A 57671-nucleotide genomic window follows, 5' to 3' on the forward strand; every position below is an offset into this window, starting at 1 on the left:
GCGTCGCCACCCGCGAGCCTCAGCCCTCGCAACCCGCGAGCCCCAGCCCGCACTACCCGCGAGCCCGAGCCCCCCGCGAGCGCGAGCCCTCACCCCGCGACCCCGAGCCCTCACGCCGCAACCCCCAGCCCACACCCCACAACCCCCAGCCCCCATCTCAGCCCCCCTTCAGCTTCGCGCGCTCTACTTGAACTGATCCGGGCGCCACGCCCGGATCGCCACTACTCCCGTCTCGCCGTCGTCCACCGAACCCGGACGTGGCATTCTCTCCCCCTCCACCAGGGCGGACGCGGACGGCGGCGGGGCGGTGTGGCGGCGCGAGAACCTTCGCGACGGGCGGCGTTGCCGCCGCAGTGCGGTATGACTCAGACCACCGTATTAGTCTGACTCGACAGTGAGTTGGCTACACATGACGGTCGACGCACGGAGGAAGGGACGCGCCAAGGACATGTCAGCCGCGACAGATCTTCGCGCGATCCTGCGCATTCGCCCCTTCCGCCGCCTGTGGGCGGTGCTCGGCCTCTCCGCGCTCGGCGACTGGCTCGGCCTGCTCGCCACGTCGCTCTTCGCCGCCAGCCAGGTCGAGGGCGCCACGGCCCAGGGCCTCGCCTTCGGCTCGGTCATCGCCGTACGGCTCCTCCCCTCGCTCGTGCTGGGTCCCCTCGCCGGGATCTTCGCCGACCGCTGGGACCGCCGCCTCACCATGGCGATCTGCGACATGCTGCGCTTCGCCCTCTTCGCCTCGATCCCGCTGGTCGGCCTCGCCTTCAACGGCGGCGTCCGCGCGGTCGGCTACGCCGCGATCGCGCAGTTCGCCATCGAGGCCGTCGCGATGGTGTGGATGCCGGCCAAGGAGGCCGCCGTCCCGAACCTGCTGCCCAAGGCGCGCCTCGAAACCGCGAACCAGCTCACCCTGGTCACCACCTACGGCCTCACCCCGGTGCTCGCCGCCGGTGTCCTCGGCCTGCTGACCAGCTTCGACGCCGAGCTCGTGTCCGGCCTCGGGCGCTGGGCGACGGCCGTCGACCTGGCCCTGTACTTCAACGCCCTGACCTTCCTGGCCGCCGCGCTCGTCGTGATCACCATGATCCCCGAGCTGAGCCAGCGCAAGAACGGCCACGGCCCGCCCGGCGCCGAACCGAAGAAGCAGGGCATGCTGCGCGAGTTCGCCGACGGCTGGAAGTACGTCGGCCGCACGAAACTCGTCCGCGGCCTCGTCCTCGGCATCCTCGGCGCCTTCGCCAGCGCCGGCGTCGTCATCGGCACCGCGCAGTTCTACGCCAAGGCCCTCGGCGGCGGCGACGCGACCTTCTCGACGCTCTTCGCGACCCTGTTCATCGGCCTCGGCATCGGCATCGTCGCCGGACCGAAGATCGTTGGGCAGCTGTCCCGGCGCCGCTGGTTCGGCCTGAGCATCATCCTCGCCGGGTGCGCCGTCATCCTCGACTCCATCGCGCCCCACGTGGCCGTGGCGATGCTCGGTACCTTCCTGGTCGGCGCGGGCGCCGGCATGGCCTTCCTGTCGGGCATCACGCTCCTCGGCGGCGAGGTCGCCGACGACGTGCGCGGCCGCATCTTCGCGTTCATCAACACCGCCGCCCGCGTCGTGCTCATGGCCACGATCGCCGGTTCGGGCCTCATCGCCGGTTTCGGGCTCGCCCGCCGCGTCGACTGGGGCGTGTTCCACGTCGACCTGTCGGCCACGCGCTTCCTGCTGCTGGCCGCCGGGATCATCGGCATCACGACGGGCCTGTCGGCGCTCCGCCAGATGGACGACAAGCCGGGCGTGCCGGTCCTCAAGGACGTGTGGAGCTCCATTCGCGGCCGTCCCCTCAGCCTCGGGCAGCCCGCCGAGGGCACCGGCTTCTTCATCGTCTTCGAAGGCGGCGACGGCTCCGGCAAGTCCTCCCAGGTCGTCAAGCTCGCCGCGCACCTGCGTCTCACCGGCCGCGACGTCGTCTTGACCCGCGAACCCGGCGCCACCGACATCGGCCGCCGCATCCGCACCCTCGTCCTCGACCCGTCGACGGGTTCGGAGCCGTCCCCGCGCGCCGAGGCGCTGTTGTACGCCGCCGACCGCGCCCACCACGTCGCCACGATCGTGCGGCCGGCGCTGCGCTCGGGCAAGGTCGTCATCTCCGACCGCTACGTCGACTCCTCCCTGGCCTACCAGGGCGGCGGGCGCGACCTGCCCACCGAAGAGGTCGCGTGGCTGTCGGACTGGGCCACGGCCTCCCTCAAGCCCGACCTCGTCGTCCTCCTCGACATCGACCCCGCCGTCGGCCTCGCGCGCGCCTCCGGCCGTGCCGGGCACGACCACATCGAGCGCGAGTCCCTCGCCTTCCACGAGAAGGTCCGCTACAAGTTCCTCGACATCGCCGCCGAGGACCCCCGCCGCTACCTCGTGGTCGACGCGACCCTCAGCGAGGACGAGATCTTCGCACTCGTCAGGGCCCGCGTCGGTGAGCGCCTCCCCGTCCCCGACGACGACGGCGCCGTCACGCCCGGGAGCCTCACCACCGACGACGACCTGCGCGACTCCGACCTGCCCGAGGACCCGTCGACGGCTCAGCTCTTCGAAGGCCTCGACGACCCCCGCGCAGCTGCGCGGGAGGCCGGCGCGTGAGCGCGCCCGTCTTCGACGAACTCGTCGGCCAGGACGAGGTCGTCGGCATCCTCGACGCGGCGGTGACGGCCGGGCAGGCTGTCCTGTCGGGCGTCGGCGGGGACACCTCGGCGATGACGCACTCGTGGCTGTTCACGGGTCCGCCCGGGTCGGGACGCTCCGTCGCGGCCCGTGCCCTGGCCGCCGCCCTGCAATGCCCCAAAGGCGGCTGTGACGCCTGCGGAGCCTGCCACACGGCCCGCGCGGGCACGCACGCCGACGTGCGCTTCGTCGTCCCCGACGGCCTGTCCATCGGCGTCGGGGAGATGCGCTCGCTCGTCACGCGGGCGCAGAGCGCGCCGACGCAGGGCCGCTGGCAGATCCTGCTCATCGAGGACGCCGACCGCCTCACCGAGGCCGCCGGGAACGCCCTGCTGAAGTCGATCGAGGAGCCGCCCTCGCGGACGGTGTTCCTGCTGTGCGCGCCCTCCGTCGACGACGTGCTCGTCACGATCCGCTCGCGCTGCCGGGTGGTCGCGCTGCGCCAGCCCCCGGCCGCCGCGATCGCGCGGCTGCTCGTCGACCGCGACGGCGTCGACCCCGCGATCGCCGACACGATGGCTTCGGTCGCGCAGGGCCACGTCGGCCGCGCCCGCAGGCTCGCCCGCGACGCCGAGGCCCGCGAACGCCGCGCCGCCGTCCTCGGGGTGCCGCGCCGGCTGACCGGTGTCGGCGCCTGCTTCGACGCCGCCGACGCCCTCATCACCGCCGCCGAGACCGAGGCCGCGGCCTCCACCAACGAACTCGCCGTCCGCGAGAAGGCCGAACTGGAGACCGCCCTCGGCAAGGGCGGCAGCGGCAAGGGCGCGGCGAAGGCGACGAGGGGCACCGCCGGGCTCGTCAAGGACCTGGAGAAGCGGCAGAAGTCGCGGCTCACCAGGGCCCAGCGCGACGCCCTCGACCGGGCCCTGGTCGACCTCGCGGCCTTCTACCGCGACGTGCTCGTGAACCGCTTCGGCGCGCGGGTCCCCTTGGTGCACACCGATCTCGCCGACGCGTCACGTGCCGCGTCGGGCGCCTTCTCGGCGGAGAGCATCGTGCGCCGGATCGACGCGATCCTGCGCTGCCGGGAGGCGATCGAGAAGAACGTCCGGCCGCGCATCGCCGTCGAGACGCTGATGCTGCACCTGTGGCGGGGCTGAGTCAGTCCTTCGGCCACACGGTCTCGTCGAGGAAGTTCTCGACGGCCGCGACGATCCCGCCCATGACCTTGAGGGACTCGCCGAGTCCGCCGGGGACGTAGAAGCCGTGATCGGCGTCGGGGATCTCGTGCACGTACGGCGTCAGTTCCCTCGCCAGCGCGGAGTTCCAGGACCTGTCGCCGGTCCCGCCGATGAGCAGGAAGGGCGCCGTCGCCCGCCGCAGCCCGTCGACGATGCGCGGGCTGATCAGCAGGGGTGTGAGCCACACGGCCGGATTGCCGTGCTCGGCGGCGAAACCGGTCGCGAAGCTGCCGAGCGATTTGGCGATGACCAGCGACTTCGCCGGACCGTGCGTGGCGAACGCCGGTGCGAGGTCGACGTCGGTCCACGGTCCGCGTTCGTCGCCTTCGAGGTGGGTGAGCCCCACCCCGGGATCCATGCGGCTCCACCACATGTAGTCGACGTCGGCCCCCCGGGACTCGGCGGCGTCGGCGGGGTAAAGGCACCACGGCGTGTAGGGCCCGCCACGGCCGCCGGGAATGATCAGTGCTCGTTTCGTAACTGTCGCATCCGTCACGGCTGTGAACCTAACCGGCCGGGTCGCGGAGCCGCTACCCTCAGGCCGCATGGCAGCCGATCTCGTCGACATTCGTACGTTCGTTTATGAGTGGTTCGCCCGAACCGGCGCCCCGCCGTCCTTAATGGACATCGGCCGCGCTCATGCCCTCGACGAGCCGGCGGTCGTGGCCGCGCTCCGGTCCCTTCACGATGGACATCTGCTGGTCCTGGACGAGCTCCGCCGGGACATCGTCATGGCGCATCCGTGGGCGTCGTCGCCGATGGGCTTCGTCGTCGCGGGCCCGGACCAGAAGTGGTGGGGCGGTTGCGCGTGGGACTCCTTCGCGATCCCGGCTCTGGTGGGCCGGACGTGTTTGGTGGCGACGCATTGTGGTGGTTGCGGCGCGGCCTTGGCGCTGGACGTGAAACCGGATCGGGCCCCGATCGAGCCGTGGGTGGCGCATCTGCCGGTCCCGGTGCTGAGGCAGTGGGACGACGTGGTGGCGACGTGTTCGAAGCAGTTGCTGTTCTGCCGCGCGGCCCACGTGGACGAGTGGTGCGCGAGAACGGGAACGCCGAAGGGGGAGGTCCTGGATCTGCGGACACTGTGGACGCTGGCGACGCGCTGGTATCACGGCCGCATGTCGAGGGAGTACCGGAGAAGGACCCCGGCCGAGGCGGGAGTGTTCTTCGCGGGGGTGGGACTGACGGGGGAGTTCTGGCGAACTGAGTAGACGACGCCGAGGACATGAGGCGCTGCCCTGAAGGCCTCGACCTTCGCTTCGCGAGTCTCGAAGAGACCCGCGAAGCGAGTTCCGGATCCGGGGACGGAGCCCCGGCGGGGGTGCTGGGGGCAAAACCCCCAGCCGGTCTAACCCGCGCCTACAGACGCAACTCCGAAATACAGCACTTCACGCTGCCCCCACCCTTCTTCAGCTCCGAAAGGTCGATCGGCACCGCCCGGTAGCCCCGCGACTCCAGTTTCGCGGCCATGCCCGTCGCCTCGGCGTTGACGAACACGTTGCGGCCGTCCGACACGAGGTTCAGCCCGAACGCCAGCGCGTCGGCCTCATCGGCGATGACGGCCCCGGGAAACAGCTGTCGCAGGACCTTCCGCGACGAGGCGCTGAACGCCTGCGGGTAGTACGTGATCGTCTCGTCGTCGAGGACCGCGAGCGCGGTGTCGAGGTGGTAGAAGCGGTCGTCGACCAGCTTCAGCGACACCACGGGCCGTCCCAGCGCCTCGCCCGCCTCGGCGTGCGCGCGGGGGTCGGTGCGGAAGCCGTATCCGGCGAGGATGAACCCCGGCCCCGGCACGTACGCGAAGTCGCCTTCGCCCTCGTTGGTCTCGGTCGGCGCGACGAAGCGCCATCCGGCGGCGCGGAACCACTTCTCGTAGGCGGCGGCCTCGGGCTGGCGCTGCGGGTAGCGGAAGCGGGCTCCGTAGACCGCTCCGTCGACCATGAACGCCCCGTTGGCGGCGTAGACCATGTCCGGCAGGCCGGCCTCGGGCTCGATGGTGTGCACCGTGTGGCCGTGCTCGGTGAGCGCTTCGCAGAGGGTCTTCCACTGGTTCACGGCGAGCGCGGTGTCGACCGGGGCGGTCGTGTCCATCCACGGGTTGATGGCGTACGAGACGGTGTAGTGCTCCGGGGGGCACAGGAGGTAGGTGCGCGACGTTGCGCTGGTGTCGGTCATCGAGGTCCTTTGCGGATGAGCAGGCCGGTCGTCAAGGGGACCGGGCGTACCGGATTTGGATCGTACTTGCCCGTGCGAGGGACCCGGCACGTCCGATCGGACGGTTCGGCGCGGGGGTCCCGGCGTGTACAACGACCAGCGGGTACGTGGGGCAGCGGTGGGGTGACGTGGGCCTCAGCGAGGGTCCGTGCCGTTTCACGGAACGGCCTCACGTTCGCCGCCGTCCAAGCCGCATGCGAGACACCAAGCCCAAGGCGCCCATCGCGGTGGTGCCACTTCTCCTCGTCGCGGGTCTGCTCGCCGCGTGCACCTCTCGTGAGGACACCGCCGACCTGCGGCCTCCGGTCGACGCGAAGCTCGTCGCGTACGACTCCTGCGACCACGCGCTGACCAGCCTGCGGGCGGCGGTGCTGCCCTATGTCGGACCGTGGGGGATCGACGTGTCCGGCGGGGACTCCTTCCGTGGGCCGGGGACGACCGCCGACGGTGAGGACAAGGCCGCCGCGGCGCCGGAGTCGGCGACCGGTTCGGCGCCCGCGGACCCCTATTCGACGACGAATGTGCAAGAGGCCGGTATCGATGAGCCCGACATCGTCAAGACCGACGGGAAGCGCATCCTGATCCTGCGCGACAACGTGCTGCGGGTGGTCGACGCGACGTCCCGTCAGGTCGCGAAGGACATTCCGCTGTCGTTCAAGGAGGACGGCAGCGGCATGTACTACGGGGCGACGTCGATGCTGTTGTCCGGTGACAAGGTCTTCGTGCTCAGCCAGAACCAGGGGATCTACGAGTACGGCAACGGCGCCACGGACAAGATGTGGGACGGTGGCGGCGGTCTCCAGGTGGCCGTGGTGGACCTCGCGCTGGGCTCGGTGACCGAGACCTTCCACTTCACCGGCAACGAGGTCGACACGCGCCAGTACGGCAGTGTCGTGCGGGTCGTGGCGAGTTCGACACCGCACCTGCGCTTCCCGGGCGGGGAGGAGGGCGATTCGCCGTCGGAGAGCGCGGCCCGTAACCGGGACGCCGTGAAGGAGTCCACGATCGGCGACTGGATGCCGCGCTACCGCCACCAGACGGCCGATGGGACGACGAACGAGGGCACGATCGGGTGCGAGTCGATGAAGCACGCGTTCGCGTACTCGGCGACGTCGATGCTCACCGTCTTGACCTTCGACCTCAACGCGCCCCTGGGCGACGGTGCCCCGGTCACGATCGTCGCCGACGGTCAGACCGTCTACGGTTCGCCGACCGCGCTGTACGTCGCCAACGACCGCCGCGCCTTCACCGCCAGTGCGCCCGAGACGGGGACGGAGCTGTACCGCTTCGACGTGACGCAGCCCGGTCAGCCCGTGTACGCGGCCTCCGGGTCGGTCCCCGGGTACGTGCTCAACCAGTACTCGATGTCGGAGTTCGAGGGGCACCTGCGGGTCGCGACGACGACCGATCCCTGGTCCTCGCGGTCGATGAAGAAATCGCACAGCGGCGTGTACGTGTTCAAACAGGACGGTCAGGCGCTCGTCGAGGTCGGCCGTGTCGAGGGACTCGGCAAGGACGAGCAGATCTACGCCGTCCGCTACGTCGGGCCGACCGCCTACGTCGTGACCTTCCGGCAGACCGATCCGCTCTATGTCGTCGATCTGGCCGTCCCGACGGCGCCCGCCGTCAAGGGCGAACTGAAGATCACCGGTTTTTCCTCCTACCTGCATCCCGTCGGGCCGGGCAGGCTCATCGGCGTCGGGCAGGAGGCCACCACGACGGGGATGTCGACGGCCGCGCAGATCTCGCTGTTCGACGTGTCCGACCCCGCCGCGCCCGGCAAACTCGCCGACTACGAAGTGGCCGGCGCGACCTCCGAGGCCCAGTACGACCCCCACGCGTTCCTCTACTGGGAACCCTCGAAGCTGCTCGTCGTGCCGATCGGGCCGAGCTGGAGCTTCGACGGCAGCGCTGACACGGCGGGCGGCGCGCTACTGCTCCGGGTCGAGGACACCGGACTGACCAAGGTCGGCGTCATCGCCCACCAGGGCGCCGACCTGTACACGTCGACGATCACGCGCTCGCTCGTCATCGGCGAGACACTGTGGACACTGTCCTACACGGGGCTCAAGGCGACGGGTCTCGACGGGAAGAACGAACTGGCCTGGATCGAGGGCTGACATATCGGGTCCGGGGGCGCGCACCCCCGGACCGCCCGAAAGGGCCGTCCGGCGGACAGTCCCGGCCCCACCATTAACGAGTGATGACCCGCCGAGCCGGGCACCGGACGGCCCGGCCCCACGGAAATTCCTGTCACCCGGCACCGTGGCCACTCAAGGCACACGACACCGGGGACGACTACTGACCCGCTTCGGCCTCGGCACGCAACGCCCGCGACGCGACCTCGGCGTCGGCGAGCTGACACAGCTGCCGGACGATGTCGTCGACGGAGTTCTTCAGGTGGAAGCCGGCCTCACGCGCTGAGCACACGTCCGAGAGCTGGTCCCCCTGAATGTAGGAACGCAGCAGCTCGCGCGCCCGGGCCTGGAGGGACTCCAGCGAGTCGATCGCGTTGATCGCCTCCCGCGTCGCGTCGTGCTTGAGCCGGGACTTCATCGCACTGCTCCCACCCGAGTGCTCGTGGCTTGGGTCACAGGTAGTCTCACACGACGAATGGCGAAACGCAACTAGCAGACGGAGATTTCGCACTACGTGTCAATCTCCATGCTGTGGGAGGATCACGCCATGGCCACCAACACCGTCCGCAGGCGCCGACTAGGCATTGCGCTCCGCGAACACCGGCGAGCCGCGAAAGTCAGCATGGAAGACGCCGCAGAGGTCATCAGCGTCCACAAAACGACCATCTCGCGGATGGAACGAGGACAGGCCGCCACCAAGCCCCTGTTCGTCCAAGCCCTGCTGGAACACTACAAAGTCACCGGCGCCGAGGCGTCCGCCCTGGTGGAACTCGCCAAAGAGGCCAGCCGCCCCGGATGGTGGCGCGCCTACGCCGGCGTCGTCGACGAACGCCACCTCGACCACATCGCCCTCGAATCCGAAGCCTCCCGGATCTCCACCTGGGAACCCGTGCTCATCCCCGCCCTGCTCCAGACCGAGGAGTACGCCCGCGCCGTACTCCAGCGAGCCGGTGTCGAATCACTGACACATACCCAGATCGACCGTCGCGTACAGGCCCGCGCCGAACGGCAGGCGAGGCTTCGCAGCGACGCACCGCCCGCACTTTTCGCGATGTTCGACGAAGGCGCATTGCGACGTCCCGTCGGGGGTAAAGAAGTCCTGTGCGGGCAACTCGCCCACCTGCTCGAACTGGCCGTGCTGCCCAACATCACCATCCAGCTGATCCCCACGTCGGCCGGTGCCCACGCCGGAGTAACGGGATCGGTGACCCTCCTCGACTACGCCAGCGACGAAGACCCCCCGGTCGCGTTCCTGGAAACGGTCGGTGGGGACCTCTACCTGGACGAACCGGGCGAGCTTAAGGTGTGCAGAGCCGTCTTCGACGCCTTGAGGTCAGATGCCTTGAGCCGGGATGAGACGGTGCAACAGATAGCCCAGCTCGCCGCGGAAAGCGAGCTGGGCTGAGAGGAACCAATGGTGGAGATACACAGAGACTACGCGACGTGGCGCCGCTCGACGCGTAGTGGACAGACCGGTAACTGTGTGGAGGTCGCCGACCTCGGCAAAGGAATCGGCGTGCGCGACACGAAGGACCGAGACGGCGGAACCCTCGTCATCAGCGCAGGTGAATGGACGAACTTCATCCACTCACTGAAGAAGTAGGCGACACCGCGAGACAGTAGGACACCGTCAAAGCCCCCGGCCGGAAAGATCGGTCGGGGGTTCAGTGTTGAAGGAGTCCAATGTGGGGGATATGCGGTCGCGTATGCGGTGAGGGGATGGGGGTGGGTGGGGGGTTTGGGGGTGCGGGCGGGGGTGGTTGAGGGGTAGCGGGTCGGGCTTGGGCCGGTGCCGGGGCCGGGTTCCCGGCGTGGGTGCGGGCGCGTGGCCCGGTGCCAGGCGTGGGCGAGCGAAGCGAGACTCGCCCTCGCGAGGCCGCGACTTGGGATCCCGGCGTGGGCGGGTCGCGAATCGGTGCCCCCGTCTCGCAGGCAGCGTTCGGTGGCGGACGGCGCGCGTGAAAGACGCGTTCCCCCGCTCGCCCCAAAGGGGCCCCAAAAATCACGATACGGGCGAGGTGCGACAAAAACGGCGGCGCCAGAATCGCTCGCGAGCGGCGTTCGGCCGGCGCGTCAGGGATGCGGCGAGAGGTATGGCTTCCGCGGTCCGAGTCAGGGCAACGGGCCCGGCGGGAGCGAGCCGTGCGGCGTGCGCGGAACCGCTTCGCCGAGTCCCCGAGCCGTGTCGGCCACGAAGCGCACTCCCGCGAACCCGAGCCGCACCCCCCCCGCCCTCGCTACAAGTACATCCCCGTGCGCGGCTCGTCCTCCGGCGCCTCCGCCGTCGGCTCGAAGAACCGCCGGCCGCCGAACTTCCCCTGCAGCCGGTCGTCGAGATCGTCCGCCAGTCGCGTCATCGACTCCACCGCCAGCATCAGATGCGTCGGCTGGAAGTCCCGCCCGTACACCGGCACCGAGACCCAGATCGTCCCGCTCAAGTAGTACAGCCGCCCGATCGGCAGCCGCTGCGTCAGCTCCGACAGCTCCCGGTACAGCCGCTCGTTCGGGTCGACCTCCGTCAGCAGCGGCGAGTACACGTCCACCACGGCCGGCCGGTCCGTCGACTTGATGAACACCATCGCCGACCCCGCCCGCAGGCTGATCTCCCCGTTCTCGTCCACCGAAAGGCGATCCGGTTCCGTGCGCTGCATCGCCGCGACGACCTCGCGCACCACCGACCCCAGCCCGCTCGCCTCGGCCGTGATCGCCCGCGGCCCCGGCTCCTCCGCCTCCGTCAGGCCCGGCGCCAGGCGCGCGGTCCCCAAGGTGGGCGCCTCGGTCTCACCCGAGAAGTCATAGGTCAGGAACGCCGGGTGCGGCGCGTTGTACATGTCCCGGAAGGTGCGCGTCACGATCTCGGCCAGGTCGGCGGCGTCGGCCAGCGGCAGGCGCAGCCCGAAGCGCTCCCCGGCGCCCTCGACCACACCCGGCGGCTGCCACCCCAGTGACACCAGGTGCGCGATCGTCGTACGGTCCAGGTTCACGCCGTCCGGCAGCGTCGCGTTGCTCGTGGCGTCGGCGTGCAGCTCCTCGCCCTTCAAGCGCGAGATCTGGACGTCGTAGACCGCCTCACCGGTGCCGGTGGCCGTCGGGTCCAGGACCAGTTCCAGGTCGCTGTCCTCCGGGAGCCCCCCGATCGCCGTCGCCAGCGCGCTCGTGAACGCCGTCCAGGCGGCGTCCACTTTCGCCGCCAGGTCGGTCCTGGTATCCGCCATGCCCGCTCCTCCCATAAGGCCGTCCGCGGTTCCGCCTTCGCCGTCTTGCGAGTCCCGGCCGTGACAGGCCGTCGCCGAACCACCGCGCCCTTCCACACGACGCGGCCCCACCCTACAAGGAACGTTCCCCCGTCAGTTCCGCCCGCGTCTTGGGCAGTGACGCGGGGTGGTTGTCGCGGATCCAGTTCACCAGACCTTCGCGCACGTGGCAGCGCAAATCCCAGACCACCGACCCGTCGGCGGCCGACACCACGGCCCGCAACCGCATCCGCCCGTGCACGGCGTCGGTGACCTGAAGAGTCGCGGTGTCGCCGTCCCAGTACTCGCATTCGCGGGCCAGGCGCTGCAGCTCTTCGCGCACCGGTTCGAGGGGGAGGGTGAAGTCGACGTCGAGCTCGACCGTGCCCAGGATGTCGACCGTGCTGCGCGTCCACGTGTGGTACGGGTTCTCGGTGAAGAACGTCGTCGGCAGCACCAGCCGCCGCTTGTCCCAGATGCGCACGACCACGTACGTGAGCGTGATCTCCTCGACGTGACCCCACTCGCTCTGGACGACCACGACGTCGCCGATGCGCAGGGCATCGCCGAACGCGAGCTGGAGCCCGGCGAACAGGCCCTTGAGCCACGACTGCGCGGCCAGACCGAGGACGATGCCGAGAATGCCGGCCGAGGCGAGGATGCTCACCCCGATGGTGCGCACCATCGGGAAGGTCAGCAGCGCCGCGCTGACGGCCAGGACCAGGATCCCGGCGACCGAGATGCGCCGGATGAGGATGATCTGCGTGCGCTGGCGGCGCTCGGTGAGCGACTCGCCGGGCTTGTCGACGCGCTTCATGATCATGCCCTCGACGACGTGCAGCAGCGCGATGAGCAGCCATGCGACGGTCCCGAAGATGGCGAGGGTGAGCACGTGGTCGATGACCGGCCGCCACTCCCACGACCAGATCTTCGGCAGGATGATCCGCACGGCGATGAGGGCGAGGGCGACCTGCGCGGGGAGGTAGGCCTCGTCGGCGAGCCTGGCCGTCGTCGAGCCGGGCTTCCCGTACTTGCGGGCGAGCCAGCGCGAACTGGCCACGATCGCGACGGTGAAACCGACGGCGAGGATGACGACGCCGATGCTCAGCGCGAACTCAGCGAACTCAGACATGCCCGCCAACTTATAGCGTCGCGGCCGTGCCCGGAAACCTTCATCACGGCATCCGGATCGCTTACGGGTCAAGACTTTCGGCCCTGGTCGGGCGCTATTTCGGGTAGGTCCGAATTCGCCGTGCGAAACGTGCGCATTCGGGGCGGTAAGGCCGTGGGGGACAGCGAACGCGCGGCCGTTCGCCGACACTGGTGCGCATGGGGCGGTGACCCCGTCGCGCCGGGGACCGACCTCCTCCGAGGTTCCCGGCGCTCTCAACGCACAGGCCACCGCATACGCCGGGCCCGGCCGCGTTGACCCGCGCGGCCGCCGGGTCGAGGCTGGCGGCATGAACGGACTCACGAGAATCGCCGACCGCCTCCTCGACCGCCTGGCCCCGAAGACGCGCGCCTTCGCGCAGGGCTGCTACCCCGGCTTCTGCGAGATGCCCGACGGCTCACCCGGCCGTACGGTGTGCTGCCCGGGCCGCGGCTGCGCGCCCTGCGTCGCCATCCCCGGCTGACGGCGCCTTACCCCCGGGTTCCCTCCACCCGGGCTCCTCCACGTCGTACCGTGGACCCTGATGGCACAGGACGAGGAAGTCACCGTCACCGGCCCGAAGACCGTCGCGGCCGGGATCCCCGGCGTGACCGCCGGGCTCGCCGCCGGGCTGCGCGAGATGGGCGTGGTACGCAGCGCCGGTACGCTGCGGCGGGTCAACAAGGTCGACGGTTTCGACTGCCCCGGCTGTGCCTGGCCCGAGCCCGCGCACCGGCACCCGGCCGAGTTCTGTGAGAACGGCGCGAAGGCCGTCGCCGAGGAGGCGACCGTCAAGCGCGTCGGGCCGGAGTTCTTCGCCGCCCATTCGCTGTCCGACCTGGCCTGGCGCAGCGAGCACTGGCTGGGCAAGCAGGGCCGTTTGACGCACCCGATGCTCAAACGCGAGGGCGCAGACCGCTACGAGCCGGTGCCGTGGGACGAGGCCATCGGCGTGCTGGCCGCTGAACTGTCCGCTTTGGACAGTCCGGATCAGGCGCTGTTCTACACTTCCGGACGCACCAGCAACGAGGCCGCGTTCCTGTATCAGCTTCTCGCTCGGGCCTACGGGACCAATAACCTGCCCGACTGCTCCAACATGTGCCACGAGTCCTCCGGTGTGGCGCTGACCGAGACGATCGGCATCGGCAAGGGTTCGGTGTCGCTCGACGACGTGCACGCCGCCGACCTCATCGTCGTCGTCGGCCAGAACCCCGGCACGAACCATCCGCGCATGCTGACCGCGCTGGAGAAGGCGAAGCGCAACGGGGCGGCGATCGTCGCGGTCAACCCGCTTCCCGAGGCGGGGCTGCTGCGCTTCAAGAACCCGCAGACCGTGCGCGGCCTGCTCGGCAAGGGCACCGTCCTGGCCGACACCCACCTGCCGATCCGCATCGGCGGGGATCTGGCGCTGTTCCAGTGGATCGGGCGCCGCCTGCTCGAATGGGACGCCGCCGACAAGTCCTTTGTGGACGAGAGCACGACCGGGTTCCGCGAGTACGCCGCCCACGTAAGCGCCGTCGACGCCGATGCCGTCGCCGCCGCGACCGGACTGTCCACTGCGGACATCGACGCCGTCGCGCGCCGGTTCGCCTCGGCGCAAAGGATCATCGTCTGCTGGGCGATGGGCCTGACGCAGCACCGCGACGCCGTCGCCACGATCCAGGAGATCGTCAACGTCCAGCTCCTGCGCGGCATGATCGGCAAGGAGGGCGCCGGACTCTGCCCGGTCCGCGGCCACAGCAACGTCCAGGGCGACCGGACCATGGGCATCTACGAGCACCCGCCGGCGTGGTCGGAGAAGCTCGGCACCGAGTTCGGGTTCAGTGTCCCGCGCGAGCCGGGAACCCATACGGTCGACGCGATCCGCGCCATGCGCGACCAGACGGCGAAGGTCTTCGTCGGGCTGGGCGGCAACTTCGCCGCCGCGACCCCCGACACCGCCGTCACCGAGGCCGCGTTGCGCGGCTGCCGCCTCACCGCGCACATCTCCACCAAGCTCAACCGCTCCCATGTCGTGACCGGCGAGGTCGCGCTGATCCTGCCGACCCTCGGCCGCACCGAACGCGACGTGCGCGGCACCGGCGAGCAGTTCGTCACCGTCGAGGACTCGATGAGCGCCGTGCACGCCTCCCGGGGACGGCTCGAACCGGCCTCCGACGGGCTGCTCAGCGAGGTCGCGATCATCTGCCGGCTCGGTGAGACGCTGCTGGACCAGGGGATCCCGTGGGGCGGGTTCGCCGAGGACTACCGGCTCGTCCGTGAACGCATCGCCCGGATCGTGCCCGGTTTCGCCGATTACGAGGCCAAGGTCGCCGACTCGATCGGCTTCGTGCTGCCGCACCCGCCGCGCGACTCGCGGACCTTCACCACGCCCTCGGGCCGCGCGGTGTTCACGGTCAGCGCGCTGACGGCGATCGAGGTGCCCGAAGGCCGTTTGCTCCTGCAGACCCTGCGCAGCCACGACCAGTACAACACCACCATCTACGGCCTCGACGACCGCTACCGCGGTATCCACAATGGACGCCGGGTCGTGCTCGTCAACCCCGACGACCTCACCGAACTCGGCCTCGCCGACGGCGACATGGTCGACATCCACAGCGAATGGGCCGGGGACGAAGACCGGCACGTCCACGACTTCCGCGTCGTGTCGTATCCGACGGCCCGGGGGTGTGCGGCGGCGTACTTCCCCGAGGCGAATCCCTTGGTACCGCTGGATCACACGGCGAAGGGGTCGCACACGCCGGTCTCGAAGGCGCTGGTCGTTCGGTTGGTCGCGCGTTCCGCAGGCTGAGACGCCACCGCGATCTTGCTCACAGGCACGCATAAATGACGAGGAGACCGTCGGCGAGCGGGCATAGCGTGCCGATGTGCCGACCCCCTTGATCACCCGCGCCAAGTCCCTCCTGCCCGACCCCGGCCCCGCCCGAGCCCTTACCTACTCGTCCTTCGTCGGGGCGATCGGCCGCGGGCTCTTCATCACCACGTCCGTCGTCTACTTCAACAAGTCCGTCGGCCTGTCCGCCGTCGAAGTCGGCCTCGGCATGACCCTCGCGGCCTGCCTCGGACTGTTCGCCGGCGTGCCGATGGGAGCCTTCGCCGACCGCCGGGGCCCGCGCGGGATCGCCGTCTGGTTCGGCGTCGCGGCCGCCGTCGTCGACCTGGGTTACCTCCTCGTCGGCGACTTCACCGGTTTCGTGATCGTCGCGGCCCTGGTCTCGGTGCTGGGCACCGGTTCCCAGGCCGCGCGCGGTGCCCTGATCGCCGGTAGCGTCCCGCCCGAGCAGCGCGTGCGAACCCGCGCCTACCTGCGTTCGGTCACCAACGTCGGATGGACTCTCGGCGCGCCCCTCGCCGGTGTCGCGCTCGCCTACGACACGCGCGAGGTCTACGTCGGGCTGATCCTCGTGACCGTCGTGCTGTACCTGGCGGCGGCGCTGCTGAACCTGCGCGTGCCCGCGCAGAAGCCGAGCCAGGAGGCGAAGAAGGCGTCGAAAACCCTCGCGCTGCGCGACAAGCCGTACGTCACGCTGACCGCGCTGAACGCGGTGATGACCGTGCACTTCCAGGTGTTCAACGTCGTCATCCCGCTGTGGGTCGTCAACCAGACCAACGCGCCCGCGTGGTTCTACTCGGTGCTGGCAGTGCTCAACACGACTTTCATCGTGTTCCTCCAGGTGCGTTTCAGCCGCGGCAGCGGAACGGTCAAGGGCGCCGCGCGAGCCCAGCGCAACGCCGGGTTCCTGCTGTTCGGTGCCTGCGTCCTCTACGCGCTGGCGCAGGACAAGCCGATGTGGATCGGTGTGGCGGCCCTGTTCGCGGGCGGTCTGGTGCACGTTTTCGGCGAGCTTCTGCACGCCGCCGGCGGCTGGGGCCTGAGCTTCGACCTCGCGCCCGCGCACGCGCAGGGGCAGTTCCAGGGGCTGTACAACACCGGTTTCCAGTTCGCCGAGATCGTCGCTCCGGCGGCCTTGACGGCGCTGGTGCTGGGCGCGGGCATGACGGGCTGGCTGATCCTCGGCGCGGCCTTCGTCGCGGCCGGGCTGGGCGTTCCGGCGGCGGCGAGGTGGGCCGAGCGGACGCGGCCGGTGGCCGTCGAGGAGGTCGTGGCCGCCGCGTAGCGGTCGTTCAGGTTTCGAACGCCGGGGTCGTGAGGGTTCAGCTCCAGCGGCTCAAGCGGTCGAAGTCGGCGCGGATCGTGCGCTGCGACTGGTATCCGTCCCACATGCGATGGCGGCCCCGGCCGCGTCGGAGGACGAGCGCGGCGAGTTGCCGGAAGACGCAGTCGACGAGGGCGCCGAGGGTGCAGCCGCAGCGCCGGGCGATGTGCCGGACGGCGGCGACACCGACGACGGTGAGCAGCGCGGTCGCCGCCCCGAGCAGGAAGACGGTGACCGGGTCGAGGTCGAGTGCGGTGAGTCGAGAGAAGTCAAGTTGGTTCACCGGTGACAGCCCTTTTGCCTTGAGTCGTTGTGGAGCCGCCCCCGGTCGAGTGCCGTGGGCGGCTCCTTGTCAGTCCGTGGTGTGGAACGGGTCGACCGGGCCGTCCGTCTCCGGGGCCGATTCCCGGCCCCGGAGACGGACGAGGTCTTCGCGCAGGCGGCGTTCGGTGCGGAGCGCGTAGTGGAGGCGTTCGGCGTCGAGGAGGCCGCGGCAGCGGACCGGACTGCGCGTGTCGCAGACAGGGCAGCGTTCGCCGCCGAAGCGTGGGGCGTGCTGGGCGCGCATGGTCGCGTAATGCCGTTCCTCGCGGTCGAGGTCGAGGTCGGTGAGCGCCTTGACGTGTTTGCGGAGGAGGCGGTCGTCGAGGCTCAGGTGGGGCCACAGGCGGGTGAGGCCGTTGAGGACGAATTGGGCGAAGAGCCACGCGAGGACGGCGGTGCCGAGCGCGCAGGCGAGGGCGAGCGCCCAGTGGAAGTGGGCGAGGGCCTGGTGGGAGACGTAGAAGGCGAGTGCGGCGGTGATGCCGGCGGGGACGCCGTCCCAGATGACGCGGAGGAGGAGGGTCGGCGGGTCGATGAGTTTCCAGAGTGTTTTGGGCATGCGGAGTCCCTGTCGGTGAGGTCGGTGAGGTCAAGAGGGGGTGGGGGTCAGGAGGGGGTGAGGTCAGGACGGGTCGGTGTCGCAGCCGAGGGAGCGGCGGAGGAGGTCGTCCCAGTGGAACCAGGAGGCGCAGGGCCACAGTTGGCGGCAGAAGTGGCAGTGCCGCTCGTTGGGGTGCGGGGTGTGGCGGTTCCACCAGTGGAGCTGGATCGTCCACAGTTGGGGGTGGGGGGCCGTCGGCGGGGGAGTGGCTGGTGGCCTGTTCGCGAGGTCGAACGGCGGGTGCGGCGGGTCCGGGGGCGTGTCCTCGGGTTCCGGGGCATGGGCGTGATAGACAGGCAGGTGCCAGCGAGTGCGATCCACGGATCGCTCCTCTCGTTGAGTGGAGATCGAGGCGGGCCGTCCGGGCCTTCGAAACCTCAGGCCCGCCTCGATCGTTTTTCTCACGCGATCCGTTGTGCACCAACGGATGTCGCCCGCCCAGCCCACTGAGCTGGGAACATTACCGCTAGTGACGTGGGTCGCGCTTGGTGTTAGCATTGCACTCGTTCCGACGGTATGCAAGTTCTCACCACAAGAAATCTCAGCGTGTCGCTTCTCGAAGTGAGGGTGTTCCATGGTCCGACGACGGCAAGGCCCGAGTCTGAGGAGTCAGTGGCTCGGCCAATGGCTCAGGAAGTTGCGCGAGGAAAACGGCCACACCCTTGAATACGCGGCCCAGTACCTCGAATGCAGCACGGCGACCGTCAGTCGTATCGAGCTCGCCCAGTATCCGATCAAGTCACTGGCGCTCAAGGGACTGCTGGACCTGTACAACGTCTCCGATCGGAAGACCCGTGACTTCCTGCTGGAGCTGCGGGAGGAAGCTTGGCGGAAGGGTTGGTGGGACGGTTACGGCGACGCATATGACGATCCGGGCTTCATCGACTATCCCTGGCTGGAGTCGCGCGCGACCAACATCCGATCCTACGAAACGATGCTCGTTCCTGGGCTGCTCCAGACTCCGGCCTATGCGGAAGCCGTGATCCGAGCTTTCGACTATCGGGGGAGCTCGGATGCGCAAATCTCACGCTGGGTTGAGCTGCGCATTGAGCGGCATCGCATCCTGACCGGCGTGGATGCCACCGCGTTGACCGTGATCGTTGACGAATCGGCACTCCGGCGGCCGATTGGTGGCGACGCGGTGATGCGTGCTCAGCTGCATCGACTTCTCGAAACGTCATCCAGCCCCAACGTGACGGTGCTCGTGCTGCCTTTCACGGCCGCCGATCAACCATGCTTCGTCGGTCCGTTCACGATTTTCGAGCTGCCTGACCCCTATCCGGACGTGGCTCACGTCGAGAGCCTTGCCGGGCGCGCGTTCGTGGAGAAATCAGACCAGATCGACCGCTTCGAGCACGTGTACGCTGACTTGCACCAAGCAGCTCTGAGCCCAGAACTGTCCGCGGACTTCATCGCGAACATCCTGGAGGAGACCCCTAAGTGATTCCGTCAGTCCACTGGCGTACCAGTAGCTACAGCAACAGCGGCGGAGCGAACTGCGTCGAGGTCGGCCCCCTCACCGACCTCCCCACCCGCATCGCCGTCCGCGACAGCAAGGACCGCGAAGGCCCCACCTTCCTCACGTCCCCAGCCGAATGGTCCGGCTTCATCACCGGCATCAAATCCGGCGGCTTCGACCACTGACCGAGCAACAGACGGCCCCGGCTTCGCCGGGGCCGTTCCACGCCACCGCTCACAGTCCGGCCGCCCAGGCGCTCGCCTTCGACGCCGCACCCGTCGCGTTCCCCGAAGCCGCCTCGAACTTCCCGGCAGCCTCCTCCAGATAGCCGATCGCGTCGCGCACGTCGTCCGAACTCGTCCCGTCCAAGGCATCCCGCAACATCGCGAGGATTCCCTCCACTTCGGACTTCATCCCCGTGATGCGCGACGAACCGTCTTTCGCCGCCGTCGCAGCCGCGAACACCACCGACTTGACCGCCCCGATCGTTGTGCCCCCGGCCCCGCCCCCGCCCCCGGACGACCCCGACGCGGCCGTGGCATCCTTCGCCTCCCGTCGCGACTCCATCATCTTGCCAACGGCACCCCCGACATGACCTACGGCGGCGCCGACCGTGGCCGAGAGGCCGAGAGTGGTCGCGGTCCCAAGTGTTGGATTCTTCGTGGACAACCCCACCATCGTGCCGCCGAGGGTTGCGACCGCCGCGCCGATGCCGGTAATCCAGGCTTTCACGGTGTCAGGCGCGGCCTTCTTCGCTGCGCCCCTGAACGTAGATTCTTGCGACGCCGCCTTGTCGTCCGGGTTCTTCACGCCATGGGCTCCAGGACGCCGGCACCACAGGAAACGATCAAGGGTAGGTGTGCGGCGATCTCCATGCCGAAATCGGCAGCGTTCACGTCCTTCCCAGCCTTGCGCCAGCCCTTGGCCTGCGATTCGCATCCATCCCAGACGCTGCCCCTCATGTGGGAGTAAGCCCAGATGGACCGAGCACGGAGACTAATCGGCATGAGGACTTGACCGTTGCGGCCGAGGGTGAACTGATCGAAGTTCGCTGGAGAGTTTCCGTAACCATCGGCGGTAGGAACGAGCCGGTACTTCTTAAGGAAGCTCTTGGCCTCCTTCTCGTTCTGGAGGTCAACTTCGACGAGGACCCCCTCACCCAGCAGGAAGTCCACGTGCGGCGAGGGATCCTTGATCTTCGTCTTGGTTCGCACCACCTTCTCCAGCGCGGCCCGGTCGAACTTGTGCAGTGCCTGGATCTCGGGCTCCTGCCGCGCCAGGTCCCACACCAGCACCTGATCCCCGGTGAACTCCCCGACCCCTTCCCCCGCATGGATCTCGAAGTACTCCGGTTCCTGCTTCCCCGGTTGCTTCGGGTCGAAGTACGGCCCCAGGCTCTTCCCCACGGCCATGATGATCTTCGCCATCGTCTACCCCTGTCTCTCTCACTAGAAAAAGCTGTTAGAAAAAGCTGCTAGATGAAGCTCCGGTACGCGTCGAGTTTCCCGATCGCCGCCGTCAGCACCGCCGCCGTCTCGTCCAGCCCCACCGCCGCCGTCTCCGCCAGTCCGGCGGCCTCGCCGGGCTCGCCCGACGCCGAACCGTCGCCGGCCGCCCGCACGGGCACGCTCGCGTCGGATCTCAACTCCCCGGCGACCTTCCCACACAGATTGACCAGCTGTTCCAGTTCCCGGGTCGCGTCGTCGACCACCCGGATCACGTCATCCACGCCCGGCCTCCCCCGCCGTTAAGAACATGCCGGGCACGTTAGCAGCGCTTCACACACCGCACCATCCCGGCGAACTCGCCCGCCGCTCAGGACTGCCCGAAAGAATGAGTGAGTTGATCTCTATGCGCGGGTTATCCTGTTCGGCTCTCCTGGGGATGGAACGAAAGGTGGGGGCCTTGCACAACGGCAGCGGCAGCGGCAACGACGGCATCGACGAGATCGCGCGACGCTCGCACAACTTCGGTTTCCTGCTCGCGCACGAGAAACTGCTCGTCATCGACGGCGTCGTCGCCGAAGCGAACGTCTACACCGAGCCCGATACCGCGATGTGGCGGGCCCGCCGGTTCACCGAGACCCTCGCCCGCTTCCTTCTGCGCGCCTTCCGGCTCCCGGCTCATGGAAGCCTCGCGACAAGGATCGACCGGCTCAAGACCGAACACGTCATCAACACTGACGAGATCTACGACGCCTTCGAGACCATCCGAGACTCCGGCAACAAGGCCACGCACGGCTACTACGGTGACCGGGTCGCCGCGCTCGAATGCGTCCGGCTGTGCTTCGTCCTCGGCTACTGGTATCACCGTGTGTTCGTCCCCGACGCCCCCCGGCTCGCCTTCGCGCCGCCCGAACCGCCCGGCCAGACCCGCGACGCGACCAACGCGGCCGACCGCGCCGATCTCGACACGTTGAACACCGAGCTAGCCCGGATGCGTGACCGTTTCACCGAAATGCTCGTCCATAAGGACCGCGCCTCCAGCCTCCTCGACGCAGAGAAGGCTGCCCGCCACCAGGCCGAAACCGAACTCGCGCGGCTGATCGCCGACCGCGACCGGCTCGCCGAACTCGTCACGAACATGCGCGCGCCCGATGCCGAACTTCTCGCCGAGGCCGACACCAACCTCCAGAGCATCAAGAAGCCGACCGCCGCCGAACGCGAACACCTCATCGACCGGGCCGCGCACGCTGCCCGGCCGGTCCGCACCGAACGCGAGGTCCGTGAAGACGTCGACCGCATGCTGCACGCGGCCGGCTGGGTTGTCCAGGACGGCGACGCCGTCAACCACTGGGCCGGACCGGGCGTCGCGGTCCGCGAGGAGACCACCGCCAGCGGCCCCGCCGACTACCTGCTCTACGTCGACAAGAAACTCGTCGGCGTCATCGAGGTCAAACGCGAGGGCACACCGCTCAGCGCCGTCGAACGCCAGTCGGGCCGCTACGCCGAGACTCTCAAGGCGTCCCAGCGGCTGCTGGCATGGCGGCAGCCGCTGCCGTTCCGCTACGAGACGACGTCCGTCGAGACCCACTTTACGAACATGCTCGACCCGGGCGCGCGGGCCCGCGAGGTCTTCTCCTTCCACCGCCCCGAGACGGTCGCGCGCTGGATGCGCGAAGCCGACGAGGACACTGCGGCGCCGACCATGCGTGCCAAACTCCGCGGCCGGCTCCCCGCACTGGACGACGACCGGCTCTGGCCGGCGCAGCGCGACGCCGTCCAGGGCCTCGAAAAGTCCCTGGCGAAGGCCAAGCCGCGCGCCCTGATCCAGATGGCCACCGGCGCGGGCAAGACCTACACGGCCGTGAGCTCCTCGTACCGGCTGCTCAAGCACGGTGGCGCGAAACGCGTGCTGTTCCTGGTGGACCGCAACAACCTCGGCGACCAGGCCCTCCGCGAGTTCGAGAACTACCTCACTCCGGACGACGGCCGCAAGTTCAACGACCTCTACCCCGTGCAGCGCTTGAAGAGCGTCGGGATGCTGGAATCGTCCAGTGTGGTCATCTGCACCGTTCAGCGCCTCTACTCGATGCTCTGCGGGCAGGCGATCCCCGACCCCGACACCGAAGACGAGGGCCTCGACTCCTACGAACGCGACGAGGTCGTCGGCGTCGGCTACAACCCTGCCGTGCCGCCCGAGACCTTCGACGTCGTCATCGTCGACGAATGCCACCGGTCCATCTACGGCCTGTGGCGGGCGGTGCTGGAGTATTTCGACGCGTTCATCGTCGGGCTCACCGCCACGCCCGTCGCACAGACCTTCGGGTTCTTCCACCAGAACATCGTCAGTGAGTACAGCTACCGCGAAGCCGTCGCCGACGGCGTGAACGTCGACTTCGGCGTCTACCGGATCCTCACCGAGATCGGGCAGGGTGGCGCGGTGATCCCCAAAGGGATCGTGGTGCCCAAACGCGACCGCCGCACCAGACGGCAGCGCTATGAGGAACTGGACGAGGACTACGCCTACAGCGGCGGGCAGATCGCGCGGAAGGTCATCAGCAAGGGGCAGTTGCGCCTGGTGCTGGAAACCTTCCACGAGCGGCTGTTCACCGAGATCTTCCCGCCGGAGCCGGGCCGCAAGACGCGCGAAGTCGTGCCCAAGACGCTGATCTTCGCCGTCGACGACAACCACGCCGAAGAGATCGTGACGATGGTGCGCGAGGTCTTCGACAAGGGCAACGACTTCTGTCAGAAGATCACCTACAAGAGCAAGGACGCGGCCACGCTCATCAAGTCCTTCCGCAACAGCCCCGACCTGCGCATCGCGGTCACGGTCAACATGATCGCGACCGGAACCGACATCAAGCCCCTGGAGTGCGTGTTCTTCCTCAACGAGGTGAAGAGCTGGGCACTGTTCGAGCAGATGAAGGGCCGGGGCGCGCGCAGCATCGACCCCGTCGAGCTGCACCAGGTCACGCCCGACGTCGACGTGAAGACCAGGTTCATGCTGGTCGACGCCGTCGGCGTAACCGACTCGGAGCGCGTCGACGCCTCACCGCTGGAGAAGCACAGCGAGAAGCAGATCAGCCTGGAAGCCCTGCTGCGCAAGGCGGGCAACCTCAGCCTGACCCTCGACGAGGCGTCGACGCTGGGGGCGAGGCTGGCCGCCCTCGCCAAGCAGATCGACGACGACCAGTGCGCCGAATTGGAGGAACTGGCCGGGCGCCCGCTGACCGATATCACCCGCAGGCTCAGCGCCTGCAACGACTCTGACGTCATCGAAGCCGCCCGCCAGTCGGGAACCGGGTGGGAAGCACGGCTCATCGAGGACGCGTGCGAGTACCTGGCCGACCCGGAGCTGCGGGCGAGGCTGCTGGAGATCAGGCGAGCGCGGGACATCGTTTACGACGAGGTGAACCCCGACCGCCTGATCGAGGCGCGGGGAGTCGCGCGCGAGGACACCGCCGAGAGGGACGTCGGGTCGTGGCGGGAGTGGGTCGCGGAGAACCGGGACATGCTGATCGCGCTGGAAGTCAGTTACCGCGAGGGGCGCAACCCGAGGGTGGTGTACCAGGAACTGAAGAACCTCGCCGCCAGGTTGGCGCGCCCGCCGAAGCAGTGGACCCCGGACCGGTTGTGGGAGGCGTACGAGTCGCTGGGGTTGGCGGCTCCGAGGCCGGGGTTGAGGCATGGGCCGGAGGACCTGATGGGGCTGATCCGGGCGGAACTGGGGTTGATCGAAGGGCAGCCCGTCCCGACGAGGGAAGTCGTGGAGCTGAACTTCCAGGGGTGGCGGGCGCGGCAGGTGCAGGCCGGCGTGGAGTTCACGGAGGACGAGTGGTGGTGGCTGGAGCGGCTCGCCGAGACCGCGGCTGCCGGGGCTGGCATCGCGGAGGAGGATCTGGACCGGGTACCGTTCACCGACCGTGGCGGGACGGATGGGTTTGTGCGGGAATTCGGAGAGGAACGCGCCGTGCGCATTCTAGGTGAACTGGGCGGGGAGCTGACGGCGTGAGCCAGCAGGAACTGCCGGAGGGGTGGGCCAAATGCGCGCTGAGCGAAGTTGCTCAATGGGGGAGCGGCGGCACGCCGAGAGCCGGTAACCAGAACTACTACGATGGCAGCATTCCATGGGCGGTCATCGGCGATCTTAACGATTCTGTTGTTGCCGCGACGTCGAGATCGATCACGGAACTTGGATTGCGTGAGTCTTCGGCCAAGATCGTTCCCAAAGGTGCGGTTCTTATCGCGATGTATGGATCGATCGGTAAACTCGCTATCGCCGGATGCGAGATGGCCACGAATCAGGCAATAGCGTACGCGGTGCCAAGGCCGGAGATCATTGATCAGCGCTTCTTGTTCTGGTTTCTCATGTCGGAGAGGGCCCATCTCGTAGGTGCCGGTAAGGGTGCGACACAGCAGAACATCAGCCAGACGCTTATTCGGGCTTGGGGTGTCGCGCTCCCGCCCCTCCCCGAGCAACGCCGCATCGTCACCGCCCTCGAAGACCACCTCTCGCGGCTGGATGCGGCGGAACGGGGAGCGTCTACAGCTCTTCGCAAGACCGCCCTCTTCAGGCGGCGCACCGCCCACCAGGCACTGGCCGAGCTGAATGACGTCGAGTGGCAGGAGCTCGGATCGTTGCTCAGTGAGCCATTGCGAAACGGCCACTCGGCCCGCGCATCGGGCGACGGCACCGGCATTCGGACTCTGACGCTGACCGCCGTGACCAAGAACCAGTTCACTGACACGTACACCAAGATGACCGTTGCGGACCCAGCGCGGGTCAAGGACATGTGGCTGAAACCTGGCGATGTTCTCATCCAGAGATCGAACACCCCGGACCTCGTCGGGACCTCGGCTCTCTACTCCGGCCCCGAGGACTGGGCTATTTTCCCGGACCTGTTGATCCGGGTCCGAACAAACGCGACTTTGCGCCCAGATTTCGCGCAGTTCGTCCTTGGGGCTCCGCAGCTTCGTGCGTACTTCCGTGATTCGGCAAAGGGGCTGGCTGGTTCGATGCCGAAGATTGATCAAACGACCATCGAAAAGGCTCTGATGCCAGTCCCATCGCTGGAGCGGCAGGCTGAAATCGTGAGCCGGATGAGCGCCCTCTCCGCAGACATGGATCGCCTTCAGAAGACGATCGAGTCCGCCCGTACCCGCGCCACCCACCTCCGCCAATCCCTTCTCCGCGAAGCCTTTGCCGGCCGCCTCGTCCCCCAAGACCCCGCCGACGAGCCCGCCTCCGTCCTCCTCGAACGCGTCCGCGCCGAACGCGCCGCCGAGCCCAAGACCCCGCGCACTCGCCGCAAACCCCCCGCCCACACGCCCGAGCCGACGTCCGGATTCGTTCAGGAGACCCTGCTGTGAGCGCCAGCACGAGCACCACCAAGCCCACCGACGCCCGCTCCCTCGTCGCGAAACTCTGGAACTACTGCAACGTCCTCCGCGACGACGGCGTCTCCACCATCGACTACGTCGAACAACTCACTTACCTCCTCTTCCTGAAAATGGCCCACGAACAGGTGAACCGCCCGTTCAACAAAGCCACCGAGCTCACCGACGTCGCCAAGCGCTGGCAAGTCCTTCTCGACTCCGACGCCGCCGCGCTCGAAGACGCCTACCGCGAAACCCTCCACGACCTCGGTCAGCAGCCCGGCACCCTCGGCGTCATCTTCCGCAAGGCCCAGAACCGCATCCAGGACCCGGCCAAACTCAAGCGCCTGATCGTCGACCTCATCGACAAGCAGGAATGGTCCAGCGAAAGCGTCGACGTCAAAGGCGACGCTTATGAGGAACTTCTCCACAAGAGCGCCGAGGACGTCAAGTCCGGCGCCGGCCAGTACTTCACCCCCCGCGACCTCATCACGGCCATGGTCGACTGCGTCCAGCCCACCGCCGCCGACACCATCGCCGACCCGGCCTGCGGGACCGGCGGCTTCCTCCTCGCGGCCCACCGGTTCATCTCCGGCCACAGCACCCACCTCAACCCCGACGAGCGCGCCGCCCTCGGCGAAGGCACCATCACCGGCACCGAGATCGTCGACGGCACCGCCCGCCTCGCCGCCATGAACATGCTCATTCACGGCATCGGCCGCCCCGACGGTGAATCACCGATCGCCGTCAAGGACGCCCTCGCCGAAGCACCCGCGCGGCACCCGAGCGTCGTCCTCGCCAACCCGCCTTTCGGCGTCAAGTCGTCCATCACCGTCATCGGCGAAGACGGCAGGACCGGCCGCGAGACCATCTCCTACAACCGCGACGACTTCTGGACGACCACCACCAACAAGCAGCTCAACTTCGTCCAGCACATCGCCTCCATGCTCGCGATCCCCGGCCGTGCGGCGGTCGTCGTCCCCGACAACGTCCTCTTCGAAGGCGGCGCCGGGGAAACGGTCCGCAAGCGCCTGCTCAACCAGTTCGACGTGCACACCCTCCTGCGCCTGCCGACCGGCATCTTCTACGCCGGCGGCGTCAAGGCCAACGTCCTCTTCTTCGACAAGAAGACCGCCCGCCCCGGGCAACCCTGGACTGACACGCTGTGGGTCTACGACTTCCGCGTCGGCCAGCACTTCACCCTCAAGCAGAACCCGCTGCGCCGGGAGCACCTCGACGACTTCGTCGCCTGCTACCGGCCCGGCGAGCCGCGCACGAACCGCGTCGAGACCGAACGCTTCCGGCCGTTCACCTACGACCAGCTCATCAAACGCGACAAGGTCAACCTCGACATCACCTGGCTGAAAGACCCCGCCCTCGACGACGCCGACTCGCAGCTGCCGCCCGAGGTCATCGCCCGCGAGATCGTCGAGGACCTCGAAGCGGCCTTGAGCGAGTTCGCCGCGATCGCCGAAGCCCTGTCCGGTCCGAAGGACACGCCCGAACAGAACTGACCGCCCCGAACGCCGCGCCCGATCCACATCGGACCGTCGCGTGGCGTTCGCCCGTCGTACCCCACCGTTACGCTGGTCCGGTCCGGCACCGTTCGACCGGCAGGGGCTCCCATGGCGACCGTCCAGACCACCGAAACGAAGCGACCGATCCTGTTCGAGCGGCTGTGGCAGGTCGTGGTCTTCGCGGCGTGCGCGTGGGGGGCCGCCCACGTCGTCCCGGGCGTCTCGCTCGACGGGCCCGTCCGGCGCCAGCTCCTCGTCGTGGTCGTCCTGAGCCTCTTCGACCAGCTGTCGACCATGCTGTCGCGGTCCATCTCCCGTTCGGGCGTGCCGTTGAGCGTTGGCCGCCTGTTCCGCCGGAACGCCGGCGTCGGCTGCTTCGGGTACACCGCACTGCTCGCCGTGACCGTCCTCGCCGGGCCGATCGCCTGGTGGCTCACCTCCCGGGTCGCCGACGCCATGTCCTGGCCCTTCCGCGTCGAAGGGTTCTGGCCCTTCGTGCTCGCGCCGCTGGTGACGATGGTGCTGACCTGGCTGCCGGTCCAGCTCCCGCGCCTGTTCACCGAGCCCGCGCTGCGGCCGCTCCTGGCCGGTCAGATCACGCGCGTCCTGGCCTCGATCGGCGGCTTCGCGCTGCTCCTCGCCGTCGGGCTGATCGGCTTCGAACCGGACGCGTGGTGGCGGACCGGGATCACCCTGGTCGTGCTCGCCTGCCTGTACCACCTGCCCGGCGTGCACGTCGACTACCGGGCCGAGGGCTGGCCGTGGATCGCGGTGAACCGAGCCATGATCCGCGCGTCCACGTTCGCGCTACTGCTGGGCCTGACGCTGAACACGCTCCTGCTGCTGGCGGCCGAGTGGGCCAGCCCCCACCTGGGCGTCCGCATGACCATCGACGGTTTCTGGACGCTGGTGACGTGCGCGGCCGTACTCCTCTTGCTGACCTGGGCGGTGAGCACACCGCCCGCGCTGAGACGCATGCGCCGGGTCCTCACGGCCCAGAACCTGACCGGGCCCGCCGACGCGGTGTTCGTCGACGTGCGCGTCGGGCGGCACGGTTTCACGCTCGACGCGATCGCGCCCCGGCCGCCGACGGACTAGGCGAGGTCCTCCCGCTCGGGCAGGTGCGTCAGCTTCTCGGGGTTGGCGACCATGCGCACGGCCGTGATCCGCCCGTCGGCGACCTCCACGGCGATCGTCGAGACGGGCTTGCCGTGCAGGTAGACGACCAGCGCGGGCGCGCCGTTGAGTTCGGCCTCGTCGTAGCGCAACTCGGACAGGTCAACGCCGTGCCACGGGCGGGAGGAGACGCCGAGGAGGAAACGCGCGACCTTGTCGGCGCCGGAGACCGGGTTGCGGGCGGCGGTGATGCGGCCACCGCCGTCGGTGATGAGCGTGACGTCGGGCGCGAGGACCGCCATCAGCGACTCGACGTCACCGTCGAGCGTGGCCGCGAGGAAACGGTCGGTGGCCTCGCGCTGGCGCGCCCGGTCGGTCTCGAAGCGCGGGCGGCGGGCCTGCACGTGGGAGCGCGCCCGGTGCGCCAGCTGCCGTACGGTCGCCTCCGGCTTGTCGAGGGCCTCGGCGATCTTGGCGTGGGGATAACCGAAGACCTCGCGCAGCACGAAGACCGCGCGCTCGTCGGGGCCCAAGGTCTCCAGCACCACCAGCATCGCCAGCGACACCGACTCGGCCATCTCGACCTCCTCGGCCACGTCCGGGCCCGTCAGCAGGGGTTCGGGCAGCCACGGCCCGACGTAGGACTCGCGGCGGGCGCGGGCCGCGCGCAGGCGGTTCAGCGCGGTCGTCGTCACGACCTTGACCAGGTACGCCTTCGGGTGGTCGACGACCGAGAGGTCGACCGCCGACCAGCGCAGCCACGAGTCCTGCACGGCGTCCTCGGCGTCGGCGACCGAACCGAGCATGCGGTAGGCCACGGAGAACAGCAGTTTCCGGTGCTCTGTGAACAGCTCGGTGGTCGTCGGCATGATTCACCCCTTGCGCGCCGGGATGGCGCAGCTCTCCTTGAACCCCTCCGGCGCGAGACCGAGGGCGTGGTTGTTGCGGCCGTAGAAGTTCTCCAGCGCGATCGTCGCGGTGATCTCGACCAGCTGCGCGTCGGAGAGGTGCTCGCGCAGGCGCGCGTTGAGTTCGTCGGTGACCTCCGGCGGGGTCACCGTCATCGCCTCGGCGTACTCCAGGACCGCGCGCTCGACCGGTGTGTAGCAGGTGGCGTCGCGCCAGTTCGGCACCGACTGGATCTTATCGGCGTCGACGCCCTCCTCGACGGCCAGCCAGTGGCCGAAGTCCATGCACCACTCGCACTCGATGGTCGCGGCCGAGCGCATCGTGGCCAGCAGTCGCAGGGACGCCGGGGTCGCGTTCCACTTGGCCGAGCCGAGCTCCATCCGCAGCGTGGTCATGAGGACCTTGCGGTTGTGCCCCGCGACGACGGCCGGGCCGAGCTCGCGGCCGAACTTGCGCTTCGAGAACCAGGACACGAAGCGGTTGGTGAGGGTCCGGGGCGGGGTGGTGGAGATGCGGGACATGGGGGGCTCCTTTTTTCCGTGAACGCCCCTTGGGACACCTCGCGCGGGCGGGACGTGACAACGGGTGAGCCGGATTACAGCCAGGACTCCGCCTCGGCGAGCGCTTCCGGTGTGTCGCAGTCGAAGTAGGGCGGCGGGCCGGGGGAGGTCCAGCGCAGTTCGACGCGGGGGAGGGGGCCGAGGGTGCGGCGGAGGGAGGCGCCGGGGGCGGTGTCGCGCGCGGCCTGGCGGAGGGCGTCGGCGCGCCAGCATCCGCAGAGCCACTGGGGGTGGTCGTCGTCGGTGTAGACGGCGCCGTCGGCCGCGCCGACCGCCGCGCGGAGGGCGTCGGCGGCGGCGCGGGTGAGGAGGGGGAGGTCGGCGGCGAGGAGCCACACGTGGGTGGCGGTGGCGGGGATGCGGCTCAGTCCGGCGGCGAGGGCGTGGGCGGGGCCTGCGCCGGGTGGGTCCTCGGTGACGGCGGTGACGTGGGCGGGTAGGCCGGTGTCGGGGCCGACGACGACGGTTGGCGTGCCGGGCGGAAGGGCGTCGACGACCCGGTGCAGGAGGGGCCTGCCTTTGAGGAGCAGCAGGGGTTTCGGGGTCACGCCGCCCATCCGGCGGGATGCCCCGCCGGACAGGATGACGGCTGCGTCGGCCGTGGGCGGCTGTGTCATGGGCTTGCCTCTCGGTATACACGAGACGGTATTCATGTACCGCCGAGTTATCCACAACCGGTGGGTTGTCCACAGGCCGGATTTCGCGCGCTGGCGGGGAGACGGTGCCGTCCCGCATGGTCGACTCATGGCGATTTCCGCGACAGAGACGACCCGCATCCGGCTCGGCTCGCCCGAGGACCTCCTCGCGGCGACCCCTTACCTGCTCGGGTACCACCCGAGCGAGTCCATCGCGTTCCTCGGCCTGGCCTCGGGGGACGTGAAGGTCACCGGCCGCTACGACCTGTCGGGCTCCGGCGCCCCACGCGACCCGACCCGCGTGGTGGAGAACCTATCGCGCCAGGGCGTGGACTCCGTCCTGCTGCTCGGCTACGGGCCACCGGGTCACGTCACCGTCGACATGGACATCCTCCGCGACGCCCTCGCCCAGGCCGGGCTGCCCGTCCGGGAGGCGCTGCGGGTGACCGAGGGCCGCTACTGGTCCTACCTGTGCCCTGGCGTGGACTGCTGCCCGGTCGAGGGCACCGCCTTCGACCTCGCCGGGGAGCGCGTATCGGCGGCCATGACCTTCGCCGGGCTCCAGGCCCTCCCCAAGCGCGAGGACGTGGCCGCGCTGATCGCGCCCTGCGAAGCGGAGGCGCGCGCGGAGGTCCGCGCCGCCCTGGCCGCGAAGAGCGCGAGCCTGTCGGAGGAGCTCCTCGGCGCCCGCGACACCACCGCCCGCTGGGACGCCTGGCGGGACGAAGGCGTCATGCTGCTGCGGCGGGTCGTCGCGGAGGTGCGCGAAAGCGGGCGGCTGCCCGAGGTCGGGGACATCGCGAGCCTGTGCCTCCTGCTCGGCCACGACCGCATCCGCGACGAGGCCTGGGCCCTCGTCGACGAGAACGAGCCCGAAGCCCTCGTCCCCCTGTGGGTGCGCCTCGTCCGGCACGCCGAACCCGAGCACGTCCCCGTCACCGCCTCACTGCTGTCCTACGCGGCCTGGCGCGCGGGCAACGGCGCCCTGTCCCGGATCGCGGTCGAACGGGCCCTGGAGGCCCAGCCCGACTACCGCCTCGGCCTGATGCTGACCGACGTGCTCAACGCCGCCATCTCACCCACCGCGCTCCCGCCCATCACCCGCGAATGGATCGCCGCGACCTACGCCGAGGACGCCGCCTGCGAGGAGGAGGTCCGCGACGTGCCCGTGTAGACGTTCATCGAGTCGCCGCGCAGGAAGCCCACCAGGGTCATCCCGAGCTCCGCGGCGAGGTCCACCGCGAGCGTGCTCGGGGCGGACACCGCCGCCAGCACCGGTATCCCCGCCATGGCCGCCTTCTGCACGATCTCGTAACCGACCCGCCCGCTGACCATCAGCACGTGACCGGCCAGCGGGAGCGCGCCCGCGCGCAGGCGCTCGCCGACGATCTTGTCGACGGCGTTGTGGCGGCCCACGTCCTCACGGACGGCGAGTTCGGTCCCGTCGGGCGCGTAAAGGCCCGCGGCGTGCACCCCGCCTGTGCGCGCGAAGGCCTTCTGCGAGCCGCGCAGACGGTCGGGCAGCGCGGTGAGCGCGACGGGGTCGACGGGAGCGGCGTCGTCACGGATCGGCCAGCGCACCGCCTTGGCGGTGACCTCCCGCAGCGCTTCCAGGCTGGAGGTGCCGCAGGTCCCGCAGGCACCGCTGACGGTGAAGCCGCGGCCGGCCCGGTCGGGCACGGCGATGTGCGGCCGCAGGCGCACGTCCAGCACGTTGAGGTCGCTGTCCATGCAGTGCTTGGCGGTGACCACGTCCTCGAAGGAGGTGATGATCCCCTCGGCGTAGAGCCAGCCGAGCGCCAGGTCGACGTCGTCGCCCGGCGTGCGCATCGTGACCGACAGCGGCTCACCGTTCAGCTGGATTTCGAGGGGCTCCTCGACGATCAGCGTGTCCGCCCGGAAGCCGCGTTCGCCCTGGTGAATGCGCTGTACCCGGCGTCTGTCGGTCACTCGTCCCATGTTTCCCGAGCCTACGACAAGCATCCGACCCGAGGGAGAATCATGTTCGCTTCGCCGCATACCCTTCACCGCGCCCGTCCCGTCCGTGACCTGGCGCTTTACCTGCTCGCCGCCGTCGCCTTCCTCATCGCCGTGAGTCTTGAGTCACCCGCCGCCCAGGCCGACCCCGGCCCGCGCTCACCGCGCATCGTCGGCGGCACCCTCGCTCCACCGGGCGAATTCCCGTGGATGGTCCGGTTGTCCATGGGCTGCGGCGGTTCCCTGTACCGGCCCGAGCTCGTCCTCACCGCCGCCCACTGTGTCGCCGGGGTCGAGGACCCGCGGTCAATCACGGCTACCGCCGGCACCGTCGACCCGGACGACCCGGAGGCCCTCACCAGCACCGCCACGGCCGTCCACGTCGCCCCCGGCTACGACGGCATGGGCCGCGACTGGGCCCTCGTCCGGCTGAAGACGCCCATGCACGGCCTCCCGCTGCTGCCGCTCACCTCCGGCACCGCCGCCGACCACGGCACCTTCACCGTCACCGGCTGGGGCGCCACCGAACCCGACGGACCACAGTCCCCGATGCTCCGGATGGCCACCGTCGACTTCGTCGACGACGACACCTGCGCGGCCGCCGGAGGCTCCTACGTCGACCTGGTCCCCGAGGAGGAACTGTGCGCGGGAGTCCCCGAAGGCGGCGTGGACAGCTGCCAGGGCGACTCCGGGGGCCCGCTCTTCCGCCCCGACGCCGAGGGCACGGTCGTTCAGGTCGGCATCGTCAGCTGGGGTGAAGGCTGCGCCGAGAAGGGCAAGCCCGGCGTCTACACCCAGGTCAGCGCCTTCACCGAAGAGATTGCCACCGCGGCCGCCGACCCCACCTGGTAGCCCGCCACGCCACCGAGACCCGGGTGCGGCCGCCCTCCCCCGCGGCCGCACCCGGCCGCCCGACACGCCCACAGAACACCAGGTCTCACGACACCCCCGCGATACCCTCGCCTGGCCTCGCACGACAACCCCCGCCAAGACTCGGGTACGGCCGCACACCCTCCCGCGCGGCTGTACCCGACCAAGTCCCGACGCCTCCGCCTTCACGACACCGTGTCCCAGACGCCGCAGCTCCAGCCCGTCCCAGCCGGGGCCGGGGATACCGCCGCCGCGGCCGCGTTCGCCGCCTCCCACGCCTGAGCCTGCGACCGCACCCACCGAAATCCCGAACCTGAGCAGCGACGCCACTGCCCACGCGGCACCGCCTGCGCCAAGGCTCCACGCCATCCGGCGGCCGTAGCGCTCACGGTCTCCGAGTAACCCCCGCCGCCGTCGAACCCTGCGTCCCCGTCGCCCACACAACGCTCAACCCCACCGACCACGCTCAACCCAATCGCCGGCCGAGGCGCCACAGCACGACCGTCCACAAGGCGCTCGGACGACTCGACCCACCACATTCCCGCCGCCGAGATCGCAGGCATGGCTCCCGGGCCTTTCGCTCAAGCCGTGCGCGCCTTGTGGCTCGGCTTCCGAGCCGCTGCTAGGTGCCCTTCGGCAACGAGACCTTTGGCCCTCCGACACCACGGTTCCACCGCCGACGCCTTCGTCCGCCCCGGCCCCGTCCTGCCGTTCTCTGTCCGATGTCCGCCGAGCCGCTTCGCTGGAAGCCCGTGGCACCGGAACGCTTGCGTCTCCGGTGCCACAGCCTGCCGTGCCCTTCGCTCACCCGGATCGGCTCCACCACACGTGCTGCCGTGTGGCTCGGCCTCCACAGCACGGCTGGCGCGGCACCTCTGGGCTTCGCGGCGATCGCGGCGATCGCGTCGGATGCGGCTGGCGAGGCGTGGGGCTCGTGTGTTCGGCGCACCGCTACCGGCCTGGTACGCGCCACTTCGCGTTCAGCTGATGCCGCCCTCCGCCGAGCCGCCTCGCCGGAAGCCCGTGCCCACCGGCCCCGGTCCCTCCGGTGCCACAGATCGCCGTCATCGTCACTCGCCCGGGCCGCGCCGCCGCACGTGCTGCCGTGTGGCTCGGCCTCCACAGCACGTGCGGTGGCGCGGCACCTCTTGGCTTCGGTTCGCCGCGATCGCGTGTTCGGCGCACCGCTACCGGCCCGGTTCGCGCCACTTCGCGTTCAGCTGGTGCCGCCTTCGTCCGCCCCGGCCTGTCTCGCGGTTCGCTGTCCCCTGAGCCGCTGAGCCGCTGAGCCGCCTCGCCGGAAGCCCGTGCCCACCGGACCCCGGTGTCTCCGGTGCCACAGCCTGCCGTGCCTTACCGCCGTCCGGACCGCGCCACCGGAAGCGCTGCCGTCCGCCCCACCTGGATCGCCCTTCCACACGCCGCCGTACGGCTCCACAAACCCCGTCACGTTTGCCGTGAGCGCTTCTCGGCGCTCGCCACTCACGCCGCCGACTCAACCCGCCGGCTCACGCTGTCGAGGCTCGCGCTCGCCCGCCGTGGCTCCGCCTCTCGTGGGTGATTCGCTTGTCCCCGTTCCGTGAGGCCGCGCGACATCCCGTCGTCTTACCGCGCGTGGCGCTGACGCCTGTGGTCCACGAGCTTGGCATTTCGCACCTGCGCCCGCCTGTCGCCGGCTCCGGGATGCGTCTCCGCCGTCGATCGGGCGTCGCGGTGGCCGCATCACTCGCAGCCGTCTCACGTCACCCGAAGCCTTCGCCGCTACGGCAACCTGCGTCGTCTCAGCTCGCGAGGCGCTCGTCCGCACTGGTCTCGGCCCGTGAAGCTCGGCCCGCGAAGCCCGTGCCGGAGCCGCCCAGCTGAGAGAACGGCCGTCCTTTGCTCGCCGCTGAAGCCCTCGCCGCGTCGCCGACCTCCGCGCCCGTTTGCCGAGGCTTCGCCGCCGCGCCTTGTCCGCAGCCGACCGGCACTTCGCGGCTCCGGTGCTCGCCCCTGACCTCGTGTGGAGCGGCCGACGGTGTCCACACACGTTCGCATCCCGCTTCGCGGGGATCCCTGTCCACGCGTGTCAGTGAACTGAGATCCGCTCCGGATGGGACCGCCGATGCCACTCGCGCTTGTCGCCGCCGCCGGTGCCGGGGCCGGCGTCATGCCCGTCGTGCCGTCGCGGCCTCGTCTGGCGTGCCGTCGTCGCCGACGGCCGGAGGGGCTGCCGCATGGTCGTCTGCCGCCGGCGGTCGCCGTGTTTCCCGACCGCTTCGCCCACCGTCCCGGCTCGGGCGCCCTTCGGTTCCGCAGTTCCCGGAAGCTGTCAGACCCGGGCCGGTTCAGCCGCGAGCGAGCTCGTGGACGACTGCCGGGCGAGAGGTCCCGCGGACAACATCGTTCCTCCGCTCCACCGCGCCGTCGCCACCCCGCCCCCACGATGCGCGACCACAAAGTTCACTATTAGTGGCGGATCCCCGTCATCCTTCGCTCCGTGTATTCCATTCCGGCGCTCTGTGTTGAAGGATCGTCTCGTACCCGCCGCCTAATGTGGAGGACTACCCATGCGAGTGCATACCGTCGTGGCGCTGAGTGCGTGTTTCGCCGCGGCTTTCGCCGCCGGGAGTGCGACGTCGGCCGCCGCGCGGCCTTCGGAGTCGGCGGCGCTCGTGCTCACGACCGAGGGGTCTTCCGGGACGGCTGTCGCGGAGTTGCGGTGCGAGCCTACGGGCGGCACGCACGCCCAGGCGCCGGAGGCCTGTTCCGTCCTCGCCGGGGTCGACGGGGACTTCGACGACCTCGACGTGGCGCCGGGGACGATCTGCCCGACGATCTACGACCCGGTCGTCGTCACCGCCAAGGGCCAGTGGCGCGGCACTCTCGTCGACCACGTGCGCGAGTACGCCAACACCTGCGAACTGCGGGCCGCCACCGGTCCCGTCTTCGCCCTCTGAGACCTTCCACCACACCCCCGCCAGACGGGGTGTGTCGGCGCCCCCGGCGGTTCCCAGGTACTGCCGGACCTGGACGTCTCCCAGACCTCCGGGGGCGCCGACACCGACCCTTCGAGGAGCCCGAGTGATGCGACTGATCGCGGTCGGCGCGCTCGCCGCCGCCGCCATTGCCGCCGCCGGAGGCGCGAGCGCAGCCGCCGCGCCGGCCACGGCGTCGGCCGAGTTGACGCTCACCCGGACGTCCGAGGGGCGCGAGCCCCGGACGGTCACCCTGCGGTGCGGCCCGGACGGCGGCGACCACCCGTACGCCGCCGACGCCTGCGACGCGCTGTGGGCCGCGGACGGCGACTTCGACCGGCTCACGGGGGCCACACCCCCCGAGCAGTGCCCGCTCCAGTCCGCGCCGGTCTCCGTGCGCGCGGAGGGAACCTGGACGGACCATCCCGTCGACGTCGCCAAGGACTACCTCAACCCCTGCTTCCTCGATGCCGACGCGGGGGTCGTCTTCCGCTTCTGACCGACCTTGCCGAGGGGAGACGCCCCTCGATCCACCGCGTGCCGGGCGGCGGATCGGGGGGCGTCGCTAACGCCCCACCGGCCGCGTCGCCCCCGCTAGGCGCAGGCCCCGTGGCCCTCGAACGGCGACTCGCCCAGGTCCCAGTCGCCGGGCATCCGCTCGTCCATCGCCCGGTACCAGACGAACGCCAGCTTCGCGTAGCCGCACGCGCTGGGATGGACGCCGTCGGGTGACATGTCCCCGGCCTCCTCGCCGACGACGTGCTGCGGCACGAGGTGCACGCGCCCCGGGTGGGCGGCCTCGGCCGCGTCGACGACGCCCGGAACCTCGGCGTTGTAGGCGTCGACGTAGGCGCCCCGGACGTCGTGTCGCCGCGGGATCGTCGCGACGAAAAGGCGCCCGTCGGCGGGCAGCCTCGCCATGATCTCGCCGACCAGGTCGGCGAGCCGACCGGGCGCGTGTTCGCGGTCGCACGCGTCGCACAGGTCGTTGGTGCCGACCATGAGCAGCACGATCTTCGGTTGAGCCTCGTCGATCCAGCCGTCGATGAACGCCGACAGCTGGTGCACGCGGAACCCGGAGTGCCCCTCGTGGTCGGGGTCGTCCATCGTGCCCCGGCCCTTGGAGCACTTGAAGCGGTCCCACGTGTCCCTCGGGCAGCTCCCGACGAAGTCGGGCTTGATCCCGGCGTCGTCGCGCAGTCGCAGCCACAGGTCCTCGCGGTAGCCGTCGTAGGCGACGAACCTGGGCATGCCGCCCGTCGCCTGGATCCCGAGGGTCATCGAGTCGCCGAGCGGCATGATCGGCGTGAACGCCTGCTCGGCGGACGGTGGAGGAGGCGACGGCGACGGCGGTGACTCGGTGCCGTGCGCGACCGCGCCGACGACGACGCCGAGCACGATCACCGCGGCCAGTCCGATCTTCAGCGTCTTCGTGGGCACGCTTCCCCCATACCCGGATGTAAAGAGGACACCGCGTCCGTCCGGGGGCGCCGCTCAGTAGCGCAGTTCATGCCCGAGCAGATCCAGCGTCGGCCCGTCCGGCGGCTCCTCCTTGGGCGTTCCCAGCGGCAGGGTCAGCGTGAGCCGCGACAGCGTCGTGTACCCGGCCGACGTCAGCGCCGCCAGTGCCGGAAGGTCGCGCGTCTCGGGCGCCACCGACAGGTGCGTCAGCCCGCGTTTGCGGGCCTCACTGGCGACGCGGCCGAGCAGCGCCTTGCCGATCCCGCCGTTGCGGTGGGCGGAGGCGACGATGACCGGCTCGACGGCGCCCGCGCGCCCGTCCAGGATCAGGCCGATGAGCCCGACGACCCCCGCCTCGGCGTCGTCGGCGACCCACATGCCGGTCAGGTCGAGCCTGGTCAGGTACCCCTCGAAGGCCGCCCCCGGATCATGTCCCCCGTACTTCGGGTCGGCGTAGAGCTCCCGGTGCACCTCGACGAGTTCCGCCCACAGGGAGCGGCACGCCAGATGGTCGCTCGGCCGGTATCCACGGATGACCGCCTGTGCCTGGGTGTCCACCATGTCTCATGTCTACTCTCATTTGGGGCACTGTGGGGCCTTACCTACCCGGCGGCGGCGCTACGCTCCCTTCCGTGGACCTCGCCTACCTGCGCGCACACCCCCACCGGGTGCCCATGCTCATCGAACATCAGCGAATTCGCTGCACGCCCGTCCCGGGCGGCTCGGTCGGCGTCGCGCAACGCCTCACCCTCGACGACGGCGGCGACGTCTTCGCCAAGTTCGTCGAGGACGGCCCGGCGGGCCTGCTGCATTCGGAGGCCGCGGGTCTGCGCTGGCTCGCCGAGGCCGGCGGGCCGCCGGTCCCGGAGGTCGTCTCGGTCGCCGACGAGGTCCTGGTCCTCGACTGGGTCCCCGCCGGCGAGGCCACCGCGCACGCCGCCGAGGAGTTCGGTGCCGCGCTCGCGCGCATGCACCGGGCGGGAGCCGAAGGCTTCGGGGCACCCTGGCGGGGCTTCATCGGCCGCCTCGGCCAGGACAACGGACCCGGCGAGGACTGGCCCTCGTGGTTCGCCGAACGCCGGCTTCTCCCGTACCTCAAGGAATCCCGCGACACCGGCGCACTGTCCACTGAGGACGTCGTCGCCGTCGAGGCGGTGCTCGGCCGCGTCGCCGAACTCGCCGGTCCCGCCGAAGCGCCCGCCCGGCTGCACGGCGACCTGTGGCCCGGCAACGTGCACTGGGCCGCCGACGGACGCGCCTGGCTCATCGACCCCGCCGCCCACGGCGGGCACCGCGAGACCGACCTCGCCCAGCTCGGACTCTGGGGCGGCGCACCGCATCTCGACCGCATACTCGCCGCCTACGACGAGGTCCACCCACTCGCCGGCGGCTGGCGCGAACGCCGGCCGCTGCATCGCCTTCACCTGCTGCTGGTCCACACCGCGCTGTTCGGCGCGACGTTCCGTGACGAGGTCGTGTCGGCGGTCGCCGAGCTGCGCTGAGAGTGTTAACCGCGCGTTGACACGCGGCCATTGTGGAGTGATCACGTCCTCTGCCAGACTTGCGGGCCGTTGATCCCCTCAATGCCTGGAGCATCATGCGAAAGACAGCATCGGCGGCCGTATCCGCACTGGTGGCACTGGCCCTCGTCACCGTGCCGGGCGCGCCCGCGCAGGCCGCCGCGGCGACCGTCGCGGTCGACTTCACGAAGGCCGTCGCGCGGCTCGACGCCGCCGACTACGGCCTCGACATCACCGGGTACGGCAGCAAGAACTACATCACCAACAACGCCACCCATCAAGGGCACGTGCGGCGGCAGGGCTTCGGCGTCATGCGCATGGAGTTGATGTGGGAGAACGGCCGGCTCGTGTGCGGTGGGGACGGCTGCGAGCGCACCGACTACGACGGTGACGACTGGGTCGCGGCGATCCGGGACCTCGGTGCCGAACCGATGCTCATCCTCCCGTTGAGCGGGACCCGCACGGCCGCGGCCGATCTCGCCGACGCGCTGTCGATCTACGACCACTTCGCCGCGACCGGGGCTCCGGTGCGCAAGTTCATCGTCGGCAACGAGACCGACAACGGCGGCAACCCCGACAAGGTCGACGCCGCCGAGTACGTCGCCCGCTTCAACGCGATCTACGACGCGCTGCACGCCCGTGACGACGCCGTCGAGGTCGGCGGGCCGGGCCTGGCCTCGTACGGGACGGAATCGTGGGAGTACCCGTACATGGAGGCCTTCCTCCAGGGCTCGGGGTCGCGCACCGACTTCGTCGACTACCACGACTACGGCGCCGGTTACACGCCCGCGACGCCCGAGCAACTCGTCGGACCGGTCATCACGAAGATGGGCACCGACATCGCCGACCTCAAGGCGCGCATCGCCCGCCTCGTCCCCTCGCGGCCCGGCGGCATTCCCATCCAGATCGGCGAATGGAACATGGACTACGTCGACGCCGAGGACCGCATGGTCACGCACCTGGCGACGGTGTGGGGCGCCGCGGCGATGGGCACGATCCTGGAAAACGGCGCCTCCTCGCTGATCTACGGCGACAAGAACGGCAACGCCCGCGACAACACCGGTCTCGGGATCACCAGCACCGAAGGGGAAGGCACCATCCCCGTCAACGCGCCCACGCCGGTCTACCACGGCATGGGCATGTTCACCGGTGAGGGACTGTTCCGTCAGTTCGGGTCCACGGTGGTCGAGACGACGTCCAGTGACCCGCTGCTGCACGCCTTCGCCTCCACCGGATCCAAGAACATCGTCCTGGTCAACGGCGGGACGGCCGCCACGACGACGAGCCTCTCGCTCACCGGCTACACCGCCGGTTCGGCCGCGATCTGGCAGTCCACAGGGGACAGTCAGGCGACGTGGACCCCGCACCGGACCGGGACCCTGGCCGTCAGCGGCGGAACCGCCTCGATCACCCTCCCCGCCCGCTCGGTGACCACGCTCGTGCTCGCCGACCAGGGCCTCAAAGCCGAGTACTTCCCCAACACGGCCCTCTCCGGCGCGCCCGCCCTGACTCGTGTCGACGAGACCGTCGACTTCGACTGGGGGCAGGGCACACCCGGCGCCCCGATCGCCGTCGACGACTTCTCCGTGCGCTGGACGGGACAGGTCGACGCCCCCACCGCCGACACCTACTCCTTCATCACCACAACGGATGACGGCGTGCGGCTGTGGGTCGACGGGCAACTCCTCGTCGACGCCTGGACCGACCACTCCAAACGCGACGACGTCGGCACGATCGCGCTCACCGCCGGGGGGCACACGATCCGGATGGAGTTCTACGAGAAGGGCTACGACGCCATCGCCCAGCTCGCCTGGTCGACGCCGAACATGGCGCGCCAGGCGATCCCGGCCGGGAGGCTGAACCCGGCCTGAGCGTCGAAGCGGAAGCGGCGGTGTCCACATCGGACATCGCCGCTTCTTCGTGCCCGTCACGTTCCGGCCGCCCGCGGCACCTACACACCGTCGGCGCGGCAATCCCTGCCCCGCCGTGGAAACAGGAGGTTCCATGACCAGGCCACGCGGCCGAAGGCGGGAGCGGCGTGACGCCGTCCTCGCACCGTTCATCAGCGGGACCCTGGCGGCCTCCCCGGGCATGTACACCGCCGCCGGACCCGTCGCGCTCGTGCTGCTCCCGGCGGCCGTGAGCGGGCTCGTCGCGTTCCTCATCGTCCGTCGTTAAAGGGATGTGGCCTTCCGCGTCACGCTTCGCGGTCCGCCCGGACCCTAAGAGACGAAGCCGTCCATCATCTTCCGAACAGGAGAGCCCTGTGGTCGAAGCCGATGAGGTGTTGGCGTCCACGGACCCCGACCCTCTCATGGCCATCGCCCCTCGCGCCTCGACGACTTTCGAGGAGTTCTGGCGTGACAGTTACCTGATCCTGGTCAGGTACGCCGGTCATCTCGGCGCCATGCCGGGTGACCTGGAAGACGTCGTGCAGGAGGCGATGTGCGACGTGTTCCGCCACTGGCTGGACATCGTCGATCCGCTCGCCTACGCCAAGACGGCACTCCGCTCGCACGTCGTGCGCCGCAACACGCGCAGACGCAAGGGCGCGGTCCCCGGACTGGACGAGATACCGGAGCCGCGCGCCGACGAGAGCGCCCAGCCCGAACGCCTCCTCGAAGACGCCGACCCCGAACGCGTCGAACGCCTGCTCCGCCTGCTCACCCCCGAGCAGCGTGCCGTCGTGATGGGTTTCATCACCGAGCGCTCGACGGCCGAGATCGCCGCGCTGCTGGGGAAGACACCCGAAGCGGTGCGCAAGCTCCTCGAACGCGCCAGACGCCGACTGCGTCCCGCGCTAGCCGAAGAAGCCACCGGATCGACGCGGCACCCGCGCGTCCGGCCGGGTGGAAAGGAGGACCGTGACTTACCACGATGAACCAGCGCGGGATCCGCACGCCGACCGTGAGCTCGACGCACTGGCGGAGGCCTTGAAGGAACGGCTCGACGCCGCCGACGCCGCCGCCGAGCGGGTCACCCCCGCCGAGGTCGAGGACCGCCTGCGACGCTTCCTCGACGCCCGCGTGGCCGAGACCGACGATCCTTTCGCCGGCTGGGTCGAGCTCGACGAACCCGACACGGTCCCCACCGGCCGGATACTCGCCGAGGGGCCCTTCGAGGCCGACGAGCGCGCCTACGCCGACGTCGCCAGGATCCAGGCCGAGGCGGAGGCCCTGCGCATGGAGGCCGCGAGGCTGCGCGATGAGGCGGCCTGGCACTGCCTGCGCAGCGAGCGGTTGCTCAACGGCGCCCTGGAGCAGGCCTCGGCCCGCATCGAGGCGGCCCGGCGGGAGGCCGAGTCGATCCTCGAAGAGGCCCGGCGGCACGCCGCCCAGATCCGGGAGGAGGCGCGCGAGGAGGTCGCGCGGCCCGAGGTGCCGCTGGTGATCGCGTGGCAGCGAGGGAGTCGCCAGGTGGTCGTGCTCGACACGTGCTTCGCCGGACACGGTGAGGGGACAGCCGTGCCCGACGGGTACACCGAGCGGCAGAACGGTGCCGGGCGGTTCATGGCCTCCCTGGCCGCCGCGCTGGCCGGGGGCGAGCGACGAACCGGTGACCGCCGTAGCGTCCGTGCACGCGGTCCTCGCGCGGTGGAGAGCGCCGCTACCGGGGTGCACTGGGAGACCGCGTTCCTCGACCTTGAATCGAGGGTTCGCGCCCATCTGGAGGAACTGGCGGAGCTGGAACCCGTCGCCCGGCCCGCCGAACGCATGCCCATCTACCTGCGGGCGCCCGTGGAGTGGGCGGCCGGGGAGAACGGGCACGGCGCGCTCGTGCCCGCCGAGGACTGGGACGACGATCTCGTCGACACCGGCGGCCGCATCACCTGCTGACGAGGACCCGCCCGGCCACTGGAGCGATCAGTGGCCGGGCGGTCGTCAGGTGCGGATCAGTAGACGCGCGAACCGATCCAGTCGTCGTGGCCGTAGCCGACGGGGTTGGCGTAGTTGCGGGCCGTCAGCGCGAAGTTCGTCCGCGCGGCCGAGCACGCCGCCAGTTCCAGGACCGAGCCGGACGCGGTCCCCGCGAAGGAGACGCACAGGTCGGCCCGGCCGGCCGGGTGGATCTTCGTTCCGTCCACGGTGAATTTCTGGTTGGCACCGCCGTGGCAGTTGTACAGAATCAGGTCCGCGCCGGCCGCGATGGTGCCGCCCTTGACGTCGACGCAGCGGTCGTGCGACAGCTCGACGTGCAGCGAACCCCGCGCCGGGTCCTGCCAGAAGCCCTGGTTGCGGCCGCCGTGGCAGGCGTAGGAGGTCAATTTCGTGTTGTTGCGGGAGTCGTAGCCCTCGGCGTCGACGCACTGGCCGGTGTCGGCGCTCTTGAGATCCTTGAAGGTGAAGAAGCCGTTGTACAGGGTGCCGTGGCTCGTACTGCCCGGGTCGACGCAGGTCGCGGTGGCCCAGCCGCTGTTGAACATCTGCGTCATGCATTCGGCGAAGGCCCCGTGCCCGGCGTAGTTCGGGTGCAGCGACTGCCGGAACGCGTGCGAACTCGGCAACAGCGACGTCTCGACGTACACACCCCGCGCCCACGTCACGTCCTCGCAGACGCCGTGGCCGTCGAAAAGCCTGCTGGCGTCGAGGAAGCGGGCGCCCTTGGCCATCGCGCCGTCCCGGATCCCCTTGCCGAACAGGGGAACCGCCTTGTTGCGCGCAAAGGCCGCGTCGGCGAGGTAGAGGGTGCAGCCTCCGGAGTACCAGCCGGGGAAGTTCGGGTTGTCCTCGACGTCGGGACTGCCCGGGCTGGGGTAGTTCATGACGACGAGTTCGTAGTCGCCCGTGAGGTATCCGGCGTCGGTCATGGTCTTGCGGACGCTGTCGATGCTCGCCTCGACGCCCTGCCGCGACACCGCGACCTTCGCCGCCCAGGTGTCGCTGTACGTCGGCCAGCACGGGCCCTGGAACAGGATCCGGCGCGTGGCGCAGTCGGTGGCGACGGTGCCGAACTCGATGCCGCCGGCGTCGTTGGCGCCGATGACGATCCACACGAGCTTGAGGTGGGTGTTGCGGGCCTTGATGGCGAGATTGTCGCCCTGGTTGAGCTCGGTCCACTGCCGTGCGCCGGATCCGGCGATCAGGTTCGGGGTGGCGCCGCCGGAGCAGGCGACGTTGTAGCGGACGTCGGCGGGGATGCCGACGCGGTGGATCGCCTGGTCGAAGGAACGGTCGCAGAAGTTCTCGGGGTTGAGCTGGTGGGTGCCGGGCACGTAGTTGCCGACGCCTTCGCCGGAGATCTCGGAGTCGCCCATGGTGATCAGCGCGGTCTTGCGCGTCTCCAGTGGACGGATCGCCGGGTCGCCGTAGAGCGAGGTCGCCTCGGCGGCGCGGATCGTCTCCAGGTTCGCGGGGAGGGGTGTCGGCGCGGGTCGCGCGGCGGCGGCCTGGGCCGGGGAGGCCGCCGTCAGGGCGGTGACCGCCAGCAGAGCGGCGGCTAAGACCCCGGTCAGGCGGGTCCTCTTGGGACGGTCGAATGTGGACATCGCTGGCCTCCTTACGAGTCGGTAGGGCGAGGTTATCGTTACCGACCGGTAGTGCGGAAGCCCCAGAGCGGAGAACTGTCACCGCACGTGACGGCGCGACGCCCGAGGGCGCCGCGCCGGTAGGTGTGGTCAGTCGTGGAATCTGCGGGCGAAGGGGCGGTCGTCGCCGAACAGCAACGCCAGTCCCCCCGCGGTGAGCAGGATCAGGCCGATCCCGACCAGGACGTTGATCGTCCGGCCGGTCACCGGCAGCGTCTCCTCGCCCTGGATCGCCGGAGCGGCGAACCCGGCAGCGACGGCGGCCTCGGCCGGCGCCTCCGCGATGACGGGCGGTGCCGCGATGACGGGCGGCACACCCTGTTCTCCGGCGGGCGGCTGAAGGTCGACCGGCGGGCAGACGACCTCTTCAGGAGGCTGCTCGCAGGACATCCCCGCGCAGACCGGCGGAGGCGGAGGCGTGCACGGCTCCTCTTCGCAGACCGGCGGTGGAGGCGGCGGCACGCAGGGCTCCTCCTCGCAGGGAGGAGGAGGCGGAGGCGTGCACGGTTCCTGTTCGCACGGCGGCGGTGTGCACGGTTCCTCCTCGCACGGAGGCGGAGGAGGAGGCTCACACGGCGCCGGCGTGCACCGCGGCGGCGGCGGGTTGCCCGGGCCGCCGGGGCAGGTGTGGGTCAGCTGGAACTCTCCTTGACCGGGCAGTCCACCGGTGATGAGCGCCTCGGCCCCCGACAGCGTGTAGCCGGAGGGGCTGTAGATGACGCCCTTCATGTTGGCCTCGCCCTGGCCGATGGTGGTGAACTCGCTGATCGTTCCGTCCTCGGTGAACGAGGCTTCGAGCTCGACCCACTGCGCGTCGCTACCCGGAAGCACGAACACCCAGGCGTCCTGACCGGCCATGGTCACGCCGGTGCAGTCCTCCGTCGATCCCACGTAGACCGGATCGTCGGCCATGGCTCCGATGTGGCCCTCGTTGACGTACACGTGCGTCTCGCCCGGTCCGGGTTCGGAGATCGCGGCGATGACCGCGTCCTCTTCCGCCGCGGACGACCCGGCCTTCTTCTCCTTCGCCGGGTCGTCACCGGACACTTCGCAGGCCTCCGGTGATGGTGGGCCCACTGGAGCGACCGGCCCGACGAACATGCCGTCGGCGTCGTTCCCATGGCCCCGGCCGGGACTGTCGTCGCAGGCGACGGCCTCGGTCGTCTCATCGGTCGTGGTCGCCTCTTCGGGCGCCACGGCGTCCGGTGCGGCGGCCGGTTCGTCCCCGGTGACCACCTCGTCCGAACCCGGGTCGTCCGCGGACGGCTCGGTGAACTCCGGATCGTCGGCGGGCGCCGCGTACTCGGGTTCGGTGTTCTCCGGCTCGACATACTCGGGCTCGGTGTACTCGGGTTCGGTGTAGCCCTCCTCCGGCGGCGGGTACTCCTCGACCCACTCCTCGGGAGCGGGTTCGGTGTACTCGTCGGCGGGCGGGGCGTACTCCTCGGCCGGAGCCTCCGACTCTGGTTCCGCGGCCGGGGCCTCGTACTCCGGCTCCTCTTCCTGACCGTCCTCGACCTGCTCGACGACGGTGTCCTCGCCCTTGTCCTCGGGCCTGTCCTCGCCGGACTCGGCCCAGGCGGCGGTCGGCGCCCCGAAGATCGCTACCGCGAGGCCGATGGCCAGCAAGCCGCCCGACACTGTTTTTCGCATGACTTCCCCCTTGGTGAGGGTGTTGGGCCGGTCGTCGAGCGGGTGCTCGGCGACGCTCGGGCATGTCATGCGATGGACTTGTCATCGGGGTAGCGTCGTGCGGCTTGGTTATCGGATGCTCGATCTGTCCTGCCGAAGGGGCGACATATCGGGTCGAATTCTACTCGCTATTGCGGATGAAAGGGAAATCCCAGTTGCGCAGTGCTAAGGCCGCTTCGGCGATCGACTGGAGCGGGCGGCGGAAGGTGCGCGCCAGCGCGGCCTCCAGGCGCCAGGCGTGCCGGCTGTGCTGCGCGCTGATCCAGAAGCGGTGGCGTTCCTCGGCGTAGGTGAAGGCGACCTCGATGCCGGGCGTCGACGGCTCGGTCGTCCACTTCACGTCCGACAGTTCCGCGATGGGCGCGTCGACGGAGAGCCGGATGCGGTTGAGGAGTTTCGACTGGCGGGTCATGACCAGCCGGCGCTTCGACAGCAGGAGCAGGAACTCGCCCGGGAATCCGCCACCGGCCCGCAGGCACGGGGTGAGCATGAGGACCTCGTCGTCGGAGCGGAGATTGCGGCGCAGGCTTGGCACGTGCCGGCTCAGGGTGATCGTCGCCAGGCCGGACTCGGCCGAGGCCGCCAGGAGCGTGCGCGAGAACCTGTCCATTGTTTCCCCCCACTTGCTGGTGTGACGGAATGCTGACACTTTGACTAACGTCTCTTGGGCAAATGAGTAACGCTCAGTTGTCGTGGGACGGACAGCTTGTGCGACTCGGCTAGCGTGGGCCCGCCGACCCCAGGGGAGAGACATGACCGAGTTTCAGTTCCTAGTCGAGGGCGTTGAGGACGACACCGACCTCCGTGACCTGCACCGCTGGTTCGCCAAGGATCCCGACGCCCGTGGAGCGCGACTCATCGAGGCGCCCCTCGAACCCGGCCAGATGGGCGGGACGGCCGAGGCGATCGGTCTCGTCATCAACGGCGTCGCCGCGATGGGCGGCGTGCTCGCCGCGATCGCGGCCTGGCGGAGCATGCTCGACCAGCGCCGCCGAGACGGCGGACCCAAGGTCACGGTGACCGGGCCGAACGGAAGTTCCATCACGATGGAGAACACCACGCCGGAACAGGCGGCGGCGATCTACCAGGCACTGGAGGGCGGCGACGATCACGCCCGGTAGCGCCAGACCTGGAAGCCGTCGGCGGTGGGGCAGGTGAGGTGGACGGGCGTCCACGCGCAGAGGCCGTAGGCGCGGCCGAGGCTCGTGTACGTGGTCACCTCGCCGAGGTGGACCGAAGTGCCCGACGGGACGTGGAGCCACGTGACCGGGGCCGTCGTCATGGCGAGTTCGGGGACCTTCTCCCAGGGCTCGTGGTGCGGGTAGGGGGCGTTGATCGCCTCGTCGTCGTCGACCGGCAGATAGTCCCAGTCCGCCGGGTATTGCACGACGCCGTCGGGTCCCGCCTCGATGAGCTCGACGCCCGACCGCAGCACGAGCGTGTCCGACCCGAATCGCCAGGCGTTCCACACGTAACCGCTCACGTCGACCATCACGGCCTCGATCCCGCCGTCGCGCCACTCGGCGACGATCGACCCCGCGGCGTCGCTCCCCTCCGGGGCGTGAAAGCGAACGCAGGCCATGCGCCCGCAGGAGCCGATGGACGCCGTGAACGACCAGTCGGGTGCGATCAACTCGACCTCGCCGAGGGGCTCCCCGAGGGAGACGTCGTGGGCGGTGAGCCTGTACACGGTGTCCTCGCGAGCCAAGGTCCACACGATGCCCTGCTCGTCAAGGGCCATGTCCCTGAGATCCAAGGCGTCCGGAAGGCGGTGGCCGACCTCTCCGGTTCGCAGATCGAGTCCCGGCAGCGCGCTCGCCGCCACGAGCATCAGTCCGGCGTCCCAAGCCACGAACACCTCTTCGGCCGGGGGCATCTCATGGCGCCACCGCTCCTCGCCCCACCGGTCGTAGCCGACGAGAGTTCCGGCTTCGGTTCCGGGCACCGTCGCCACCGACCACATCGCCTCCCCGGACACCGGGTCCAGAGCGCTGACCTTCACGATCGACACGGTGTTCATCGAGTCCACGGATGTGCCGACGACGGCCGGGCCGCCGTGGACCGTCCGCAGCCTCAGCGCCGTCGCCTCCGGATGGGCGGGGACGTCGGCTCGCCAGCGCAGGGTGCTCGTCGGCAGGTCGATGGCGGTCACGGTGAGATCCCGCTGCGCCGGGCCGCTCAGGAAGTAGGCGGAGTCGCCGATGACCATGGCGTCGAGGAGCCTTCCCGGGTCGGTTCCCGCCGGATAGGGGATCGGCGCGGCGACCGCCCGAAGTCCGTGCACGGCCGGGACGTCGACCCCGCCGGACTCCGTGACGACGACCCCGGCGGCGGTGATGGCGGCCGCGCCGATCGTCGCGGCGACGGCCAGCGCGGTTCGCCGCCGCCACCAGGGTTTCGGGGGAGCGGGCTCCGTCGAGCGGTTCTTGACGAACGCGGCGGTCGAGCCGCCGTCCGTGGTGCGCCGACGGGGCTTCGGACGCGACCGCGGCAGGTGCCGGTAGACGTCCTCCATGTCGAGCACTTCGGGCCCACCGGGCACTCCCCGGGTGAGAACGTCGATGAGACCGCCCGTGAACGTCGAGTAAGGCGCGTCGGGCGGCGACATCGCCCGTTGCGTCCGCGAACTCGCCGTCAGCAGATAGGAACCCGGCACCCGGACGTCCGGTGTCGGCGTCGCGTCGGCCTTCCCGCCCGCCGACATGACTCCGGCGGCCCGCCCGGAGTAGCAGCAGTCGAGGATCACCACGGTGTGCGCGGCCCTCGTGCCCAAGCGGGCACTGAGGTCCTTGAAGCGCAAGGCGGTCTCCGGACGGCCCGGCAGTGTCCCCGGCAGCCCGAGATAGAGCTCGCCGCTCCGGCTGACCATGCCGTGCCCGGCGTAGTAGACGACGAGGGTGTCGACGGCGGCCTCGGCGGCCTCGGTGACCGCGTCCAGGATGCCGCCGGGGGCCGCGACCACGCAGTTCCCGGCGGGCAGGCCCCACGTCTCGGGGTCGGTGAGCAGCGACTCCAGCGCCCGGACGTTTCCGGCCACCGCGGGCAGGTTCGCGAGGTCGCGGTATTCGGCGACGCCGATGAGGACGGCACGGGACGCGGCGGGATCGGCGAGGGTCATGTCAGCTCCGGTAGATCCAGACGCGGAACCCGTCCGGGGCCGGGCACGCCAGCCGGGTGCCGGTCGACCGGCAGACGCCGTGCTCGGGCGAATCCGGGTCGATGAAGGTGTCGACCGTGCCGAGCGGCGTCACCCGGCCGGTCGCCGGATCGGTCCAGTCGAGCCGCACGGTGCCTTCGAGGAGTTCGCCGGCGAGCCGGGGGCGCTCGGGCGGAGGGACCGGGGCGTTGATGGGCGACGGCGGCGAATCGAAGATCTCATCGCAGGTGATTCCACCCGACTTCAGGCCGCACCGGGCCTGATTCAGCTCCACGCAGACACTGCCGTACTCGCAGTTCGTGAGATACAGCAGGCCGATGCCGGCCAGCCGAACCGTCGCCCGCGGACGCTCCGCGCGTTCATGAGCGGCGAGCGTCAGGCCACCGTCGTCGACGAGGACGGTCCACAGGATTCCGTCGGCGTCGACCTGGGGTTGGGGGACGCCGTCCCCGCGGAGCCGGAACACCGGCGCCCCCGTGGCGATGTCGAGAACCTCGAACTCGTCCACCGACCGCCGCACCGGCCACAGGTGACCGTTCGGGGCCGATCCGTCAACACCCCGGACAGGGGCGACGTAGTTGTCGTAAGGGTCGTCCGAGGACGGCGCGTTGCCGGTCGCCCATACCTCGGCGCCCGTGGTCAGGCGGAACCCGGCGACGCCATCGGGCTTCTCGGCGATCACCATTCCGGCCGCGGTGACCAGCCGGATCTCCCACGGCGCGGCGAGCCGCCAAGCGCCGGTCTTCGCACCGGATTCGAGGTCGAGCAAGGTCACCGAAGGACCGAATCGCGGCTCGATCACCGCCAGTCGCCCCGCGACGCCGACGAGTCCCACCGCTTCCCCGGAGGACGAGTCGCCGTCGTTGGCCCACGTCCACTCCTCCGACCCGCTCTCCAGGTCGATCGCGGTCACGGTCGTGGTGTTCGCGGACTGCCACGACGTGAAGAACACCCGCTCACCGATCACGGCGCTGTCGGTGAAGCGACCGGCGCGGGTCCCCTCCGGGTAAGGCACCGGCTCGCCCACCTCCTCCAGCGGGTGGACCACCGGATCGCCCCCGGCCAGCACACCGCTCCCGGCGACCACGGCCGCCACCGCCACCGCCGCGACCGCCGCGCCCACCGCCAGCGCCTTCTTTCGCGTCCACCACCGCCGTGCCGGGAGCGGGACCGCCCTGTTCCGCAGAAAGGCCCGCGACCGACCGCTCACCGACAGCCCGGGGGCGGGCTCCCCGGCCCCGGTCAGGCGTGGGTGCAGGCGACGGTGGATGTCGCGCAACGCGAACAGCGGCGGTCCATCGTCGGCACCGGTGGTCAGCAGCGCGATGAGTTCCCCGGTGAAGGCCGTGTACTTCGCCCCTTCTGGTGCGCTCGCCCTCCTCGTCGGAGCCGTCGCGGTCAGTACCGACAACCCGCCCGGTCCCGCGCGTCCGCCGATCAGCCGCGCGACCATGTCGGCCTCGGCGTCGTCGCGGGCGAAGCCCGCGTGGCAGCAGTCGAGGATGACGGCCACATGCCTCGCCCCGCCCGAGGCGAGCGCGTCGCGAAGGTGCACCCAGCGCAGGGTTGTCGTCGCGTCCGCGCGTTGGCTGTGGCTCAGCCCCAGGCACAGTTCTCCGTCCAGGACGAACCCGTGTCCGGCGAAGTAGACGATCAGGGTGTCGCGCGTTCTGGCGGCGGCCGTCCGGACGGCGGCCAGGATCTCGACCTCGGTGCCGACGGGGGCGGTGACGTGATCATCGGGCAGGTTCCCGACCTCGGGGTCGCGCAGTAAGGCGCTCAGCCCGGTGATGTTCGCGACCACCGCGGGCAGTCGCGGTATGCCGTCCCCGTGGTAATCCGCCACCCCGATCAGCACCGCGCGGGAAGCGTGCGGGTCGGCGAGTGTTCCCCCGTTGTTCACGGGGTGAACTTATCGGCCGTTTCGGCCGGTCCACAACCGTCGTTTCAGTACCCCAGCGCGGCGCACTGCCCGGCCCAGGGCTGCACCCAGCACCACATCCACAGCGCGAAGTCGGCGTACCCGGGCCATGGCCACTCGGGGTCGCCCGGGTCCTCCCACGGTGGCGTCTCGCCGCTCTCGGGGGAGCGCGGTGGCGCCGTCGTCGGCTCCTGGGTGGTCTTCTCGGGGGCGGGTTCGGTGGTCTTCTCGGGCGCCTTGGGCTGTTCGGTCCTCGGGGGCTTGGGTGCGGGCGGGGGGAGCGGCTGGGGCGAGTCGCTCGGCGTGGGCACGGGCGGTGCGACGGCCGTCGGCGGGGGAGCGCCGTCGGCGAGCATGGGCGTGGGGGAGCCGCCGTCGCCGCCTTCGGAGACCGAGGCCGCGCCCACGGCGACGACCACGGCGGTCATCAGCGAGGCGACCGTCATCAGCCCCGCTATCGCCACGGTGTGCCTGCTCAACCACCTCGGCATGCCCGACCCCCGATCATCGACAGCGCACGCGGGTCGCGTCCACGGGAGGGTGCGGCACCCTACGCTTGTCATGCGTCGTCGACCCGTGGGAGCGAGTTCCGCTACCCAGCATTGCCGACATCGCCGACAATGGCGACCACCTGCTGAATGTGGCTCACGGTAATCGTACGAACATGCAGGGTAAAGGCACCCATCAGGGCGTGTCCACCTTCCCAGACTCTGGAATGCTGTGGGTCATCCCCACGGAGTGGACCACTGGTCGGCCACGGTGACCCCGATGATCGACACAGATGAGGGAGGAAGGCAGATGGTCAACGGCGAACGCGCCCGCGGCACCACCAAGAGCGGCGGGACCACGCGCACGGCTGCAAAGAAGCCGACGCCACGCAAGAAGGCAACCACCGATCGCAGCGTAGCGAATGTGGCAGATCCCGCGTTCGTGCAGCTGCTGACCCCCGACGGCGAGAGAGTCGAACATCCCGACTACTCCGTCGACTTCACCGACCAGGAGTATCGCGACCTGTATCGCGACCTGGTCATCGTTCGACGGCTCGACACCGAGGGCACGACCCTCCAGCGCCAGGGCCAGCTCGGCATCTGGGCCAGTCTCGCCGGCCAGGAGGCCGCGCAGATCGGTTCCGGACGGGCCCTCGCCGAGCAGGACATGGTCTTCCCGACCTACCGCGAGCACGGCGTCCTGTGGACCCGCGACATCGACCCGATCATGCCGTTCGGCCTGTTCCGGGGCGTTGACCTGGGCGGCTGGGACGCGCAGAAGTACCGGTTCCAGGGCTACACGATCGTGATCGGCGCGCAGACCCTGCACGCCACCGGTTACGCCATGGGCATCACCAAGGACGGCAAGGTCGGCACCGACGACGGCGAGGCGGTCATCGCCTACTTCGGCGACGGCGCCATCAGCCAGGGCGACGTCAACGAGGCGTTCATCTACGCCGCGGCCTATGACGCGCCGGTGGTGTTCTTCTGCCAGAACAACCAGTACGCGATCTCCGTGCCGGTGCACAAGCAGGCCAAGACGCCGCTGTTCAAGCGTGCCGACGGCTTCGGTTTCCCCGGCGTGCGGGTCGACGGCAACGACGTCCTCGCCACGTACGCTGTGACGAAGGTCGCCATGGACCGCGCGCGTCACGGGCAGGGCCCGGGCCTCATCGAGGCCTTCACCTACCGGATGGGCGCCCACACCACCACCGACGACCCGACCCGTTACCGGGACAAGTCGGAGGAGGAGGAGTGGCGGCTGAAGGACCCGGTCGCGCGCATGCGCGGGTTCCTGGAGAAGCAGCAACTGGCCGACGACGACTACTTCGCCTCGATCGACGCTGAGGCCGCCGAACACGCCTTGAGCCTGCGGGAGCGGGTGCTGACCCTTCCCGAGCCGAAGCCCTCGGCGATCTTCGACCACGTGTACCCCAACGGTTCCCCGCTCCTCGACGCCGAGCGCGCCGAGTTCCTGGCCTACCAGGAGTCCTTCGAAGGGAGTGGTCACTGATGCTCCAGTCGACCATTGGCAAGGGTGTCAACCTGGGCCTTCGCCGGGCCCTTGAGGACGACTCGAAGGTCCTCATCATGGGCGAGGACATCGGTCGGCTCGGCGGTGTGTTCCGGGTGACCGACAGCCTCCAGAAGGACTTCGGCGAGGACCGCGTCATCGACACGCCCCTCGCCGAGTCGGGCATCGTCGGGACCGCGATCGGGCTGGCCATGCGCGGCTACCGGCCGGTCTGCGAGATCCAGTTCGACGGTTTCGTCTACCCGGCCTTCGACCAGATCGTGTGCCAGCTGGCGAAGATGCACAACCGGTCGATGGGCAAGATCGCCCTGCCGGTCGTCATCCGCATCCCGTGGGGCGGCGGCATCGGTGCCGTCGAGCACCACTCGGAGTCCCCGGAGGCGTACTTCGCGCACACCGCCGGGCTGAAGGTGGTCGCCTGCTCGAACCCGAACGACGCCTACTGGATGATCCAGCAGGCCATCGCCTCGGACGACCCGATCATCTTCTTCGAGCCGAAGCGCCGGTACCACGAGAAGGGCGAGATCTCCGACGACGGAGAACTCGGTGGAGCCTTCCCGCTGCACAAGGCCCGGGTCGCGCGTGAGGGCACCGACTGCACGGTCGTCGCCTACGGCCCGATGGTGCGGACCTGTCTCGACGCGGCGACCGCCGCCGAAGCCGACGGCCGCTCCCTTGAGGTGATCGACATGCGCACCCTGTCGCCGCTGGACATGGAGCCGGTGTACGACTCGGTCAAGCGCACCGGACGCCTGGTGATCGTGCACGAGGCACCCTCGAACGTCGGGCTCGGCGCCGAGATCGCCACCCGCGTGATGCAGGAGTGCTTCTATTCACTGGAGGCCCCCGTACTGCGGGTGACCGGCTACAACACGCCGTATCCGCAGTCGAGGCTGGAGGAGGAGTACCTCCCCGACCTCGACCGGGTCCTCGACGCCGTCGACCGCACGTTCGCCTACTAGGAGCTGCCAGTGTCACGTCTACAGCAGTTCATCCTCCCCGACCTGGCCGAGGGGCTGACCGAGGCCGAGATCCTCCAGTGGATGGTCGCCGTCGGGGACAAGGTGGAGCTCAACCAGCCCTTCGTCGAGGTTGAGACGGCGAAGTCCGCGGTGGAGATCCCCTCGCCCTACGCGGGTGTGGTCACCGAGATCCTGCGGGACGCCGGTGAGACCGTCGACGTGGGTTCGCCGATCATCACGATCGACACCGACCCGAACGGGGAGGCCCCGGCCGCTCCGGAATCGGCCGCCGCTCCGGCGGCGGAGACCGCCGCCTCGAACGGCGCCAAGATCGGCGAGACGACCGCCGACGGGCGTACGGCGGTGCTGGTCGGGTACGGCGCGAAGGCGCCGACGACCGTGCGCCGTGCGCGCAAGGGCGCGGCTCCGGCCGCTCCCGTGGCTCCGGCCCCGGCTCCCGTGGCGGCCCCGGCCCCGGTGGCTCCGGCTCCCGTGGTGGCGACGCCCGTCGCCGTCGGCACGGTGCTGGCCAAGCCGCCGGTGCGGAAGCTGGCCAAGGACCTCGGTGTGGACCTGCGCGCCCTCGTGGGCAGCGGGCCGCAGGGGAGCATCACGCGCGACGACGTCCAGTCGGCCGCGTCGGCTCCCGCCGAGCCCGTCGTGGTCGCGTCGCCGGTGGTCGCCCCTTCCGCCGGAGACACCCGCATCCCGGTCAAGGGCGTGCGGAAGCTGACCGCCGAGAACATGGTGGCCAGCGCCTTCAGCGCCCCGCACGTGACGGAGTTCCTCACCGTCGACGCGACCCGTCTGCTCAAGACGGTCGCGAAGATGCGCGAGTCGGACGAGTTCAAGGGCGTGCGCGTCGGGCCCCTCGCACTGCTCGCCAAGGGCGTCCTGCTCGCCGTCAAGCGTCACCCGATGGTGAACTCCTCGTGGGACGCGGCCAACGGCGAGATCGTGGTGAAGGAGCACGTCAACCTCGGGATCGCGGCCGCGACCCCGCGAGGGCTGATCGTGCCCAACATCAAGGCCGCCGACACACTGTCGACCAAGGAGCTCGCCGAGGCCCTCGTCGAGCTCACGTCGACCGCGCGGGACGGCAAGACCCCGCCGGCCGACATGACCGGTGGCAGCTTCACGATCACCAACGTCGGCGTGTTCGGTGTGGACACCGGGACGCCGATCCTGCCCCCGGGAGAGGCGGCGATCCTGGCCTTCGGCGCGATCAGGGACATGCCCTGGGTGCACAAGGGCAAGGTCGTGCCGCGGAAGGTGACGACGCTGGGGCTGTCCTTCGACCACCGGATCATCGACGGCGAACTGGGGTCGAAGTTCCTTGCCGACCTCGGCCGCTTCGTGAACGACCCGAAGGGGACGCTGCTGGCGTGGAGCTAGCGCCGAGCTTTCCCTTCCTGCTCTTGAGGATCGAAAGCGAGTGAGGCGGCTCACCTGTTAATCGTTGGAGTAAATCCGGCCGCTGCGATGTTATGTAGGCACACACATCGCAGCAAGGCCGAAACAACGGAGATACTCCTGATGAGCAGGTTCCTGTCCAACCGCAAGCAACTTCGAGCCGAGCGCGCCCACCAGCGCGCGCTCAACCGCGCCGCCGCGCAGGTATCGTCCCGCTCCGTGCGGGACGAGATCCTGAAGGCGCGGACCTATGCGGGGATGTAACGCGAGAGAGAACGTCCCGGCAGCCGAGGACCCGTTACCGATGAGGTAACGGGTCCTTTTTGATTGGGTGGGGGTCGGGGCGGCCGTGATTCGCGCTTGCGTTTCGGGTCCGGTGTGTGGGTATCGAGTCGCGTCTCGATCGGCTGCCGTGGGGTTTCCCGCCGACTGTCGCGGCTTCGTGCCGGGCGCCGCCGCTGGGAAGGCGCGGTATCGGCACGTCTGCGCGCCGCCGAGGAGCGGTTTGCTCGCTTGGCGAGAGGTTTCCCCGCCGACCGCTGTGACTTCGTGCCGGGCGCCGCCGCTGGGAAGACGCGGTCTCCGCACGCACCCGCCCGGTCCCGCCCGCCTGGTCTAGGCACGGTCCGGCGACTGGCGGAAGTTCCTCCCGCCGCATCGGTGTCCACGCCTTCGTGATCGATGGCCGTGCCCGGGTGCGCCAGCCGGGATGCCTGCTCGATTCGGTTTCGCTAGTTCGCGCCGTTCGGCCGACCCGCCGCGCTCGTGCCGAAGGCGTGACCCGCCTGCTTGGGCGCGAGGTCTCCGCTCGCACGCCGAGGCCCGGGGGCGCCTCGCTCTTCCGGTCTGGCGCGCCGCCGCCGGGCGTGACTCGATCGCTTGCTCGGAGAGCCTTCGGTCCCACGGGGAGGGGTGTTCGGTTCGCGTGTTCGCTCGTGGATGGTGTAGCCCGTCTTGGTCTGGCGCGCCGCCGCCGGGCGTGACTCGATCGCTTGCTCGGAGAGCCTTCGGTCCCACGGGGAGGGGTGTTCGGTTCGCGTGTTCACTCGCGGATGGCGCGGCCTGTCCGCTCGCTGGCGAGGCGAGGCGACCGTGATTCGGCTGCGCGCGCTCGCCTCTCCGGCCTGCCGTACCGACCTCGGAGACGTGGGCCGCCCGCCTGCGAGAGGTTTCCCGCTGACTTCCGCGGCTCGGCTCGGTGCGCCGCCGTCGGCGCCCGTTCGGGTTTGCTCCAGGTCCCTGCTCGCTTCTCGGCTTCTCGTTCTTCGTTCGCCGCCGGTCCGCCCACTCGCGGTCGCGGCCATCGGCCGCTTCGGCTGCGGGCCGTCCGGCGCGTCCCCGCCGACGGCCGGGAGATCGGCCGGCGGAGGCGTCGCCGCACCGGCCACGGCGGCCTCGTGCGATCTCGCCCACGCGGCTTTCGCGGGCGGCCGTCACTGCCGGGCGCAGGCGCAGGCGGGTCGGTGGCGGGGT

General features: G+C 70.0%; 52 protein-coding genes. 29 read left to right on the forward strand and 23 right to left on the reverse strand.

Going from position 1 to position 57671, the window contains the following annotated elements:
• Positions 1-511: 511 nt before the first annotated feature.
• Both tmk and HNR73_RS16315 read left to right on the forward strand, forming a co-directional pair.
• On the forward strand, positions 512-2626 hold the full coding sequence (tmk, locus tag HNR73_RS16310; RefSeq protein ID WP_373316584.1) for a dTMP kinase: 2115 nt from the start codon (positions 512-514) through the stop codon (positions 2624-2626).
• Entirely contained in the window at positions 2623-3807 is a 1185-nt protein-coding gene (locus HNR73_RS16315) for a DNA polymerase III subunit delta' (protein WP_184788310.1), read from the forward strand. The genes tmk and HNR73_RS16315 overlap by 4 nt, the downstream gene beginning before the upstream one ends.
• A 1-nt stretch (position 3808) precedes the next feature.
• Here HNR73_RS16315 and HNR73_RS39825 read toward each other — a convergent pair whose 3' ends face one another.
• On the reverse strand, positions 3809-4384 hold the full coding sequence (locus tag HNR73_RS39825; RefSeq protein ID WP_239121903.1) for an alpha/beta fold hydrolase: 576 nt from the start codon (positions 4382-4384) through the stop codon (positions 3809-3811).
• A 49-nt stretch (positions 4385-4433) separates the two neighbouring features.
• On the opposite strand from HNR73_RS39825, the gene merB reads away from it, so the two are divergent.
• Positions 4434-5099: an organomercurial lyase gene (gene merB, locus HNR73_RS16325; RefSeq protein WP_184788311.1), complete on the forward strand. Its 666-nt coding sequence runs from the start codon at positions 4434-4436 to the stop codon at positions 5097-5099.
• Between the two features lie 148 nt (positions 5100-5247).
• Here the strand turns inward: merB and ddaH are convergent, their stop codons facing one another.
• On the reverse strand, positions 5248-6063 hold the full coding sequence (gene ddaH / locus HNR73_RS16330; RefSeq protein ID WP_184788312.1) for a dimethylargininase: 816 nt from the start codon (positions 6061-6063) through the stop codon (positions 5248-5250).
• Positions 6064-6296: 233 nt separating this feature from the next.
• Here ddaH and HNR73_RS16335 point away from each other — a divergent pair, with 233 nt between their 5' ends.
• Positions 6297-8222, forward strand: a complete 1926-nt coding sequence (locus tag HNR73_RS16335; protein WP_184788313.1) for a beta-propeller domain-containing protein — start codon at positions 6297-6299, stop codon at positions 8220-8222.
• A gap of 178 nt (positions 8223-8400) precedes the next feature.
• Here HNR73_RS16335 and HNR73_RS16340 read toward each other — a convergent pair whose 3' ends face one another.
• On the reverse strand, positions 8401-8658 hold the full coding sequence (locus HNR73_RS16340) for a hypothetical protein (RefSeq protein ID WP_184788314.1): 258 nt from the start codon (positions 8656-8658) through the stop codon (positions 8401-8403).
• 129 nt (positions 8659-8787) lie between these two features.
• Between HNR73_RS16340 and HNR73_RS16345 the strand changes: the two genes are divergently transcribed.
• Together HNR73_RS16345 and HNR73_RS16350 are read left to right on the forward strand one after the other, a co-directional pair.
• Positions 8788-9645 (forward strand): helix-turn-helix domain-containing protein, encoded by an 858-nt coding sequence (locus HNR73_RS16345; RefSeq protein ID WP_184788315.1) that lies wholly within the window; start codon positions 8788-8790, stop codon positions 9643-9645.
• 12 nt (positions 9646-9657) lie between these two features.
• The gene (locus HNR73_RS16350) at positions 9658-9843 is read left to right on the forward strand and encodes a DUF397 domain-containing protein (RefSeq protein ID WP_373316583.1); all 186 of its coding nucleotides are present in this window, start codon (positions 9658-9660) and stop codon (positions 9841-9843) included.
• Positions 9844-10477: 634 nt separating this feature from the next.
• On the opposite strand, the gene HNR73_RS16355 is transcribed toward HNR73_RS16350, so the two are convergent.
• Entirely contained in the window at positions 10478-11455 is a 978-nt protein-coding gene (locus HNR73_RS16355; RefSeq protein ID WP_184788317.1) for a T3SS (YopN, CesT) and YbjN peptide-binding chaperone 1, read from the reverse strand.
• 112 nt (positions 11456-11567) lie between these two features.
• Entirely contained in the window at positions 11568-12605 is a 1038-nt protein-coding gene (locus HNR73_RS16360; protein WP_184788318.1) for a mechanosensitive ion channel family protein, read from the reverse strand.
• Between the two features lie 328 nt (positions 12606-12933).
• Between HNR73_RS16360 and HNR73_RS16365 the strand changes: the two genes are divergently transcribed.
• From HNR73_RS16365 to HNR73_RS16375, 3 genes are all read left to right on the forward strand, one after another.
• Positions 12934-13107, forward strand: a complete 174-nt coding sequence (locus tag HNR73_RS16365; protein ID WP_184788319.1) for a hypothetical protein — start codon at positions 12934-12936, stop codon at positions 13105-13107.
• A gap of 60 nt (positions 13108-13167) precedes the next feature.
• On the forward strand, positions 13168-15414 hold the full coding sequence (locus HNR73_RS16370; protein WP_184788320.1) for an FdhF/YdeP family oxidoreductase: 2247 nt from the start codon (positions 13168-13170) through the stop codon (positions 15412-15414).
• A 76-nt stretch (positions 15415-15490) separates the two neighbouring features.
• Positions 15491-16741, forward strand: coding sequence for an MFS transporter (locus HNR73_RS16375; protein ID WP_184788321.1), 1251 nt, complete (start codon positions 15491-15493; stop codon positions 16739-16741).
• Between the two features lie 37 nt (positions 16742-16778).
• Here HNR73_RS16375 and HNR73_RS16380 read toward each other — a convergent pair whose 3' ends face one another.
• The 3 genes from HNR73_RS16380 to HNR73_RS16390 form a co-directional block, all read right to left on the reverse strand.
• Positions 16779-17063, reverse strand: a complete 285-nt coding sequence (locus HNR73_RS16380) for a hypothetical protein (RefSeq protein WP_184788322.1) — start codon at positions 17061-17063, stop codon at positions 16779-16781.
• Between the two features lie 69 nt (positions 17064-17132).
• Positions 17133-17663 (reverse strand): hypothetical protein, encoded by a 531-nt coding sequence (locus HNR73_RS16385; protein ID WP_184788323.1) that lies wholly within the window; start codon positions 17661-17663, stop codon positions 17133-17135.
• Positions 17664-17726: 63 nt separating this feature from the next.
• Positions 17727-18026 (reverse strand): hypothetical protein, encoded by a 300-nt coding sequence (locus HNR73_RS16390; RefSeq protein WP_184788324.1) that lies wholly within the window; start codon positions 18024-18026, stop codon positions 17727-17729.
• 253 nt (positions 18027-18279) lie between these two features.
• Between HNR73_RS16390 and HNR73_RS16395 the strand changes: the two genes are divergently transcribed.
• A complete protein-coding gene (locus HNR73_RS16395; RefSeq protein ID WP_260337179.1) occupies positions 18280-19149 on the forward strand; it encodes a helix-turn-helix domain-containing protein in 870 nt (289 codons plus the stop codon).
• On the forward strand, positions 19146-19349 hold the full coding sequence (locus tag HNR73_RS16400; protein ID WP_184788326.1) for a DUF397 domain-containing protein: 204 nt from the start codon (positions 19146-19148) through the stop codon (positions 19347-19349). The genes HNR73_RS16395 and HNR73_RS16400 overlap by 4 nt, the downstream gene beginning before the upstream one ends.
• 49 nt (positions 19350-19398) lie before the next feature.
• Here the strand turns inward: HNR73_RS16400 and HNR73_RS16405 are convergent, their stop codons facing one another.
• Genes HNR73_RS16405 through HNR73_RS16415 form a run of 3 tightly spaced genes read right to left on the reverse strand, consistent with a single transcriptional unit; the run spans position 19399 to position 20893 of the window.
• A complete protein-coding gene (locus HNR73_RS16405) occupies positions 19399-19974 on the reverse strand; it encodes a hypothetical protein (protein ID WP_184788327.1) in 576 nt (191 codons plus the stop codon).
• Positions 19971-20591 (reverse strand): hypothetical protein, encoded by a 621-nt coding sequence (locus HNR73_RS16410; RefSeq protein ID WP_184788328.1) that lies wholly within the window; start codon positions 20589-20591, stop codon positions 19971-19973. The genes HNR73_RS16405 and HNR73_RS16410 overlap by 4 nt, the downstream gene beginning before the upstream one ends.
• Before the next feature lie 47 nt (positions 20592-20638).
• Positions 20639-20893, reverse strand: a complete 255-nt coding sequence (locus tag HNR73_RS16415) for a hypothetical protein (RefSeq protein WP_184788329.1) — start codon at positions 20891-20893, stop codon at positions 20639-20641.
• A gap of 176 nt (positions 20894-21069) precedes the next feature.
• Between HNR73_RS16415 and HNR73_RS16420 the strand changes: the two genes are divergently transcribed.
• The 4 genes from HNR73_RS16420 (at position 21070) to HNR73_RS16435 (ending at position 28600) form a co-directional block, all read left to right on the forward strand.
• Positions 21070-24621: a type I restriction endonuclease subunit R gene (locus tag HNR73_RS16420; RefSeq protein ID WP_239121902.1), complete on the forward strand. Its 3552-nt coding sequence runs from the start codon at positions 21070-21072 to the stop codon at positions 24619-24621.
• Positions 24618-25979: a restriction endonuclease subunit S gene (locus HNR73_RS16425; protein ID WP_184788330.1), complete on the forward strand. Its 1362-nt coding sequence runs from the start codon at positions 24618-24620 to the stop codon at positions 25977-25979. The genes HNR73_RS16420 and HNR73_RS16425 overlap by 4 nt, the downstream gene beginning before the upstream one ends.
• Positions 25976-27499 carry a class I SAM-dependent DNA methyltransferase gene (locus HNR73_RS16430; protein ID WP_184788331.1) on the forward strand — a complete coding sequence of 508 codons (1524 nt, stop codon included), beginning with the start codon at positions 25976-25978 and terminating at the stop codon, positions 27497-27499. Before HNR73_RS16425 ends, HNR73_RS16430 begins: the two co-directional genes overlap by 4 nt.
• A 111-nt stretch (positions 27500-27610) precedes the next feature.
• Positions 27611-28600, forward strand: coding sequence for a hypothetical protein (locus tag HNR73_RS16435; protein ID WP_184788332.1), 990 nt, complete (start codon positions 27611-27613; stop codon positions 28598-28600).
• On the opposite strand, the gene HNR73_RS16440 is transcribed toward HNR73_RS16435, so the two are convergent.
• The 3 genes from HNR73_RS16440 to mobA all read right to left on the reverse strand — a co-directional run bounded on the left by HNR73_RS16440 (position 28597) and on the right by mobA (position 30704).
• Entirely contained in the window at positions 28597-29487 is an 891-nt protein-coding gene (locus tag HNR73_RS16440; protein ID WP_184788333.1) for an RNA polymerase sigma-70 factor, read from the reverse strand. The two genes, HNR73_RS16435 and HNR73_RS16440, sit on opposite strands and share 4 nt — an antisense overlap.
• A 3-nt stretch (positions 29488-29490) precedes the next feature.
• Complete coding sequence (locus HNR73_RS16445; RefSeq protein ID WP_184788334.1) at positions 29491-30048, reverse strand: carboxymuconolactone decarboxylase family protein; 558 nt, start codon at positions 30046-30048, stop codon at positions 29491-29493.
• 74 nt (positions 30049-30122) lie between these two features.
• A complete protein-coding gene (gene mobA, locus HNR73_RS16450; RefSeq protein WP_184788335.1) occupies positions 30123-30704 on the reverse strand; it encodes a molybdenum cofactor guanylyltransferase in 582 nt (193 codons plus the stop codon).
• A 127-nt stretch (positions 30705-30831) separates the two neighbouring features.
• Between mobA and HNR73_RS16455 the strand changes: the two genes are divergently transcribed.
• Positions 30832-31896, forward strand: a complete 1065-nt coding sequence (locus HNR73_RS16455; protein ID WP_184788336.1) for a DUF4192 domain-containing protein — start codon at positions 30832-30834, stop codon at positions 31894-31896.
• On the opposite strand, the gene fdhD is transcribed toward HNR73_RS16455, so the two are convergent.
• Complete coding sequence (fdhD, locus tag HNR73_RS16460; protein ID WP_184788337.1) at positions 31845-32681, reverse strand: formate dehydrogenase accessory sulfurtransferase FdhD; 837 nt, start codon at positions 32679-32681, stop codon at positions 31845-31847. The genes HNR73_RS16455 and fdhD overlap by 52 nt on opposite strands.
• 42 nt (positions 32682-32723) lie before the next feature.
• Here fdhD and HNR73_RS16465 point away from each other — a divergent pair, with 42 nt between their 5' ends.
• From HNR73_RS16465 to HNR73_RS16475, 3 genes are all read left to right on the forward strand, one after another.
• Positions 32724-33551, forward strand: coding sequence for a S1 family peptidase (locus HNR73_RS16465; protein WP_184788338.1), 828 nt, complete (start codon positions 32724-32726; stop codon positions 33549-33551).
• Between the two features lie 2567 nt (positions 33552-36118).
• Positions 36119-36508 carry an SSI family serine proteinase inhibitor gene (locus HNR73_RS16470; RefSeq protein ID WP_184788339.1) on the forward strand — a complete coding sequence of 130 codons (390 nt, stop codon included), beginning with the start codon at positions 36119-36121 and terminating at the stop codon, positions 36506-36508.
• 127 nt (positions 36509-36635) lie between these two features.
• Entirely contained in the window at positions 36636-37025 is a 390-nt protein-coding gene (locus HNR73_RS16475) for an SSI family serine proteinase inhibitor (protein ID WP_203685676.1), read from the forward strand.
• A 95-nt stretch (positions 37026-37120) separates the two neighbouring features.
• On the opposite strand, the gene HNR73_RS16480 is transcribed toward HNR73_RS16475, so the two are convergent.
• A complete protein-coding gene (locus HNR73_RS16480) occupies positions 37121-37966 on the reverse strand; it encodes a GDSL-type esterase/lipase family protein (protein ID WP_184788340.1) in 846 nt (281 codons plus the stop codon).
• Between the two features lie 54 nt (positions 37967-38020).
• Positions 38021-38548 carry a GNAT family N-acetyltransferase gene (locus HNR73_RS16485; protein ID WP_221330933.1) on the reverse strand — a complete coding sequence of 176 codons (528 nt, stop codon included), beginning with the start codon at positions 38546-38548 and terminating at the stop codon, positions 38021-38023.
• Between the two features lie 71 nt (positions 38549-38619).
• On the opposite strand from HNR73_RS16485, the gene HNR73_RS16490 reads away from it, so the two are divergent.
• From HNR73_RS16490 to HNR73_RS16510, 5 genes are all read left to right on the forward strand, one after another.
• Positions 38620-39489 (forward strand): fructosamine kinase family protein, encoded by an 870-nt coding sequence (locus tag HNR73_RS16490; protein ID WP_184788341.1) that lies wholly within the window; start codon positions 38620-38622, stop codon positions 39487-39489.
• Between the two features lie 95 nt (positions 39490-39584).
• Positions 39585-41378: a PA14 domain-containing protein gene (locus tag HNR73_RS16495; protein ID WP_184788342.1), complete on the forward strand. Its 1794-nt coding sequence runs from the start codon at positions 39585-39587 to the stop codon at positions 41376-41378.
• Between the two features lie 133 nt (positions 41379-41511).
• Positions 41512-41685 carry a hypothetical protein gene (locus HNR73_RS16500; protein WP_184788343.1) on the forward strand — a complete coding sequence of 58 codons (174 nt, stop codon included), beginning with the start codon at positions 41512-41514 and terminating at the stop codon, positions 41683-41685.
• Between the two features lie 88 nt (positions 41686-41773).
• Positions 41774-42388, forward strand: a complete 615-nt coding sequence (locus tag HNR73_RS16505; protein ID WP_184788344.1) for an RNA polymerase sigma factor — start codon at positions 41774-41776, stop codon at positions 42386-42388.
• Entirely contained in the window at positions 42372-43343 is a 972-nt protein-coding gene (locus HNR73_RS16510) for an ATP synthase F0 subunit B (protein ID WP_184788345.1), read from the forward strand. Before HNR73_RS16505 ends, HNR73_RS16510 begins: the two co-directional genes overlap by 17 nt.
• A 56-nt stretch (positions 43344-43399) precedes the next feature.
• Here the strand turns inward: HNR73_RS16510 and HNR73_RS16515 are convergent, their stop codons facing one another.
• The 3 genes from HNR73_RS16515 to HNR73_RS16525 all read right to left on the reverse strand — a co-directional run bounded on the left by HNR73_RS16515 (position 43400) and on the right by HNR73_RS16525 (position 47333).
• Positions 43400-44992 (reverse strand): ricin-type beta-trefoil lectin domain protein, encoded by a 1593-nt coding sequence (locus tag HNR73_RS16515; protein WP_184788346.1) that lies wholly within the window; start codon positions 44990-44992, stop codon positions 43400-43402.
• Positions 44993-45121: 129 nt separating this feature from the next.
• Positions 45122-46684: a hypothetical protein gene (locus HNR73_RS16520; protein WP_184788347.1), complete on the reverse strand. Its 1563-nt coding sequence runs from the start codon at positions 46682-46684 to the stop codon at positions 45122-45124.
• 160 nt (positions 46685-46844) lie between these two features.
• Positions 46845-47333 (reverse strand): hypothetical protein, encoded by a 489-nt coding sequence (locus HNR73_RS16525; protein WP_184788348.1) that lies wholly within the window; start codon positions 47331-47333, stop codon positions 46845-46847.
• A 142-nt stretch (positions 47334-47475) separates the two neighbouring features.
• On the opposite strand from HNR73_RS16525, the gene HNR73_RS16530 reads away from it, so the two are divergent.
• Positions 47476-47844 carry an effector-associated constant component EACC1 gene (locus HNR73_RS16530; protein WP_184788349.1) on the forward strand — a complete coding sequence of 123 codons (369 nt, stop codon included), beginning with the start codon at positions 47476-47478 and terminating at the stop codon, positions 47842-47844.
• Here the strand turns inward: HNR73_RS16530 and HNR73_RS16535 are convergent.
• From HNR73_RS16535 to HNR73_RS16545, 3 genes are read right to left on the reverse strand one after another with little or no spacing between them, the layout of a single operon-like run.
• The gene (locus tag HNR73_RS16535) at positions 47832-49841 is read right to left on the reverse strand and encodes a caspase, EACC1-associated type (RefSeq protein WP_184788350.1); all 2010 of its coding nucleotides are present in this window, start codon (positions 49839-49841) and stop codon (positions 47832-47834) included. The genes HNR73_RS16530 and HNR73_RS16535 overlap by 13 nt on opposite strands.
• A gap of 1 nt (position 49842) precedes the next feature.
• Positions 49843-51783: a caspase, EACC1-associated type gene (locus HNR73_RS16540; protein ID WP_184788351.1), complete on the reverse strand. Its 1941-nt coding sequence runs from the start codon at positions 51781-51783 to the stop codon at positions 49843-49845.
• A 44-nt stretch (positions 51784-51827) separates the two neighbouring features.
• Complete coding sequence (locus HNR73_RS16545) at positions 51828-52292, reverse strand: hypothetical protein (protein WP_184788352.1); 465 nt, start codon at positions 52290-52292, stop codon at positions 51828-51830.
• A 307-nt stretch (positions 52293-52599) separates the two neighbouring features.
• On the opposite strand from HNR73_RS16545, the gene pdhA reads away from it, so the two are divergent.
• The 4 genes from pdhA to HNR73_RS16565 all read left to right on the forward strand — a co-directional run bounded on the left by pdhA (position 52600) and on the right by HNR73_RS16565 (position 56462).
• A complete protein-coding gene (gene pdhA / locus HNR73_RS16550; protein ID WP_184788409.1) occupies positions 52600-53802 on the forward strand; it encodes a pyruvate dehydrogenase (acetyl-transferring) E1 component subunit alpha in 1203 nt (400 codons plus the stop codon).
• The gene (locus HNR73_RS16555; RefSeq protein WP_373316582.1) at positions 53802-54785 is read left to right on the forward strand and encodes an alpha-ketoacid dehydrogenase subunit beta; all 984 of its coding nucleotides are present in this window, start codon (positions 53802-53804) and stop codon (positions 54783-54785) included. The genes pdhA and HNR73_RS16555 overlap by 1 nt, the downstream gene beginning before the upstream one ends.
• A 9-nt stretch (positions 54786-54794) precedes the next feature.
• The gene (locus HNR73_RS16560) at positions 54795-56180 is read left to right on the forward strand and encodes a dihydrolipoamide acetyltransferase family protein (protein ID WP_184788353.1); all 1386 of its coding nucleotides are present in this window, start codon (positions 54795-54797) and stop codon (positions 56178-56180) included.
• A gap of 141 nt (positions 56181-56321) precedes the next feature.
• A complete protein-coding gene (locus tag HNR73_RS16565) occupies positions 56322-56462 on the forward strand; it encodes a hypothetical protein (protein WP_184788354.1) in 141 nt (46 codons plus the stop codon).
• The last annotated feature ends 1209 nt before the right edge of the window (positions 56463-57671 follow it).

Source organism: Phytomonospora endophytica (assembly GCF_014202425.1).
GTDB classification, from domain to species: Bacteria; Actinomycetota; Actinomycetes; order Mycobacteriales; family Micromonosporaceae; genus Phytomonospora; species Phytomonospora endophytica.

Coding starts and splice junctions, on each gene's coding strand:
- merB (WP_184788311.1), top strand. CDS start 4,434: ATGGCAGCCGATCTCGTCGACATTCGTACGTTCGTTTATGAGTGGTTC.
- ddaH (WP_184788312.1), bottom strand. CDS start 6,063: ATGACCGACACCAGCGCAACGTCGCGCACCTACCTCCTGTGCCCCCCG.
- HNR73_RS16335 (WP_184788313.1), top strand. CDS start 6,297: ATGCGAGACACCAAGCCCAAGGCGCCCATCGCGGTGGTGCCACTTCTC.
- HNR73_RS16340 (WP_184788314.1), bottom strand. CDS start 8,658: ATGAAGTCCCGGCTCAAGCACGACGCGACGCGGGAGGCGATCAACGCG.
- HNR73_RS16345 (WP_184788315.1), top strand. CDS start 8,788: ATGGCCACCAACACCGTCCGCAGGCGCCGACTAGGCATTGCGCTCCGC.
- HNR73_RS16355 (WP_184788317.1), bottom strand. CDS start 11,455: ATGGCGGATACCAGGACCGACCTGGCGGCGAAAGTGGACGCCGCCTGG.
- HNR73_RS16360 (WP_184788318.1), bottom strand. CDS start 12,605: ATGTCTGAGTTCGCTGAGTTCGCGCTGAGCATCGGCGTCGTCATCCTC.
- HNR73_RS16365 (WP_184788319.1), top strand. CDS start 12,934: ATGAACGGACTCACGAGAATCGCCGACCGCCTCCTCGACCGCCTGGCC.
- HNR73_RS16370 (WP_184788320.1), top strand. CDS start 13,168: ATGGCACAGGACGAGGAAGTCACCGTCACCGGCCCGAAGACCGTCGCG.
- HNR73_RS16385 (WP_184788323.1), bottom strand. CDS start 17,663: ATGCCCAAAACACTCTGGAAACTCATCGACCCGCCGACCCTCCTCCTC.
- HNR73_RS16395 (WP_260337179.1), top strand. CDS start 18,280: ATGGTCCGACGACGGCAAGGCCCGAGTCTGAGGAGTCAGTGGCTCGGC.
- HNR73_RS16410 (WP_184788328.1), bottom strand. CDS start 20,591: ATGGCGAAGATCATCATGGCCGTGGGGAAGAGCCTGGGGCCGTACTTC.
- HNR73_RS16435 (WP_184788332.1), top strand. CDS start 27,611: ATGGCGACCGTCCAGACCACCGAAACGAAGCGACCGATCCTGTTCGAG.
- HNR73_RS16440 (WP_184788333.1), bottom strand. CDS start 29,487: ATGCCGACGACCACCGAGCTGTTCACAGAGCACCGGAAACTGCTGTTC.
- HNR73_RS16445 (WP_184788334.1), bottom strand. CDS start 30,048: ATGTCCCGCATCTCCACCACCCCGCCCCGGACCCTCACCAACCGCTTC.
- mobA (WP_184788335.1), bottom strand. CDS start 30,704: ATGACACAGCCGCCCACGGCCGACGCAGCCGTCATCCTGTCCGGCGGG.
- HNR73_RS16455 (WP_184788336.1), top strand. CDS start 30,832: ATGGCGATTTCCGCGACAGAGACGACCCGCATCCGGCTCGGCTCGCCC.
- fdhD (WP_184788337.1), bottom strand. CDS start 32,681: ATGGGACGAGTGACCGACAGACGCCGGGTACAGCGCATTCACCAGGGC.
- HNR73_RS16465 (WP_184788338.1), top strand. CDS start 32,724: ATGTTCGCTTCGCCGCATACCCTTCACCGCGCCCGTCCCGTCCGTGAC.
- HNR73_RS16470 (WP_184788339.1), top strand. CDS start 36,119: ATGCGAGTGCATACCGTCGTGGCGCTGAGTGCGTGTTTCGCCGCGGCT.
- HNR73_RS16475 (WP_203685676.1), top strand. CDS start 36,636: ATGCGACTGATCGCGGTCGGCGCGCTCGCCGCCGCCGCCATTGCCGCC.
- HNR73_RS16485 (WP_221330933.1), bottom strand. CDS start 38,548: ATGGTGGACACCCAGGCACAGGCGGTCATCCGTGGATACCGGCCGAGC.
- HNR73_RS16495 (WP_184788342.1), top strand. CDS start 39,585: ATGCGAAAGACAGCATCGGCGGCCGTATCCGCACTGGTGGCACTGGCC.
- HNR73_RS16500 (WP_184788343.1), top strand. CDS start 41,512: ATGACCAGGCCACGCGGCCGAAGGCGGGAGCGGCGTGACGCCGTCCTC.
- HNR73_RS16515 (WP_184788346.1), bottom strand. CDS start 44,992: ATGTCCACATTCGACCGTCCCAAGAGGACCCGCCTGACCGGGGTCTTA.
- HNR73_RS16520 (WP_184788347.1), bottom strand. CDS start 46,684: ATGCGAAAAACAGTGTCGGGCGGCTTGCTGGCCATCGGCCTCGCGGTA.
- HNR73_RS16525 (WP_184788348.1), bottom strand. CDS start 47,333: ATGGACAGGTTCTCGCGCACGCTCCTGGCGGCCTCGGCCGAGTCCGGC.
- HNR73_RS16530 (WP_184788349.1), top strand. CDS start 47,476: ATGACCGAGTTTCAGTTCCTAGTCGAGGGCGTTGAGGACGACACCGAC.
- HNR73_RS16535 (WP_184788350.1), bottom strand. CDS start 49,841: ATGACCCTCGCCGATCCCGCCGCGTCCCGTGCCGTCCTCATCGGCGTC.
- HNR73_RS16545 (WP_184788352.1), bottom strand. CDS start 52,292: ATGCCGAGGTGGTTGAGCAGGCACACCGTGGCGATAGCGGGGCTGATG.
- pdhA (WP_184788409.1), top strand. CDS start 52,600: ATGGTCAACGGCGAACGCGCCCGCGGCACCACCAAGAGCGGCGGGACC.
- HNR73_RS16555 (WP_373316582.1), top strand. CDS start 53,802: ATGCTCCAGTCGACCATTGGCAAGGGTGTCAACCTGGGCCTTCGCCGG.
- HNR73_RS16565 (WP_184788354.1), top strand. CDS start 56,322: ATGAGCAGGTTCCTGTCCAACCGCAAGCAACTTCGAGCCGAGCGCGCC.